This is a genomic window from Solimonas soli DSM 21787 (assembly GCF_000474945.1).
Taxonomy (GTDB): Bacteria; Pseudomonadota; Gammaproteobacteria; order Nevskiales; family Nevskiaceae; genus Solimonas; species Solimonas soli.
Window position 1 is genome coordinate 113941 of sequence record NZ_AXDW01000007.1, and the last position, 54616, is coordinate 168556.

60 protein-coding genes, 1 tRNA gene and 1 pseudogene (2 of these 62 running past the window's edge) are annotated in these 54616 nt (G+C 69.0%); 32 read left to right on the forward strand and 30 right to left on the reverse strand.

What is annotated here, in order from left to right; translation table 11 throughout:
- The 4 genes in view from ureC to K344_RS0104905 are tightly spaced (at most 8 nt apart) and all read right to left on the reverse strand, a layout consistent with a single transcriptional unit that may run on beyond the window.
- Positions 1-19, reverse strand: partial view of an urease subunit alpha gene (gene ureC, locus K344_RS0104890; RefSeq protein WP_028079718.1) — the 5' end (the start) only. Its footprint begins 1694 nt before the window's first position; 19 of the gene's 1713 nt are visible here — the first part of the coding sequence; it begins with the start codon at positions 17-19; its stop codon lies off the left edge, out of view.
- 2 nt (positions 20-21) lie between these two features.
- Positions 22-327: an urease subunit beta gene (locus K344_RS0104895; protein ID WP_028079719.1), complete on the reverse strand. Its 306-nt coding sequence runs from the start codon at positions 325-327 to the stop codon at positions 22-24.
- A gap of 4 nt (positions 328-331) precedes the next feature.
- Positions 332-634: an urease subunit gamma gene (locus K344_RS0104900; protein WP_028079720.1), complete on the reverse strand. Its 303-nt coding sequence runs from the start codon at positions 632-634 to the stop codon at positions 332-334.
- Positions 635-642: 8 nt separating this feature from the next.
- Positions 643-1503, reverse strand: coding sequence for an urease accessory protein UreD (locus tag K344_RS0104905; protein WP_245586113.1), 861 nt, complete (start codon positions 1501-1503; stop codon positions 643-645).
- A gap of 322 nt (positions 1504-1825) precedes the next feature.
- On the opposite strand from K344_RS0104905, the gene K344_RS0104910 reads away from it, so the two are divergent.
- From K344_RS0104910 to urtE, 6 genes are all read left to right on the forward strand, one after another.
- Positions 1826-2935 (forward strand): porin, encoded by a 1110-nt coding sequence (locus tag K344_RS0104910; RefSeq protein WP_157622773.1) that lies wholly within the window; start codon positions 1826-1828, stop codon positions 2933-2935.
- Between the two features lie 28 nt (positions 2936-2963).
- A complete protein-coding gene (gene urtA, locus K344_RS0104915) occupies positions 2964-4256 on the forward strand; it encodes an urea ABC transporter substrate-binding protein (protein ID WP_028079723.1) in 1293 nt (430 codons plus the stop codon).
- Between the two features lie 147 nt (positions 4257-4403).
- Entirely contained in the window at positions 4404-6089 is a 1686-nt protein-coding gene (gene urtB, locus K344_RS0104920; RefSeq protein ID WP_245586114.1) for an urea ABC transporter permease subunit UrtB, read from the forward strand.
- Positions 6090-6091: 2 nt separating this feature from the next.
- The gene (urtC, locus tag K344_RS0104925) at positions 6092-7225 is read left to right on the forward strand and encodes an urea ABC transporter permease subunit UrtC (RefSeq protein ID WP_051361909.1); all 1134 of its coding nucleotides are present in this window, start codon (positions 6092-6094) and stop codon (positions 7223-7225) included.
- Entirely contained in the window at positions 7222-8022 is an 801-nt protein-coding gene (urtD, locus tag K344_RS0104930) for an urea ABC transporter ATP-binding protein UrtD (protein ID WP_028079726.1), read from the forward strand. The genes urtC and urtD overlap by 4 nt, the downstream gene beginning before the upstream one ends.
- A gap of 5 nt (positions 8023-8027) precedes the next feature.
- Positions 8028-8744 (forward strand): urea ABC transporter ATP-binding subunit UrtE, encoded by a 717-nt coding sequence (gene urtE / locus K344_RS0104935; RefSeq protein ID WP_028079727.1) that lies wholly within the window; start codon positions 8028-8030, stop codon positions 8742-8744.
- Positions 8745-8750: 6 nt separating this feature from the next.
- Here the strand turns inward: urtE and K344_RS23835 are convergent, their stop codons facing one another.
- Positions 8751-9194: a hypothetical protein gene (locus tag K344_RS23835; protein ID WP_157622774.1), complete on the reverse strand. Its 444-nt coding sequence runs from the start codon at positions 9192-9194 to the stop codon at positions 8751-8753.
- 198 nt (positions 9195-9392) lie between these two features.
- On the opposite strand from K344_RS23835, the gene mgtE reads away from it, so the two are divergent.
- Positions 9393-10742 (forward strand): magnesium transporter, encoded by a 1350-nt coding sequence (gene mgtE, locus K344_RS0104945; RefSeq protein ID WP_028079728.1) that lies wholly within the window; start codon positions 9393-9395, stop codon positions 10740-10742.
- 128 nt (positions 10743-10870) lie between these two features.
- Here the strand turns inward: mgtE and K344_RS0104950 are convergent, their stop codons facing one another.
- On the reverse strand, positions 10871-11509 hold the full coding sequence (locus tag K344_RS0104950) for a DNA-3-methyladenine glycosylase family protein (RefSeq protein WP_043113825.1): 639 nt from the start codon (positions 11507-11509) through the stop codon (positions 10871-10873).
- 133 nt (positions 11510-11642) lie between these two features.
- On the opposite strand from K344_RS0104950, the gene K344_RS0104955 reads away from it, so the two are divergent.
- The gene (locus tag K344_RS0104955; protein WP_028079730.1) at positions 11643-12821 is read left to right on the forward strand and encodes a vWA domain-containing protein; all 1179 of its coding nucleotides are present in this window, start codon (positions 11643-11645) and stop codon (positions 12819-12821) included.
- Between the two features lie 57 nt (positions 12822-12878).
- Positions 12879-13613, forward strand: coding sequence for a SanA/YdcF family protein (locus tag K344_RS20310; protein ID WP_051361911.1), 735 nt, complete (start codon positions 12879-12881; stop codon positions 13611-13613).
- 365 nt (positions 13614-13978) lie between these two features.
- Here the strand turns inward: K344_RS20310 and K344_RS0104965 are convergent, their stop codons facing one another.
- Together K344_RS0104965 and K344_RS0104970 are read right to left on the reverse strand one after the other, a co-directional pair.
- Positions 13979-15541, reverse strand: a complete 1563-nt coding sequence (locus K344_RS0104965) for a glycerol-3-phosphate dehydrogenase/oxidase (protein ID WP_028079731.1) — start codon at positions 15539-15541, stop codon at positions 13979-13981.
- 112 nt (positions 15542-15653) lie between these two features.
- Positions 15654-16358 (reverse strand): SDR family NAD(P)-dependent oxidoreductase, encoded by a 705-nt coding sequence (locus K344_RS0104970; RefSeq protein ID WP_169729247.1) that lies wholly within the window; start codon positions 16356-16358, stop codon positions 15654-15656.
- A gap of 127 nt (positions 16359-16485) precedes the next feature.
- Between K344_RS0104970 and K344_RS0104975 the strand changes: the two genes are divergently transcribed.
- From K344_RS0104975 to K344_RS0104995, 5 genes are all read left to right on the forward strand, one after another.
- Complete coding sequence (locus K344_RS0104975) at positions 16486-17682, forward strand: efflux RND transporter periplasmic adaptor subunit (protein ID WP_028079733.1); 1197 nt, start codon at positions 16486-16488, stop codon at positions 17680-17682.
- A gap of 159 nt (positions 17683-17841) precedes the next feature.
- On the forward strand, positions 17842-18528 hold the full coding sequence (locus K344_RS0104980; RefSeq protein WP_028079734.1) for an ABC transporter ATP-binding protein: 687 nt from the start codon (positions 17842-17844) through the stop codon (positions 18526-18528).
- A gap of 154 nt (positions 18529-18682) precedes the next feature.
- Positions 18683-19831, forward strand: a complete 1149-nt coding sequence (locus tag K344_RS0104985; RefSeq protein WP_028079735.1) for an ABC transporter permease — start codon at positions 18683-18685, stop codon at positions 19829-19831.
- Between the two features lie 10 nt (positions 19832-19841).
- The gene (locus tag K344_RS0104990; protein ID WP_028079736.1) at positions 19842-21020 is read left to right on the forward strand and encodes an ABC transporter permease; all 1179 of its coding nucleotides are present in this window, start codon (positions 19842-19844) and stop codon (positions 21018-21020) included.
- A gap of 7 nt (positions 21021-21027) precedes the next feature.
- A complete protein-coding gene (locus K344_RS0104995) occupies positions 21028-21981 on the forward strand; it encodes a 2-oxoadipate dioxygenase/decarboxylase family protein (protein ID WP_028079737.1) in 954 nt (317 codons plus the stop codon).
- Between the two features lie 114 nt (positions 21982-22095).
- Here the strand turns inward: K344_RS0104995 and hmuQ are convergent, their stop codons facing one another.
- Both hmuQ and K344_RS0105005 read right to left on the reverse strand, forming a co-directional pair.
- Positions 22096-22398 carry a heme-degrading protein HmuQ gene (hmuQ, locus tag K344_RS0105000; RefSeq protein WP_028079738.1) on the reverse strand — a complete coding sequence of 101 codons (303 nt, stop codon included), beginning with the start codon at positions 22396-22398 and terminating at the stop codon, positions 22096-22098.
- Between the two features lie 341 nt (positions 22399-22739).
- A complete protein-coding gene (locus tag K344_RS0105005; protein ID WP_028079739.1) occupies positions 22740-22985 on the reverse strand; it encodes a hypothetical protein in 246 nt (81 codons plus the stop codon).
- A 172-nt stretch (positions 22986-23157) separates the two neighbouring features.
- On the opposite strand from K344_RS0105005, the gene K344_RS0105010 reads away from it, so the two are divergent.
- The gene (locus K344_RS0105010; protein ID WP_028079740.1) at positions 23158-23583 is read left to right on the forward strand and encodes a CoA-binding protein; all 426 of its coding nucleotides are present in this window, start codon (positions 23158-23160) and stop codon (positions 23581-23583) included.
- Positions 23580-24095 (forward strand): AtaL-like protein, encoded by a 516-nt coding sequence (locus K344_RS0105015; protein WP_051361912.1) that lies wholly within the window; start codon positions 23580-23582, stop codon positions 24093-24095. The genes K344_RS0105010 and K344_RS0105015 overlap by 4 nt, the downstream gene beginning before the upstream one ends.
- Before the next feature lie 75 nt (positions 24096-24170).
- Here K344_RS0105015 and K344_RS23840 read toward each other — a convergent pair whose 3' ends face one another.
- A complete protein-coding gene (locus tag K344_RS23840; protein WP_157622775.1) occupies positions 24171-24629 on the reverse strand; it encodes a hypothetical protein in 459 nt (152 codons plus the stop codon).
- Here K344_RS23840 and K344_RS23845 point away from each other — a divergent pair.
- Entirely contained in the window at positions 24628-24957 is a 330-nt protein-coding gene (locus K344_RS23845; RefSeq protein ID WP_157622776.1) for a hypothetical protein, read from the forward strand. The two genes, K344_RS23840 and K344_RS23845, sit on opposite strands and share 2 nt — an antisense overlap.
- Before the next feature lie 179 nt (positions 24958-25136).
- On the opposite strand, the gene K344_RS0105025 is transcribed toward K344_RS23845, so the two are convergent.
- The 4 genes from K344_RS0105025 to K344_RS0105040 form a co-directional block, all read right to left on the reverse strand.
- Positions 25137-25319, reverse strand: a complete 183-nt coding sequence (locus K344_RS0105025) for a hypothetical protein (RefSeq protein WP_028079743.1) — start codon at positions 25317-25319, stop codon at positions 25137-25139.
- Between the two features lie 381 nt (positions 25320-25700).
- A complete protein-coding gene (locus K344_RS0105030; protein ID WP_028079744.1) occupies positions 25701-25967 on the reverse strand; it encodes a hypothetical protein in 267 nt (88 codons plus the stop codon).
- A 77-nt stretch (positions 25968-26044) separates the two neighbouring features.
- Positions 26045-26335, reverse strand: coding sequence for a hypothetical protein (locus tag K344_RS0105035; RefSeq protein ID WP_157622777.1), 291 nt, complete (start codon positions 26333-26335; stop codon positions 26045-26047).
- A 122-nt stretch (positions 26336-26457) separates the two neighbouring features.
- Positions 26458-27015, reverse strand: a complete 558-nt coding sequence (locus K344_RS0105040) for a DUF3228 family protein (protein ID WP_028079746.1) — start codon at positions 27013-27015, stop codon at positions 26458-26460.
- A gap of 169 nt (positions 27016-27184) precedes the next feature.
- Between K344_RS0105040 and K344_RS24915 the strand changes: the two genes are divergently transcribed.
- Positions 27185-27310, forward strand: a complete 126-nt coding sequence (locus tag K344_RS24915) for a hotdog family protein (RefSeq protein WP_366508736.1) — start codon at positions 27185-27187, stop codon at positions 27308-27310.
- Positions 27311-27350: 40 nt separating this feature from the next.
- Here the strand turns inward: K344_RS24915 and K344_RS24920 are convergent.
- The 8 genes and pseudogenes from K344_RS24920 to K344_RS0105065 all read right to left on the reverse strand — a co-directional run.
- Positions 27351-27461, reverse strand: a pseudogene (locus K344_RS24920) (helix-turn-helix transcriptional regulator); the annotation flags it as partial.
- Between the two features lie 417 nt (positions 27462-27878).
- Positions 27879-28187 carry a hypothetical protein gene (locus K344_RS23860; protein ID WP_157622778.1) on the reverse strand — a complete coding sequence of 103 codons (309 nt, stop codon included), beginning with the start codon at positions 28185-28187 and terminating at the stop codon, positions 27879-27881.
- A gap of 227 nt (positions 28188-28414) precedes the next feature.
- The gene (locus K344_RS0105045; RefSeq protein ID WP_028079747.1) at positions 28415-28714 is read right to left on the reverse strand and encodes a HigA family addiction module antitoxin; all 300 of its coding nucleotides are present in this window, start codon (positions 28712-28714) and stop codon (positions 28415-28417) included.
- Positions 28715-28804: 90 nt separating this feature from the next.
- Entirely contained in the window at positions 28805-29059 is a 255-nt protein-coding gene (locus tag K344_RS0105050) for a BrnA antitoxin family protein (RefSeq protein ID WP_028079748.1), read from the reverse strand.
- Entirely contained in the window at positions 29052-29165 is a 114-nt protein-coding gene (locus K344_RS25065) for a BrnT family toxin (protein WP_436278826.1), read from the reverse strand. Before K344_RS25065 ends, K344_RS0105050 begins: the two co-directional genes overlap by 8 nt.
- 8 nt (positions 29166-29173) lie before the next feature.
- Complete coding sequence (locus tag K344_RS25070) at positions 29174-29317, reverse strand: BrnT family toxin (protein WP_211234469.1); 144 nt, start codon at positions 29315-29317, stop codon at positions 29174-29176.
- 123 nt (positions 29318-29440) lie between these two features.
- Complete coding sequence (locus tag K344_RS20320; protein ID WP_051361913.1) at positions 29441-30796, reverse strand: tyrosine-type recombinase/integrase; 1356 nt, start codon at positions 30794-30796, stop codon at positions 29441-29443.
- Positions 30797-30968: 172 nt separating this feature from the next.
- Positions 30969-31043, reverse strand: a tRNA-Val gene (locus K344_RS0105065).
- A gap of 180 nt (positions 31044-31223) precedes the next feature.
- Here K344_RS0105065 and K344_RS20325 point away from each other — a divergent pair.
- The 6 genes from K344_RS20325 to K344_RS0105095 all read left to right on the forward strand — a co-directional run bounded on the left by K344_RS20325 (position 31224) and on the right by K344_RS0105095 (position 37706).
- Positions 31224-31886 carry an ankyrin repeat domain-containing protein gene (locus K344_RS20325; protein ID WP_051361914.1) on the forward strand — a complete coding sequence of 221 codons (663 nt, stop codon included), beginning with the start codon at positions 31224-31226 and terminating at the stop codon, positions 31884-31886.
- A gap of 8 nt (positions 31887-31894) precedes the next feature.
- Positions 31895-32425 carry a tRNA adenosine(34) deaminase TadA gene (gene tadA / locus K344_RS0105075; RefSeq protein ID WP_051361915.1) on the forward strand — a complete coding sequence of 177 codons (531 nt, stop codon included), beginning with the start codon at positions 31895-31897 and terminating at the stop codon, positions 32423-32425.
- 62 nt (positions 32426-32487) lie between these two features.
- A complete protein-coding gene (locus K344_RS0105080; RefSeq protein ID WP_028079750.1) occupies positions 32488-33078 on the forward strand; it encodes an NADPH-dependent FMN reductase in 591 nt (196 codons plus the stop codon).
- A 108-nt stretch (positions 33079-33186) separates the two neighbouring features.
- The gene (locus K344_RS0105085; protein ID WP_028079751.1) at positions 33187-34323 is read left to right on the forward strand and encodes a metallophosphoesterase; all 1137 of its coding nucleotides are present in this window, start codon (positions 33187-33189) and stop codon (positions 34321-34323) included.
- A 138-nt stretch (positions 34324-34461) separates the two neighbouring features.
- Positions 34462-37194, forward strand: coding sequence for a CehA/McbA family metallohydrolase (locus K344_RS0105090; protein ID WP_157622779.1), 2733 nt, complete (start codon positions 34462-34464; stop codon positions 37192-37194).
- Positions 37191-37706, forward strand: coding sequence for a MaoC/PaaZ C-terminal domain-containing protein (locus K344_RS0105095; protein ID WP_084197015.1), 516 nt, complete (start codon positions 37191-37193; stop codon positions 37704-37706). The genes K344_RS0105090 and K344_RS0105095 overlap by 4 nt, the downstream gene beginning before the upstream one ends.
- A gap of 9 nt (positions 37707-37715) precedes the next feature.
- Here the strand turns inward: K344_RS0105095 and K344_RS0105100 are convergent, their stop codons facing one another.
- From K344_RS0105100 to K344_RS0105110, 3 genes are all read right to left on the reverse strand, one after another.
- Complete coding sequence (locus tag K344_RS0105100; protein ID WP_028079754.1) at positions 37716-38372, reverse strand: thiol:disulfide interchange protein DsbA/DsbL; 657 nt, start codon at positions 38370-38372, stop codon at positions 37716-37718.
- A gap of 67 nt (positions 38373-38439) precedes the next feature.
- A complete protein-coding gene (locus K344_RS0105105) occupies positions 38440-39798 on the reverse strand; it encodes a sigma-54-dependent transcriptional regulator (protein WP_028079755.1) in 1359 nt (452 codons plus the stop codon).
- Positions 39795-41555 (reverse strand): sensor histidine kinase, encoded by a 1761-nt coding sequence (locus K344_RS0105110; protein ID WP_043113826.1) that lies wholly within the window; start codon positions 41553-41555, stop codon positions 39795-39797. Before K344_RS0105110 ends, K344_RS0105105 begins: the two co-directional genes overlap by 4 nt.
- 67 nt (positions 41556-41622) lie before the next feature.
- On the opposite strand from K344_RS0105110, the gene K344_RS20330 reads away from it, so the two are divergent.
- The 7 genes from K344_RS20330 to K344_RS0105145 all read left to right on the forward strand — a co-directional run bounded on the left by K344_RS20330 (position 41623) and on the right by K344_RS0105145 (position 47708).
- The gene (locus tag K344_RS20330) at positions 41623-42681 is read left to right on the forward strand and encodes a putative porin (RefSeq protein WP_028079757.1); all 1059 of its coding nucleotides are present in this window, start codon (positions 41623-41625) and stop codon (positions 42679-42681) included.
- A 41-nt stretch (positions 42682-42722) separates the two neighbouring features.
- The gene (locus K344_RS0105120) at positions 42723-43166 is read left to right on the forward strand and encodes a substrate-binding domain-containing protein (RefSeq protein ID WP_028079758.1); all 444 of its coding nucleotides are present in this window, start codon (positions 42723-42725) and stop codon (positions 43164-43166) included.
- Positions 43167-43416: 250 nt separating this feature from the next.
- Entirely contained in the window at positions 43417-44076 is a 660-nt protein-coding gene (locus K344_RS0105125) for a thermostable hemolysin (protein ID WP_028079759.1), read from the forward strand.
- Positions 44073-45569, forward strand: a complete 1497-nt coding sequence (locus K344_RS0105130) for an AMP-binding protein (RefSeq protein WP_028079760.1) — start codon at positions 44073-44075, stop codon at positions 45567-45569. Before K344_RS0105125 ends, K344_RS0105130 begins: the two co-directional genes overlap by 4 nt.
- Positions 45566-46228, forward strand: a complete 663-nt coding sequence (locus K344_RS0105135) for an iron-containing redox enzyme family protein (RefSeq protein WP_028079761.1) — start codon at positions 45566-45568, stop codon at positions 46226-46228. Before K344_RS0105130 ends, K344_RS0105135 begins: the two co-directional genes overlap by 4 nt.
- Positions 46225-47037: an SDR family oxidoreductase gene (locus tag K344_RS0105140; protein ID WP_028079762.1), complete on the forward strand. Its 813-nt coding sequence runs from the start codon at positions 46225-46227 to the stop codon at positions 47035-47037. Before K344_RS0105135 ends, K344_RS0105140 begins: the two co-directional genes overlap by 4 nt.
- Positions 47038-47057: 20 nt before the next feature.
- Positions 47058-47708, forward strand: coding sequence for a tetratricopeptide repeat protein (locus tag K344_RS0105145; RefSeq protein WP_028079763.1), 651 nt, complete (start codon positions 47058-47060; stop codon positions 47706-47708).
- Between the two features lie 54 nt (positions 47709-47762).
- Here K344_RS0105145 and K344_RS0105150 read toward each other — a convergent pair whose 3' ends face one another.
- Together K344_RS0105150 and K344_RS0105155 are read right to left on the reverse strand one after the other, a co-directional pair.
- Positions 47763-48284: a Dps family protein gene (locus K344_RS0105150; protein ID WP_028079764.1), complete on the reverse strand. Its 522-nt coding sequence runs from the start codon at positions 48282-48284 to the stop codon at positions 47763-47765.
- A 167-nt stretch (positions 48285-48451) separates the two neighbouring features.
- Entirely contained in the window at positions 48452-50689 is a 2238-nt protein-coding gene (locus tag K344_RS0105155) for an NADP-dependent isocitrate dehydrogenase (RefSeq protein ID WP_028079765.1), read from the reverse strand.
- Between the two features lie 322 nt (positions 50690-51011).
- On the opposite strand from K344_RS0105155, the gene K344_RS0105160 reads away from it, so the two are divergent.
- Positions 51012-51932 (forward strand): M14 family metallopeptidase, encoded by a 921-nt coding sequence (locus K344_RS0105160; protein WP_028079766.1) that lies wholly within the window; start codon positions 51012-51014, stop codon positions 51930-51932.
- Between the two features lie 37 nt (positions 51933-51969).
- Here the strand turns inward: K344_RS0105160 and guaA are convergent, their stop codons facing one another.
- Together guaA and guaB are read right to left on the reverse strand one after the other, a co-directional pair.
- Entirely contained in the window at positions 51970-53595 is a 1626-nt protein-coding gene (gene guaA, locus K344_RS0105165) for a glutamine-hydrolyzing GMP synthase (protein WP_028079767.1), read from the reverse strand.
- A 46-nt stretch (positions 53596-53641) separates the two neighbouring features.
- On the reverse strand, positions 53642-54616 hold the 3' portion of the coding sequence (gene guaB / locus K344_RS0105170) for an IMP dehydrogenase (protein WP_028079768.1). The gene runs 495 nt beyond the window's last position; the window shows 975 of its 1470 coding nt (coding positions 496-1470); the start codon falls outside the window, past its right edge; it ends in the stop codon at positions 53642-53644.

Below are 54616 nucleotides of genomic sequence, written 5' to 3' on the forward strand. Positions count from 1 at the left end.
GGCTGAGGGTCGTGGCCATGGCTAGAGCGCTCCCATCACGTCGCCGCGAAAACCGACGACGGTGCGCGCACCGGCGTAGGCGACGAGCCGCACCTCGCGCGTCTGGCCCGGCTCGAAGCGCATCGCCGTGCCGGCCGGGATGTCGAGGCGCATGCCGCGCGCGGCGGCGCGATCGAAGGCCAGCGCCGGATTGGTCTCGGCGAAGTGGTAATGACTGCCGACCTGCACCGGCCGGTCGCCGGTGTTGGCGACGGCGAGCGTCAGCGAGGCGCGGTCCGCGTTGAGGGTGATCTCGCCTTCGGCACAAAGGATTTCGCCGGGGATCATGGCTTCACCGGATCGGCTGGTGGACGGTGACGAGCTTGGTGCCGTCGGGAAAGGTCGCCTCGACCTGGATCTCGTGAATCATCTCGGCGATGCCCTCCATCACCTGCGCGCGCGTCAGCACCTGCGCGCCGGCCTGCATCAGCGCGGCGACGCTGTGGCCATCGCGCGCGCCCTCGACGACGGTGTCGGTGATCAGGGCGATCGCCTCCGGATGATTGAGCTTGACGCCGCGTTCGAGGCGACGGCGCGCGACCAGCGCGGCCATCGCCACCAGCAGCTTGTCCTTTTCGCGTGGCGTGAGATTCATGTGAGCCTTCAGCAGTACCAGACGCGCGGCAGGCGCGCCGGCAGGCCGGCGATGCCCTGCCGCAGACCGCCGGCGAGATGGATCAGGGAACGGCGCAGGGCCGCCGCGTCGGCGGCGAGCAGGCGCGCGATCAGCAGGCCGCCGAACGCCGTCGCGGCGCCCGGGTGATCGGCGAGCAGGGCGCGCGCCAGCGGCAGCTGCGCCTCGGCGTCGTCGCCGGCGTAGAGCAGCGTGGCGCAGGCGCCGGCGTCGCCGAAGCCGAACGGCGCGGCGCGCGCGGCGGCCACGTCGCCGGCGAGGTGCAGGGCGTCGGCCCAGATCAGGCGGCCATCGCGGCGGATGCGCCAGGCGTCATGCAGCAGGCCGCGCCTCCAGTCCTCGCCCATGGCGCGGCGGCCGAACACCACGCTTTCGGTGGCCAGCAGCCGCGCGGCGGGCGCAAGCTCGGCGTCGAGCCGGCGACGCAGGCGCGCGCCGTCGAACAGGATGGTCTCCTGCGCCAGCCATTCGACCCAGGCACCGGCACCGACACGCAGGTGCACGTCGACGCGCGTGTCGGCCTCCTCGTCGAGCGCGCGATACAGCTTCTCGGCGGCCTGCGTGCTGACGACGACCCGCGCGCCGTCATCGACGCGCAGCGTGAAATCGAGCCGGTCGCCGCCCGTGAGCCCGCCGCTGGTCGTCAGCAGCACGGCCTGCGTCGGCTCGTCGTGCTCGGCGTCCGGGAACAGCAGGCGGCAGGGCGCGCGCTGATAGAGATCGGCGAGGCGTGTGCGGCCGTGTTCGTCGCGACGGTAGCCGAGCACGGCGGCGCCATGCACGCGCTGATGCGCGAAGGTCCGCATGGCGCTGCTGCCGAGGTCGTACACGGGTTCGCGAGGCTGGATGCCGGGCCGGACGGAGGAAGGAAGACGGGCGGCCGGCCGATCCGGCCGCCGCGCCATCATCGCACCGGCGGCACGCGGCTCCCCTACGTCAAATGCCCCATGGGCGGCGCGCGGCCGCGGCGCTAACGTGGCCCCAAATGCCCGCGTGAAATCCCGTGCCGCGGGCCGCGCTGCCCTACGTCAAACACCCCATACCGCGGCGGTCCGCCGCTGCGGAAGACTGCGTGGGCCCGGCCGCCTCGACGTCGATGCGGCCGGTTCACGAACTCTCGTCCGGGTGGGACGCATGCACAGGGGATACACGATGCACAAGGTCGATGTTGGTGAAGTGGCGGCGTCCATGCGACGTCGCGTGATCAAGGCCGCGCGCTGGCTGCCGCTGATCGCCGCCGTCGGCGGCACGGCACCGGCCTTCGCCGCCGACATATCGCTGCCGCCGCTGTCGATCGGCGCCGGCCTGCGCAGCAGTTTCACCAACACGGACGTCGAGGGCAGCGACGAGAAGCCGAACGATTTCACCCTGAACAGCGCGCGCCTCTACGTCAGCGGCGCCGTCACCGGCCAGATCAAGTTCACGCTCAACACCGAGTACAGCGGCGCCGACACGGCCGACAGCAAGGTGCAGGTGATCGACGCGATCGGCCGCTTCGAGTTCTCGCCGCAGCTCAACATCTGGGCCGGCCGCTTCCTGCCGCCGAGCGACCGCGCCAACCTGCACGGCCCGTACTACGCCAACAACTGGGGTTTCGCCGTCGACGGCATCGAGGACGGCTATCCCTTCTACGCCGCCGGCCGCGACAACGGCGTCGCCTACTGGGGCGACTTCGACAAGCTGAAGCTGTCCTTCGGCGTGTTCGACGTGCCGTCGACCAACGCCGCCTCGGGCGATGGCAGCAAGGTCGTCGTCGCCGGCCGCGTGCAGTACGACTTCTGGGATGCCGAGCCGGGCTACTACCTCAACAGCACCTACTACGGCGACAAGGACATCCTCGCGCTCGGCGTCGCCGCGCAGGGTGTCGACGGCGACACCGGCGTCACCGTCGATGGCCTGATGGAGAAGAAGATCGCCGGCGGCGGCGTGCTCAGCCTCGAAGGCGAATACGCGCATTACGACGCACCGTTCTCCGGCTACGGCTATGCCGGCCAGGATTCCAGCGACGGCTTCTTCGGCCTCGCCGCCTTCCTGTTCCCGCAGAAGATCGGCATCGGCCAGATCCAGCTGCTCGGCAAGTACGGCTCGAACAGCTACGACCTGCCCGGCCAGGACGTCGACCTGACGACCACGGAGCTCGACGTCAACTACGTCATCAAGGCCTTCAACGCGCGCGTGAGCCTGTTCTACATCGACAGCGACTACAAGCACGCGCCCGGCGACACGCAACAGGTCGGCATCGGTCTGCAGCTGCAGATCTGATCCGCACAACGAACCCAGGAGTCTTTACATGCAACGCAGGAATCTGATCCGTACCGCGGTCGCGATGGCCGCCGCCCCGCTGCTGCTCGGCCTGTCGCTGGGCGCGCAGGCCGCCGACACCATCAAGGTCGGCGTGCTGCACTCGCTGTCCGGCACCATGGCGATCTCGGAGACCACGCTGAAGGACACCGTCCTGATGATGATCGACGAGCAGAACAAGAAGGGCGGCATCCTCGGCAAGAAGCTGGAGCCGGTGGTCGTCGATCCGGCCTCGAACTGGCCGCTGTTCGCCGAGAAGGCGCGCGAGCTGCTGGCCAAGGACAAGGTCGACGTGATCTTCGGCTGCTGGACCTCGGTGTCGCGCAAGAGCGTGCTGCCGGTCGTCGAGGAACTGAACGGCCTGCTGTTCTATCCGGTGCAGTACGAAGGCGAGGAGTCGAGCAAGAACGTCTTCTACACCGGCGCCGCGCCGAACCAGCAGGCGATCCCGGCCGTCGACTACCTGATGAAGGACGTCGGCGTGAAGCGCTGGGTGCTCGAAGGCACCGACTACGTCTACCCGCGCACGACCAACAAGATCCTCGAGGCCTACCTGAAGTCCAAGGGCGTGGCGGCGGCCGACATCATGATCAACTACACGCCGTTCGGTTTCTCCGACTGGCAGAGCGAGGTGTCGAAGATCAAGACCTTCGGTTCGGCCGGCAAGAAGACCGCGGTCGTCTCGACGATCAACGGCGACGCCAACGTGCCGTTCTACAAGGAGCTCGGCAACCAGAAGATTTCGGCCGAGGACATCCCGGTCGTGGCCTTCTCGGTCGGCGAAGAAGAACTCGCCGGTCTCGACACCAAGCCGCTGGTCGGCCATCTCGCCGCCTGGAACTACTTCGAATCGATCGACACGCCGGCCAACAAGGCGGCCATCGCGCAGTGGCACAAGTTCATCAAGAACGACAAGCGCACGTTCAACGATCCGATGGAGGCGACGGTGATCGGCTTCAAGCTCTGGGTGAAGGCGGTCGAGAAGGCCAAGACCACCGACGTCAGCAAGGTCATCGACACGCTGCCGGGCCTGGAAACGCCGAACCTCACCGGCGGCGTCGCCAAGGTCCTGCCGAACCACCACATCACCAAGCCGGTGTACATCGGCGAAGTGCGCGACGACGGCCAGTTCGACGTGGTCTGGAAGACCAAGAGCGAAGTGCCGGGCGATGCGTGGTCGGACTTCCTGCCGGGCAGCAAGGATATCGAGGCCGACTGGGTCACCTTGAAGTGCGGCAACTACAACACGACCACGAAGAAGTGCTCCGGGCAGAACTTCTGAGCCGAGCCTTCGTGACTTGAAGCCGCGAAGCGGACTCCGGACGACAAATCCGGAGTCCGCCTCCGGAGTCATTGCCGGCATGGCTCATGCAGTGAGCGACGCTGCATGAGCCATGCCGGGAATCGCTCCCGCAACGGAACGAACACCGTGAACGTATCGACCGTCCGCCCTCTGCTCCGCGTGCTGCTCGCCGCCGGCGCCTTCGCCCTGGCGCTCGGCGCGCGCCCGGTCATCGCCCAGGACGAGCGCGCCGCCGCGGCAGCCGCCGTCGGCGACCTCCAGCAGCCCGCCGCCCTGGTCGCCGCCCTGCCCGACGCGAGCTATGCCGACAAGCAGGCGATCTGCGAACGGCTCGTGCAGACCGCCGGCGCCCAGGCCGGCCCGGTGCTGCGCGCGCTGCTCGATGGCCGCCTGTACAGCGATGCCCATCACCGCGTCGTGGTCGTCGAAGGCGAAAGCGAAAGCGAAACGGTGCCGATCCATGATCCGTTCAGCGGCGCCGCGCTCGGCAGCGCCGCGAGCGCGGATCTGAGCAGGATCGGCAGCAACAACATGCTGCGCAAGACTCTGAAGGGCCTGCTCGCGCAGCTCGATCTCGCCGATGTCGATCCGGCGCGGCGCCTCGCCGCCGTGCAGGAATCGCTGCGCTCGCTCGACGGCGCGACGATCGACGCGCTGCGCGCGCGCCGCGATCAGGAACCGGACGACAAGGTGCGCCGGGCGATCGACGTCGGCCTCGCCACCGCCGATCTGGCCAGCGACAGCGCCGACGCGCGGCTCGCCGCCGTGCAAAAGCTCGACGGCGAGCTGAGCCCGGAGGTCTACAACGCGCTGCAGGCCCTGGTCGCGACCGACGAGGCCGGCGCCAGCCGCGAGGCGGACGAGCGCGTGCGCATCGCCGCGCGCCAGGCGCTGAGCCACATCGACGCCATGCGCTCGGTCTACGGCGCTGTCGAGACGCTGTTCTTCGGCCTGTCGCTCGGCTCGGTGCTGGTGCTGTCGGCGATCGGCCTCGCCATCACCTTCGGCGTCATGGGCGTCATCAACATGGCGCACGGCGAGCTGATGATGCTCGGCGCCTACACGGCCTACGTGATGCAGCAGATCCTGCCGCAGCACATCACCGCGGCGACGCTGCTGTCGGTGCCGATGGCGTTCGTGGTCGCCGGCGTCGCCGGCGTCGCGATCGAGCGCGGCATCGTGCGCTTCCTCTACGGCCGGCCCCTCGAAACGCTGCTCGCCACCTTCGGCCTGTCGCTGATCCTGCAGCAGCTGGTGCGCAGCGTGTTCTCGCCGCTGAACCGCTCGGTGTCGACGCCCGAGTTCATGAGCGGCTCGTGGGTCGTCAACGACGCGCTGTCGCTGACCTGGAACCGCCTGTACATCGTCGCCTTCATGCTGCTGGTGTTCGTGGCGCTGCTGCTGGTGCTCAAGCGCACCTCGCTGGGCCTGAAGGTGCGCGCGGTCTCGCAGAACCGCGCCATGGCGCGCGCCATGGGCGTGCGCACCGAATGGATCGACGCGCTGACCTTCGGCCTCGGCTCCGGCGTCGCCGGCGTCGCCGGCGTGGCGCTGTCGCAGCTCACCAACGTCGGCCCGAACCTCGGCCAGAGCTACATCATCGATTCGTTCATGGTGGTCGTGTTCGGCGGCGTCGGCAGCCTGTGGGGCACGCTGATCAGCGGCATGTCGCTCGGGGTCGTCAGCAAGCTGCTCGAACCCTACGCCGGCGCGGTGATGGCGAAGATTCTCGTGCTGCTGTTCCTGATCCTCTTCATCCAGCGCCGGCCGCGGGGCCTGTTCCCGCAGAAGGGCCGCGCCGCGGAAGGTTGACGATGACGCAATCCAAGAGCCTGCTCGGCACGCTGTGGACGGAACGCGGCAGCCGCGCGTTCTACGCGGTGCTGCTGCTCGCCGCCGTACTGGTGCCGGTCCTCAATCTCGGCGTCGCCGAAAGCTCGGCGCTGCACGTGCCGACCTACACCGTCGCCCTGCTCGGCAAGTACCTGTGCTACGCGCTGCTGGCGATCGCCGTCGATCTGGTCTGGGGTTACTGCGGCATCCTCAGCCTCGGCCATACGGCGTTCTTCGCGCTCGGCGGCTACGCCATGGGCATGTACCTGATGCGGCAGATCGGCACGCGCGGCGTCTACGGCGATCCGCTGCTGCCGGACTTCATGGTGTTCCTCAACTGGAAGGAACTGCCGTGGTTCTGGCACGGCATGGACACGTTCTGGTTCGCGATGCTGATGGTGCTGCTGGTGCCGGGCCTGCTGGCCTATGCCTTCGGCTGGTTCGCCTTCCGCTCGCGCGTCACCGGCGTGTACCTGTCGATCATCACCCAGGCGCTGACCTACGCGCTGCTGCTCGCCTTCTTCCGCAACGAGATGGGCTTCGGCGGCAACAACGGCCTCACCGACTTCAAGGACCTGCTCGGCTTCGATCTGCAGAAACCCGGCGTGCGCGTCGCGCTGTTCCTCGCCTCGGCGCTCGCGCTGGGCCTCGCCTACGCCGCCTGCCGCGCGGTGATCGCCTCGCGCCTCGGCCGCGTCATCGAAGCGGTGCGCGATGCCGAGAGCCGCACGCGCTTCATCGGCTACCGCGTCGAGAACGTGAAGCTCTGGGTGTGGGTGTTCTCGGCGCTGCTCGCGGCCGTCGCCGGCGCGCTGTACGTGCCGCAGGTCGGCATCATCAACCCGAGCGAATTCGCGCCGATCGGCGCCATCGAGATCGTCGTGTGGGTCGCCGTCGGCGGCCGCGGCACGCTGTACGGCGCCGCGCTCGGCGCGCTGCTCGTCAACTACGCGAAGACCTGGTTCACCGGCGCGCTGCCCGAGGTCTGGCTGTTCGCGCTCGGCGGACTGTTCGTCGGCGTGACGCTGTTCCTGCCGCAGGGCATCGTCGGCCTGATCGCGCAGCTGCAGGCGCGTCTCAGGAGACCGGCGCCGCCGAAGGAGGCTTCGGCATGAGAGGCACCCAGCGGCAATACCTGGGCCGTCGTTCGTCGCAGCCGAAGGTCGACATCGCCAACAACATCATCCTGTACGTCGAGGACGTCAGCGTCAGCTTCGATGGCTTCAGGGCGCTCAACCATCTGAACCTCTACATCGAGGTCGGCGAGCTGCGCTGCATCATCGGTCCGAACGGCGCCGGCAAGACGACGATGATGGACGTGATCACCGGCAAGACGCGCCCCGACAGCGGCTCGGCCTGGTTCGGCCAGACCATCGACCTGCTGACGCTCAGCGAGCCGGAGATCGCGCAGGCCGGCATCGGCCGCAAGTTCCAGAAGCCGACGGTGTTTCCGAACCACACGGTGTTCGAGAACCTCGAACTGGCGATGGCCGGCACGCGCTCGCCGTGGCGGCTGCTGGTCGCGCGGCTCGACGGCGAACAGCTCGACCGCATCGCCGAGGTGTTGAGAACGATCGGCCTCGCCGATCGCCGCGACGCCATCGCCGGCAGCCTGTCGCACGGCCAGAAGCAGTGGCTGGAGATCGGCATGCTGCTGATGCAGGACCCGCAGCTGCTGCTGGTCGACGAGCCGGTCGCCGGCATGACGCCGCAGGAAACGGAGCGCACCGCCGAGCTGCTGGTGTCGCTGGCCGGAACACGCTCGGTCGTCGTCGTCGAACACGACATGGATTTCGTGCGTTCGATCGCGCGCACGGTGACGGTCCTGCACGAGGGCAGCGTGCTCGCCGAGGGCAGCATCGACGACGTGCAGGCGAATCCGCGTGTCGTCGAAGTCTATCTGGGCGAGTGATGACGATGAGCGAAGCCAGCAACCTTCTGCAGATCCGCTCGCTCAACCAGTTCTATGGCGGCAGCCACACGCTCTGGGATGTCAGCCTCGACGTCGCGCGCGGCTCCATCACCTGCCTCATGGGTCGCAACGGCATGGGCAAGACCACCCTGCTGCGTTGCGTGATGGGCCTGGTGCCGGCGACGTCCGGCGAGATCGTCTACGACGGCGGCACCGATCTACGCAAACTCGGCGCCGAGCAGCGCGCCGCGCTCGGCATCGGCTTCGTGCCGCAGGGCCGCGAGATCTTCAGCCAGCTCAGCGTGGAGGAGAACCTGCGCATGGGCCTGATCGCCAAACGCGAACGCCCGGCCGACGCGCTCGACCGCGTCTACGCGACGTTCCCGGTGCTCAAGCAGATGCTGCGCCGCCGCGGCGGCGATCTCTCCGGCGGCCAGCAGCAGCAGCTGGCGATCGGCCGCGCGCTGCTGCTGCAGCCGCAATTGCTGATCCTCGACGAGCCCTGCGAAGGCATCCAGCCGAACATCGTGCACGAGATCGGCGATTTGCTGCTCCGCCTCAACCTCGAGACCGGCCTGACCGTGCTGATCGTCGAGCAGAAGCTGCCGTTCGCACGCCGCGTCGCCAGCGAATTCCGCGTGCTCGACAAAGGCCGCCTCGTCGCCGGCGGGCCGATCGCCGGACTCAGCGACGAGATCGTCAGGCAGCACCTCACGGTGTGAGGCCACTCAGTCGCGGCAGCAGCCTTCGCCGCTCTCGATCGTCAGGCAGTCCTTCTTGTCCGCCAGCCACTTCATGCCGGTCGCGGCGCCGTCGCTGGCGCCGATCGATGCGCTGCTGCCATTGCGCTCGAAGTCGATGTGGTCGCCGGCCGCGCGGCCTTCGTAGCGCGTCTCGCCGTCGAGCGTGCGGATCTTCACGCGGTCGTGGTCGCCGCTCGCCGCCGGATCGAGCCAGGTGCTTCCGGCCCGCTCCAGCGGCCGAACCAGAACTGCAGCGCCGGGCGCATCGAATCGACGGGCACGGCCGGCGGCGCGGCCGGCGCCTGCGCGGCTTCGGGCAGCGGCTTCGGGCAGCGGCGCCGGCCCGGCATCGTCGTGCTGCTGGCGACATCCCGCCGCCGCCAGCGCCGCGAAGCCGCACATCACGATCCCGTTCGCCGTCCTCGTCATCGTCTCCGCGAACGGAGGCCGCCGCTTGAACGGCCGGTGAAGCGCGCGGGCGGCGGGAAACTTCGACATCCGCGCCGCGTTCCGGCATGCTCGCGCCCGCCGCCGGGCGCGGCATTCAGATAGTGGTCAGAGCGCGCCTTTAAGCTGGCCGCAGCCGCGACGGCGGCGAGAAAGTGATGGCCTTCCCCCGGAGGAACGATGGCGGAGCGTGAGCACGCGGCTGCGGCGGTGAATCTGCTGCGCGAGCGGCTGGCCAGCGGCCGGCTGCTGCCGGCGCGCCGTGCCCTGCACGCGCTGAACCCCTCCGAGATCGCCGACCTGCTCGAGTCGCTGCCGCCGCGGCAGCGCGCCATCGTCTGGAACATGGTCAGCCCCGAGGACGACGGCGAGGTGCTGCTGCATCTCGGCGAGGACGTGCGCGACGAGCTGATCAAGCAGATGGACGTCAACGAGCTGGTCGCCGCCGCCGAAGAGCTCGACATCGACGACCTCGCCGACTTCATCGAGCATCTGCCCGAAACCGTCACCCAGCAGGTCCTGAAGGCGCTCGACGCCGACGACCGCGCGCGCCTCGAATCGGTGCTGGCCTACGAGCCGGACACCGCCGGCGGCCTGATGAACACCGACACGGTGACGGTGCGGCCGGACGTGACGCTCGACGTCGTGCAGCGCTATCTGCGCCTGCGCGGCGAGCTGCCGTCGCACACCGACGCGCTGTTCGTGGTCGACCGCTACGCGCACTATCTCGGCGCGCTGCCGCTGGCGGCGATCCTCACGCGCGCGCCGGACGAGCTCGTCTCCGGCGTGATGGAGCGCGATCGCGAAACGATGCCGGCGACGATGAAGGAAGAACAGGTCGCGCAGCGTTTCGAGCACGCCGACCTCGTGTCGGCGCCGGTGCTCGACGAGCGCAACCGCCTGATCGGCCGCATCACGATCGACGACGTGGTCGACGTCATCCGCCGCGAATCCGAGCACAAGCTGATGTCGATGGCCGGCCTCGACGAGGACGAGGACATCTTCGCGCCGGTGCGCGGCGCGGCGAAGCGGCGCGCGATCTGGCTCGGCATCAACCTGCTGACGGCCTTTCTCGCATCCTCGGTCGTCGATCTGTTCGAGGGCTCGATCAGCAAGGTCGTCGCCCTCGCCGTGCTGATGCCCGTCGTGGCCAGCATGGGCGGCATCGGCGGCAGCCAGACGCTGACCCTGATGATCCGCGGCCTCGCGCTCGGCCAGATCGGCTGGCACAACTGGCAGCCGCTGCTGCGCAAGGAACTGGCGGTCGCCGCCGTCAACGGCGTGCTGTGGGCGCTCGTCGTCGGCACGACGGCCTGGATCTGGTTCCACAGTCCGCTGCTGGCGCTGGTCGTCGGCATGGCCATCGTCATCAACCAGACCATCGCCGCGCTGGCCGGCATCTTCGTGCCGCTGACCCTGAAGAAATTCGGCGTCGACCCGGCGCTCGCCGGCAGCGTGATCCTGACCACCTTCACCGACGTCTGCGGCTTCTTCAGCCTGCTGTCGCTGGGCACGCTGATCCTGCTGTGAGCCTTGTCTCCCCCTCCCCACGGACGTGGGGAGGGGTTGGGGTGAGGGGCGACCGGCAAAGCGCATCGCTCGTTCGAGCCACCCCTCCCCTTTCCCTCTCCCCTTGTCCAGGGGCAGAGGCAATGGCATCACACCCAGATTTCGTTGACCGGATCGGCGACGCGCCACAAGTACCAGCTGGCGACGGTCCGATACGGCGCCCATTTCCTGACGATCCTCAGCGTGCGCGTGTCCGACACCGGCCGGCCCCTGTTGTAGAGCATGGCGACGCCGCGGCGCAGGCCGACGTCGTCCATCGCGAACAGGTCCAGGCGGCCGAGCGCGAACATCAGGAACATCTCGGCGGTCCAGCGGCCGACGCCGGGCAGCGCGTCGAGCAACTCGATCGCCGCTTCATCGTCGAGCCGGGCCAGCGCCTCGAAGTCTAGCGTGCCGGCGTCGGCGGCTTCGCCGAGCGCCTTCAGCCACCTGGCCTTGGCGTTCGACAGGCCATAGGTGCGCAGCTGCTCGTGCGTCGCCGCCGCGAGCAGCAGCGGCGTGATGGCGGTCGCCGCGCCGATGCCGGCCATCAGGCGCGCCTGGATGGTGTCGGCCGCCTTGCTCGACAGCTGCTGGCTGATGATCGAGGAGCACAGCGTATGGAAGGGATCGCGCGCCTTCGCGCCGAGCGTGCACGGCCCGTGCCTGACGATGACCTCGGCCATCACCGGGTCGACCTCGGCGAGATGCTGCTCGGCAGCGCGGATCTGATCGCGGATACGCGGCATGTAAGCCCTCCCTCTGAAGATCGTCGCCAGGGACGGCGACGGCTGGCGCAGGCCGGCCGCCTCGCGCCGCGGGCGCGCACGAACGGCGCAGGATGCGCATAATCCCACAAACCTTTTCTGCAGCGGAAAGCCCGTGCTCTTCACGTTCTTCTTCACCCTGCGCGCGGCCGGCGTCAAGGCCAGTCTCAGCGAATTCCTGATGCTGCTGGAGGCGCTGTCCAGGCATGTGGCGATCTTCTCGCTCGACGACTTCTATCATCTGTCGCGCGCCGCGCTGGTCAAGGACGAGTCGCAGTACGACCGCTTCGACCGCGCCTTCGCCGCGTACTTCAAGGGCATCGAGGCGATCACCGGCGAGCTGTTCGGTTCGATTCCGGAAGAATGGCTGCGCCTGCAGGCGCAGAAGCACCTGACGCCGGAGGAGATGGAAAAGATCCAGGCGCTCGGCGGCCTCGACAAGCTCATGGAGACGCTCAAGCAGCGCCTCGAAGAACAGAAGGGGCGCCACGAAGGCGGCAACAAGTGGATCGGCACCGGCGGCACCAGCCCCTTCGGCCACGGCGGCTACAACCCGGAGGGCATCCGCATCGGCGGGCCCGGCGGCCAGAAGAAGGCTGTCAAGGTATGGGAGAAGCGCGACTTCCGCAATCTCGACGACAGCGTCGAGCTCGGCACGCGCAACATCAAGATCGCCCTGCGCCGCCTGCGCCGCTTCGCCCGCGAGGGCGCGCCCGACATGCTCGACATCGACGACACCATCAGCTCGACGGCGCGCAACGCCGGCTGGCTCGACATCAAGATGGTGCCGGAGCGCCGCAACGCCGCCAAGGTGCTGCTGTTCCTCGACGTCGGCGGCTCGATGGACCCGCACATCAAGGTCTGCGAGGAGCTGTTCAGCGCCGCCAAGACCGAGTTCAAGCACCTCGAATACTTCTACTTCCACAACTTCATCTACGAGTCGGTGTGGAAGGACAATGCGCGCCGCCACAGCGAGCGCATCCCCGTCTTCGACGTGCTGCACAAGTACACGCCGGACTACAAGGTCGTGTTCGTCGGCGACGCGACCATGAGCCCCTACGAGATCATCCATCCGGGCGGCAGCGTCGAGCACTGGAACGAGGAGGCCGGCGCGGTCTGGTTCAAGCGCGTGGCCGCGCAGTTCCCGCACCTCGTCTGGATCAATCCGGAGAGCGAGGATCGCTGGGATTACACCTCGTCGATCAAGGTCACCAACGAACTGCTCGGCGAGGGCCGCATGTTCCCCATGACCCTGTCCGGCCTCGAGGCGGCGATGCGGCGCCTGACGCACTGACGCGGCGCGCCGCCGCCTGCCGCTACAATCCCCGGACCGCCGCACGAGACGATCGACTTGAAACCCTGGACTCGCCGCTTCCTGCAACGCTGGCTGATCACCGGCTTCTTCGCGTTTGCGCTGATCGTGCTGCTCGGCAACCGCTGGGTTATCAACAGCACCGATTCATACATCTACCGCGACTGGGCGCTGATGCCGGCGAACGACGTCGGCGTCGTGCTCGGCACCAGCAAGTACATGGAGAACGGCAAGCCGAGTCCGGAATTCCGCGGCCGCATCCAGGCCGCCGCCGAGCTGTACCGCAACGGCAAGATCAAGCATCTGATCGTCAGCGGCGCCAATCCGGACGAAAGCTACAACGAGCCGCGCGCCATGCGCCGCGAGCTGGTCAAGGAAGGCGTGCCGGATGCGGCGATCACCATGGACTTCGCCGGTTTCCGCACCCTGGATTCGATCGTGCGCGCCGAAGCCGTGTTCGGTCTCAGGCACTTCACCGTCATCACGCAGCGCTATCACAGCTACCGCACCGTGTTCATCGGCCGCAAGCTGGGCCTCAAGGTGGTGGCCTACATCGCGCCGGCGACCAGCGACGGCGGCTACGGCAGCCGCAATCCGCCGCGTGAGGTGTTCGCGCGCGTCAAGGCGATTCTCGACATCTTCCTGCTCAGCACCGAGCCGAAGTTCCTCGGCGAGCCCGAGCACATCGAGCTCAATCCCCAGGACAGCGACACGCCGACCGCGCCGCTGCCGGCACCTTCGGAAAGCAGCAGCCGCAACGCGCCGAGCAGCTGAGCGGCGGGCAAAAAGAGGGCCAGCTTGCGCTGGCCCATCGCCCCCACGATCGGACGGCCCCCGCCGTCCGCACGCAGCCCCCCGGATCTATCGAAAAAGTGCGTGCGCGCGACCCGTCGCGACGATGGGCTCGAGTGTCGTTTTGCAGGGTTCGTCGGCCCGGTGCGGCACGGTGCTGATGGCGCGCTCCTCTGAATTGTCTTGACGGCGGCATTGAACACCGCCGGCGTCCGCGTCGAAGCGGACGATGCGTCGCAGTATGGACAGCTTACGCGCCGGCCCCGTCACCTTGGGAAGGGCTTTCGCTACCGCTCATCGGAATGTGCGGCGCAACATCGCCGCCGCGCTGCGACGCAGCACGTGGGTCAGCGAAGGTCGCCGTGTCCGTACTCGGCGAGCAGCGCCTGCAGCGGCGCGCGCCAGGCATCGCCGCGCACGAGCAGGGTCAGCGGCATGCGGCGGCGCGTGAGATCGTCGAGCGATAGCGCCATCTCGGCGCGCACGGCGTGCACCGCCTCGGCATGGACGAAGGGTGCGTCGGCGGCGATGCGCTGCGCGAGGCGGCGGTCCCGCTGGATCAGCGCAGCGATCGCCGAGATGCCGCAGCCGTGGCGCAGCGTCAGCCAGCGCGCCGCTTCGAGATCGACGCCGATCGCCGCCAGTTCGGCGATCGCGCTGGCCTGCCAGCTCTCGAAATCCGCGCTCGCCGAGGCCTGCGGCGCGCCGGGCAGCGGCCGCGCCTGCGTCACCGGCTGCGGCGGCCGGCGACCGAGCGCGCGGAACACCGCATCGACGATGCTGATGCTGTCGTGCCGCGAGGTCGTGTACTTGCCGCCGACGTGCATGACCAGATTCGGCTGCGGCTGCAGCACGGTGAACTCGCGCGTCACCGCGGAAAGCGATGCGGCGTCCTCGGCCTGCAGCATGCGCACGCCGGCGAAGCGGGCGATGACGTCGGCTTCCGTCCACCCGATGCCCGGCAGGCCCGCGCGCACGCCCGCCAGCAGGTAGCGCGTCTCCTCGTCGGTCGGCTGTGCCTCGGCCGGCGCCGTCACCGTCGACTCCGTCGTGCCGACCAGGGTGCGGCCGTACCAGGGGATCACGAAGAACACGCGGCCGTCGCTCGCGGTCAGCAGGAAGGCCTCGTTGCAGCCGGCGATCGCCGGCAGCACCAGGTGCGTGCCCTTGACCAGCTTGACCTTCGGCGCCGCGGCACCGAGCAGGCCCGGCGCCCAGGGCCCGGCGGCGTTGACCACGACTTTGGCGCGCACCGTCAGCGGCGCGCCGGTGACGCGGTCCTCGAGCTCGGCGCCGCAGACCTTGCCCTCCGCCTCGATCAGCGCGCGCGCCGCGACGCGATTGGCGCAGACCGCGCCGCAGGCCTGCGCGGCCGCGGTCACCATCAGCGTCATGCGCGCGTCGTCCTCCTGGCAGTCGCCGTAGCGAAAGCCGCCGAGCAGCTTCTGCGGATCGACGAAGGGATACTCGGCGAGCATCTGCCGTGCGCTGTAGTGCCGGTGCGGCCGCACCGGCCGGCTGCCGAGCGCCAGCAGGTCATAGAGGAACAGGCCCGCCGACACCAGGAACGGACTGGCGCGCGGGCCTTTCCACATCGGCAGGATGAAGTTCAGCGGCCGCACCAGATGCGGCGCGATGCGGTACAGCGTGCGGCGCTCCTTGAGCGCATGCCGCACGAGCGCGAATTCGTAGTTCTCGAGGTAGCGCAGGCCGCCGTGGATCAGCTTGCTCGACGCCGACGACGTGCCGCTGCCCCAGTCGTTCTTCTCGATGAGCGCCACCGACAGGCCGCGGCTGGCCGCATCGTAGGCGGTCCAGGCGCCGTAGATGCCGCCGCCGATGACGAGCACGTCGAACTCGCGCGCGGCGAGTTCGGCGGGATTGCGGATCAGAGGAAACCCAGTGGACATCGCAACTCCATGCAAGCTCGGCGGGAACCGTCCCGGCGGATCGAGCGACGGCGCGGCCGTGCCCTCGCATCCGCGCATGTGTCAGGGCACGCGCACCCGTCCCGGCAAGCGCCTATTTGTGAATCTTCTCGATGTCGAAGTGACCCTTCGGCTGCTTGTGCAGCCAGAGATAGGTCTGTGCGATGCGCGCCGGATCGAAGCGCGTGCCGGCCTGCAGGATGCCGTACACGGTGACGGTGGCGACGTGCAGGCCGTGCGCGCCGAGCTCCTGCGCCAGCGTGTAGGTCAGCGAACGCAGCGCCGCCTTGCCGAGCGACAGCGAGGCGTACTTCATGGCCGGTTCGTAGGCGAAGCCGCCGCCGCTGAACAGGATCGTGCCCTTCTTGGCCTTGATCATGGCCGGCGCCACCTCCTTGGCGGCGACCAGCGCGCCGGCCACGTTGACGCGGAATTCCTCGATCAGCCGGTCGGTCGAGATCTGCGTCGGCGTCTCGAGGTGGGCGGCGGCGGCGTTGTAGATCAGCACCGCGGGGTCGCCGAAATCATCGCGCGCGGCGTCGAGACCCTGCTTCAGCGAAATCTCGTCGCCGGCGTCCGCCGCATAGGCGGCGACGGCACGGCCGGTCTTGCGCGACAGCTCGGAGCACAGCTCGCGCAGCTTCGACGGGCCGCGCGCCAGCAGCACGATGTCATGGCCTTCGCCGGCAAAGGCCTCGGCGAGCGCCGCGCCGATGCCCGGCCCCGCGCCGACGATGAAGCAGACGGGACGACGCTCGATCTTGGCCTTCTTGCGCGGAGCGGGACTGCGTGCGGTCATTGCGGCGTGCCTCGGCTTCTTGTCGTGCGCATATGATAAGCATGCAGCGTACCGGCGGACGGCCGGACGCCCTGGCTGCATGAGGCATGCCTGCTACATTGGATCATTCTCCGCTTCTCCTCGCACCATGAACGACTCCCATTCGCTGCTCGGCCAGTTGAAGATCGACCGCGGCCCGGACCAGGCGCCTTCCGGCTCGCGCTGGCCGTGGGCGGTCGGCGCCCTCGTCATCGTCGTCGCGGTGCTGGCCTTGCTGTATGTCATGCGCGACCGCGGCGTGCCGGTGACGGTCGCCACGGCGGCGCCGGTCGCCGGCGGCGGTGCCGCCGGTGGCGTGTCCATGCTCGACGCGTCGGGCTACGTCGTCGCGCGCCGCCAGGCGACGGTGTCGGCGAAGATCACCGGCAAGCTGCAGGAGCTGTACATCGAGGAAGGCCAGCGCGTGCGCGAGGGCGAGGTCATGGCGCGCCTCGACGATTCGAACGCGCGCGCCGAGCTGCTGCGCGCGCAGGCCAATCTCGCCGCCGCCCGCGCCGCGTTCGCCAACATCAAGCCGATCTACGAGCGCGACCGGAAGCAGGCCACCGCCGGCTTCATCAGCGCCGCCGCGCTGGACAACAGCAAGGCCAACTACGAGGCGCAGCAGTACGCGCTGCAGGTGGCCGAGGCCAATCTGGCGATCGCGCAGCGCAATCTCGACGACACCGTGGTGCGCGCGCCGTTCGCCGGCGTGGTGACGACCAAGGCGGCGCAGCCGGGTGAGATCGTCTCGCCGCTGTCGGCCGGCGGCAGCTTCACGCGCACCGGCGTCGGCACGCTGGTCGACATGGACTCGCTGGAGGTCGAAGTCGATGTCAACGAGAACTTCATCAACCGCGTGCGCGCCGGCGGCCCGGCCACCGTGCGCCTCAACGCATACCCGGACTGGGACATCCCGGCCGAGGTCATCGCCGTGATTCCGACCGCCGATCGCAGCAAGGCGACGGTCAAGGTGCGCGTCGGCTTCAAGGAAAAGGACCCGCGCATCCTGCCGGAGATGGGCGCGCGCGTGTCCTTCCTCACCGACGCCAAGGGCGAGGCGCCGGCGGCGCGCGGCGGCGTCAGCCTGCCGAAGGCCGCGGTGCAGAGCGGCAGCGGCGTCGACCAGGGCGTCGTCTACGTGCTGCGCGAGGATCACGTCGAGCGCCGCGCGGTGCGCCTCGGCGCCGCCGGCGCCGCGGATCAGGTGCTCGTGCTGTCCGGCCTCGCGCCGGGCGAGCGCGTCGCGATCGGCGACGCGGCCCTGCTCAAGGACGGTGTGAAGGTGCGCGTGGCGCGGCCCTGAACACAGGGCGCCGTATCGCACAAGACGCGGCTGCCGCGGCTTGGTGGATTCACCGGCAGCGCGGGCGGCGTGAAACGGCTAGATTGCCGGGACGGCGCGCGAGGCAGCGGCCGCCTCATCGATGTCATCGGCTGGCAAGCAGCGCGGGGGCTGCGGATCATGGGCATGATCGTTTCGCTGAAGAAAGTCGCCAAGCGCTACACGCGCGGCAAGGAAACCGTCGAGGTTCTGCACAGCCTGGACCTCGGCATCGAGCAGGGCGATTTCGTCGCGCTGATGGGCCCGTCCGGCTCCGGCAAGACCACGCTGCTGAACCTGATCGGCGGTCTCGACCGGCCGAGCGAGGGCGAAGTCGTGGTCGCCGGCGAGCACATCGACCGGCTTTCCGGCGCCGCGCTGGCGCGCTGGCGCGCGCGCAACGTCGGCTTCGTCTTCCAGTTCTACAACCTGATGCCGATGCTTTCGGCGCAGGGCAACGTCGAGCTGCCGCTGCTGCTGACCAAGCTGTCGGCCGCGCAGCGCCGCAAGAATGCGCAGACCGCGCTGACCGTCGTCGGCCTCGCCGACCGCGCCCGGCACAAGCCGAGCGAACTGTCGGGCGGCCAGCAGCAGCGCGTCGCCATCGCCCGCGCCCTGGTCGCCGATCCGACGCTGCTGGTCTGCGACGAGCCGACCGGCGACCTCGACCGCAAGACCGCCGACGAAATCCTCGGTCTGCTGCAGACGCTCAATCGCGACTACGGCAAGACCATCGTCATGGTCACGCACGATCCCAAGGCGGCGGAGTTCGCCAAGCGCCAGCTGCACATGGACAAGGGCACGCTGGTACCGGGAAACATGCCGTGAATGGCATGTTTCCCCAGCCTGCGCCCGGCCGGGGAGCGCTCGCGGCGGTGAGGCATGGCGCCACGTCATGCCGAATGTCGCGAACGCCGGGCCGGGACTCGTCCGAGAACTGCAGTGGCGCCCTGGACGGCGCCACCGCACTGTGGAGAACGCGATGAAGTATTTCCCCTTCCTCTGGGCGACGCTGTGGCGCAAGAAGGCGCGCACGATCTTCACGCTGCTGTCGATCGTCATCGCCTTCCTGCTGTTCGGCATGCTGCAGGGCGTCAATGCCGCGTTCCAGCTCGGCGTCGACAACGCCAACGTCAATCGCCTGATCGTCACCAGCCGCATCTCGCTCACCGAGGCGCTGCCGATCTCGCAGCGGCAGCAGATCGAGGCGGTGCCGGGCGTGGCCGGCGTGGCACATGCGAGCTGGTTCGGCGCGTATTACCAGGAGCAGAAGAACTTCATCTTCGCGGCGCCGGTCGAGATCGACGACTACCTGCACGTCGTGCCCGAGGTGAAGATCGCTCCCGAGCAGGTCGCCGCACTGAAGCAGAACCGCAGCGGCCTCATCGTCGGCGCCGAGACCATGAAGAAGTACGGCTGGAAGATCGGCGACCGCATTCCCCTGCACTCGACGATCTGGGTCAACAAGTACGACGGCACCTCGGACTGGAAGTTCGACATCGTCGGCGTCTACGAATTCCCGAGCGACCGCTCGCAGGAGAACGGCGCCTTCTTCAACTACGCGCTGTTCGACGAGGCGCGCACCTTCGGCGCCGGCACCGTCGGCTGGTGGATCGTCTCGATCAAGGACCCGAACCAGTCGGCGCAGATCGCGGCGCAGATCGACAAGCTGTTCGAGAACTCGCAGGACGAAACCAAGTCGCAGAGCGAGAAGGAATTCACGCAGTCCTTCCTCAAGCAGTTCGGCGACATCAACTTCATCGTCAAGGCCATTCTCGGCGCGGTGTTCTTCACCCTGCTGTTCCTGACCGGCAACACCATGATGCAGTCGGTGCGCGAGCGCATCCCGGAGCTGGCCGTGCTCAAGACCCTGGGCTTCTCGGACGGCAAGGTGACGCTGCTGGTGCTCGCCGAGTCGCTGCTGCTGTGCCTCATCGCCGCGGCGCTGGGCCTGCTGCTCGCCGACCTGATCTTTCCCTTGCTCAAGGACACCATCGGCGTGGTCAAGCTGCCGACCCGCGTGCTGGTCAGCGGCGGTCTGATCGCCGTGCTGCTGGCGCTGGCAACCGGCGGCCTGCCGGCGCTGCGCGCGCAGCGCCTGGTCATCGTCGACGCGCTGGCCGGCCGCTGAGGAGAACCGCATGTTCAAGCAGACCTACGCGATCACGGTGATGAACCTGCGGGCGATCCCGCAGCGCCTCGGCACTTCGTCGGTCATCGTCATCGGCATCGCCGGCGTGGTCGCCGTGCTGGTGTCGGTGCTGGCGATGGCCGCCGGTTTCCACAAGACCGTCGCCAACAGCGGCCGCGCCGACCGCGCCATCGTCCTGCGCGGCGGCTCGCAGGCCGAGATCAACAGCTCGATCGCGCGCGACAACCTGCTGACCATCCTCGACGCGCCGGGCGTGCAGAAGGACGCCAGCGGCAAGCCGGTCGGCTGCGGCGAGCTGGTGACGGTGGTCAACCTGCCGAAGATCGACGACGGCAACCTGTCGAACGTCACCCTGCGCGGCAGCTGCCCGCAGCTGCCGGCGCTGCGGCCGGAGCTGAAGATTGTCGAGGGCCGCATGTTCCAGCCGGCGGTGCGCGAGCTGATCGTCGGCGCCGGCGCCGCCAAGCAGTTCGCCGGCATCACGCTCGGCAGCCACATCGGCTTCAAGGAATCGGACTGGACCGTGGTCGGCATCTTCACGACCGGCGGCGACGCGCACGATTCGGAGCTGATCGCCGACGCCGACACCGTGCAGTCGGCGTTCCGTCGCTCGCTGTTCCAGTCGGTCACGGCGCTGCTGACCTCGCCGGATGCCTTCGACGGCTTCAAGGACGCGCTGACCACCAACCCGACGCTGACCGTCGACGTGAAGCGCGAGCCCGAGTACTACGCCGAGCAGTCGAAGCAGCTCACCAAGCTGCTCAACTTCATCGCCTACTTCGTCGGCGGCATCATGGCGGTCGGCGCCATGTTCGGCGCGCTCAACACCATGTACTCGGCGGTTTCGGCCCGGGCCCGCGAGATCGCCACGCTGCGCGCCATCGGCTTCGGCGCCGGCCCCGTGGTGTTCTCGGTGTTCGCCGAGTCCCTGCTGCTGGCCCTGCTCGGCGGCGCGATCGGCGCGGCGCTGTCCTGGGCCTTCTTCAACGGCAACGTGGTCAGCACGCTCGGCGACAATTTCAGCCAGGTGGTGTTCCGCCTGACGGTGACGCCGGCGCTGATCCTGTCGGGCATCTGGCTGGCGCTGTTCATCGGCCTGCTCGGCGGCCTGTTCCCGGCGATCCGCTCGGCGCGGCTGCCGATCATCGACGCCCTGCGCGCGCAATGAGCCGGCGATGAGCGCGGAACTGTCGCCGGCGGCGATGCGCGAACGCTTCGTGGCGCGGGCGACGGCCAAGTTCGCGCGCAACGTGCCGGACTTCGTCGCCCTGCAGCGGCTGGTCGCCGCCAACGGCGGCCGCTTCCACAACGACCACGGCGCGATCCGCACCGCCGATCCGCAGCTGCGCGCGCTGTTCGTGCGCGCGGCACGCGCCTTCGGCCTGCATCGCGACCGCAGTTACATGTTCCCCGCCAAGAAGCTGAAGTCGTTCGATCTGCAGGCGATCGGCGAGGACGCCGGCGCGTTCAAGATCTTCGTCTCCGAAGTCGACCTCGAGGCGTTCCCGGACGAAGTGGCAGCGCTGATCCGCGAGGACGGTCGCGCCCAGGCCGCGGCCGTCGACCACGCGCCGCTGCTCGCCCTGCTCGAGAAATTCGAAACGCACGGCCGGCTCGCCGAAGCCGACGCCGAGGCGCTGATCGCGCACGTCGTCGATCGGCTGATGCAGCGCAACGGCCCGCCGCTGGCGCGCGCCACGCTCGAAGCCGTGGCGCGCGTGTCCGGCGAGGCGGCGAGCGCGCTGGCGCTCGGGCCGGACTTCAATCACGTGACGATCGACGTGCGCGCCGCCAATTTCCCGGGCATCGACGCGATGGCCGAAGCGATGCGCGCCGCCGGCTTCCGCATGCTGCCGGCGATCCAGGGCGCGCCCGGCTCGCCGCTGCGCCAGACGGCGACCCTGGCCGCGACCATGGAAACCGCCGTGCGTGAGGCCGACGGCCGCCTCGGCGTGGCACAGACCGAGAAACAGTTCGTCGAGATCATCGAGCGCAGCCAGGCGCGCGACGGCGACGGCGCGCCGCTGTGGACGCAGGACGGCGCGCCGCTGATCTTTCGCCACTTCCTCGCCGCCAACGCCGAGAAGATCTTCGACGCGGCGTCGACCAGGCTGCCGTCCGCGACCTGAGGGCGGCCGGCCGCCGCGTCGACAGTCGCGGCTCAGCACTGTCGTCTGGTGCGCAATCGGTCGGCAAGCTGCACGCGCCGGGGCACGCGGCGCGGTCCGCGGCTGCGCCTGCGGTCAAATCACCGCTTCGAAAATCTCCAGCTGCGGATGACCGAGGTAGATGCCCTTGGTGTCGCCGGCATTGCGGTGCGCCATGCGGAACGCCTCCGAGCGCGTCCACGCCTCGAAGGCTTCGCGCGAATCCCAGGCGGAATGCGAGGCGAACAGCGTGTGATCGTCGGCGCCCGGTCCGCGCAGCAGATGGAAGTGGCGGAAGCCCGGCACGCCATCGAGATGGCTGTCGCGGTTCTTCCACACGGCGACGAAATCGTCCTCGCGGCCCTTGGCGATCCTGAAACGGTTCATGGCGATGAACATGCGCGGCTCCTCGTGGCGGGTCGTCGACTTTAGCAAACGGCGGCCTATTCACTGTCCCGCCGTCGGCCGCCCGGAACGCGCCGCGACGGCGTCGCCGCACTGCCCAAAAAAGGGGCCGGGAGCACGCTCCCGAACCCTGCCAAAACAGCCGTCCGGAGAGAGAGTGGAGGCTGTCACGCGATAACCGATTCCGAAGGGGGCGCGCCGCGCGCGCCAGATGCCTGCCCGCAGTTTGATGTCACTACTATGACGTCGGATGGCGGACACGACAAGCGGCCGCGCGCGCCGTGGCACATGCCGAGCGGGACGGGAAGTGCGGCGGCGCGCGGCGCCGCCTCGCTTCAGCTCAGCGCATCCTCGTTGCGCACGACAGGACGGCTCTCGCGCGTGGCGCGCAGCACCTTGTCCGGCTCCGAGGCGTCGACGATCTCGATGTAATCCGTGTGTACGGCCTTGATCGTGGCGACGAACGGGAAGCCGGCCAGCGAGGGCACGCGGTAGCTGACGGTGTCACCGGCCTTGAACGTGGCCGGATCGAAATTGAACTCGAAGGGGCACTTCTCACCTTCTTTGGCGTTGGGATCCATGGCGCGTTCTCCTCTTTTTCCTGCGTCGGCATCATACGCTTATCGTCGCGCGGCGTCGCCGCGAAGACCGGCGTTCAGCGCCGCGCCACGGAGCTGCGGCATGATGCGGATCATCACGCGACGACGGCGCCGACAGTTGCGGCCGCGACGGCAAAAAGAGGAAGGTTCACCCATGGCTTCGACGCAGGACGACGACATCCGCACGGTGCTCGCGCAGACGCGGCGCATCGCGGTGCTCGGCATCAAGACCGAGCAGCAGGCCGATCAACCGGCGTTCTATGTGCCGCAGTATCTGGTCGAGGCCGGTCTCGACGTCGTTCCGGTGCCGGTCTACTACCCCGAGGTGACCATGATCCTCGGCCGCCCGGTGTACCGCCGGCTCGTCGACGTTCCCGGACGCATCGATCTGGTCGACGTGTTTCGCCGCGCGGCGGACATTGCGCAGCATCTCGACGATATGCTGGCCGCCAGGCCGAAGGCGGCGTGGTTCCAGCTCGGCATCCGCAACGACGCGGTCGCCGCACGGCTGCGCGCGGCGGGCATCGCCGTCGTGCAGGATCGCTGCCTGATGGTCGAGCACCGGCGTTACGCCGCATGAGCGCGACGCGCATCGAGACATGCGTCGAAGCCGGCGACGCCCTGCGCTTCGAGCACCTGGTGCAGGTCAACGACCTTCGCGACCGGCGCATCGAGACACTGACGCGCGAGCAGCTGTGGCGCGGCCTGCTGCTGCGCGCGCAGACGCCGAAGTTGTTCATTCCCTGGCTCGACGCCGCCGAGGTCGACGCCGCGGCGGACGGTTCATTGACGCGCATCCTGCATTTCGGCGATTTCGCCGTGCGCGACCGCGTGTCGTTCGAAGACCGCCACAGCGTGCACTACGAAGTCGACGACGCGCGCGCCGACACGCGTTTCACGCTGCTGATGCGCATCGAGGAGCCCGCGCCGGACGCATTGTTCGTGCGCTTCACCTACGAAGCGCGTTCGGTCGATCACCATGCGCACAGTCCGCTCGGCGACATGGTGAAAAGCGCGTACCGGCACGCCGACGAGGACACCGTGTTCCGCATCCGCCAGCTCGCCGCCAGCGGCGTGCTCGAAGAGCAGTAGGCGCAAGGCGCCCCATGAAATGAAAAGCCGCCGCGCCTGAGCGGCGTGGCGGCTTCGCTCCGGCGCGGGACGGCGCTATCGCACGTAGATCGCGCCCTGCAAGGTCGAGCCGAGCGGCGTACCGGCGACGCTCGCCAGCGTCGGCTCGATGCGCACCGTGTAGCGGCCAGGATTCACGCCGCGATAGACGAGCACATACGGGTTCTGACCTTGCGTCCACTGACCCTGCGTCGCCGCGCCGCGCTCGTCGATCACGCGAATGCTGCGCGCGGCCGCCTCGGCGCTGGCGTTCTGCGAGAAGCGGAACACGAGGGCCTGTTCGCTCGCCGCCTGTCCGACATACTCGACGCCGAAGTCGCGGCCGGCAGCTTCGCGCCACCACGGCAGCAGCGCGCCGAGCGCGGGTGGCGGTGGCGGACGCACGGCGCGACGCGGCCGTTCGGCCGGATGCGCAGCGGCGACCGGCGCGGCGGCCGCCTCGACGTTCGACGTCGGCGCGGCGGCGACGGGCGCGTCGCCCGCCGCTGGCGGCATGGCTGCCGAGGCCAGTTCGGTGGCTGCCGGCGCAGAGACCGGCGCCTCTGCCGCCGAGGGCGGCGGCGCGGCGGCGACGGGCGACGGCGACCCGCTCCCGGGCGCAGTCTGTTCGGCGCCGGCGGCTGCCGTGGGCGTCGGCGTCGCGGCATCCGCCGCGCCGGCCGGAGCGGCGGACGACGATGGCGATGCACCGGGTGCGGCGGCCGGCGCTGCCGACGCATCGGCGCGCGAGGTGGCAGAGGCCGGCGTCACCGTCCTGGTGCCGTGCGTGGCGGCGAGAATGCCCACCGCGAAGATCGCGGCAATGCCGCCCATCACCATATAGCGCAGCTTGCCGGGACCTCTGTCCAATTCCAGACTGCTCATCGTCTCCTCCTGCGGGCATCGCCAGCGCGGCCCCGCTTGTCATGCCAGTCACCACGCTTTCATCATCAGGACGCCAACCGAACGCCGCCTGACTGCCTAGGGCGTCGGCGCCGACGATCTTCAGTTCGACGCGGTGGTTCAGCTCGCAGCCATCATCCGTCGTGTTGGCGGCGACCGGCTGGATCTCGCCGCAACCCCTTCGCGCTCATGCGCCGACTTGCCGGTCTGCACGTCGCGATCGAGCATTTCCGGGCGCAGGCCGAAATCGCAGTGCTCGCCGCCGAAGTGCCAGAGAGGGCCGAGGCCGGCCGCGAACATCATCGAGCCGGAACCGGACCTGTTCTTGCGCCCGGATAGCTGGACAGACGAGCATGCCGGCGCCGGCGATGCCGTAGAGGGTTCGGCAGCGAGCCGAACGGGAAGTACAGGCCGTAGATCGCGCCGCGGCTTCGTCGACGTCGCGGCCCTGCTCACCCGAGACTTTCGCGTAGCCGAGCTGGAACTCGACCGCGTCGTCATTTAGCGACCGACGAGCGCGCCGGCACGCCGCGGCTGCGGGCCCTGGGCAACGAGGGATGAAGTGTGGCCGGCGCGGCCGCTGGCGGTTTACCCGGCGCGCATACGGAATTTGCTGCGCGGAATTTGCTGCGCGGAGTTTGCTGCGCGCGTCATGCCTCGCGCAGGCGCATGATCGACCGCGCGTCAGTCGCCTTCCGGCGTGAAGCGGCGCGCGGCGAGATCGGCGCCGAACTGCTCGACCCAGGCGTGACCGTCGCCGCCGGTGTAGTGCGCCAGCTTCACGCCGCGCCGCTTGGTGGTCACTTCGACGTCGTACAGGCTGAGGCAACGGCCGTCGGCGCATTGCATGACCGGCCGCTCCTTCTTGCGGAACGTAAAATCGCCGGCGCGTTCCTGGCGCTGCGCGAGCAGGTGCTGCGCCGCTTCGACTTCGTTGTCGAACTCGCTCATTGATCCGTCTCCTCCGACCGATGTCCGCATGCTGCAGCGGATGGCGGCCGCCGATCAAGACGGGGAAAGCACTCGCTTCAGACGAAGGCGGAACTGCGCGCGCGGCGCTGCGTGATCAGTCGCGCCGAGCGCAGCGCATCGTCGCCGGTATGGCGGCGGCCGGCCTCGTCGGGCGGCCGGCGCGCGGCGACGAAGTAATCCTCGACTTCGCGGGTGACCGCCAGCCGGCCGTCATCGTCGCGTCGCAGCCAGCCGGCCCGCATGAGGGCCAGCTCGTCTTCGCGGAACAGGGTCTGCACCGGCTCGCCGCGGTACAGCTTCTTCAGATAAAGGAAATGATGATCGCCACATCCGTGTGGGAAAGCCACGTGCATCTCCTTGGCAACGTCTTCTGCGCGGGGGCGCGCCCGGCGATTGTCGGGCGCCTAGCTGCACGGCACCTGAACGCGCTGTCATCGCAATGCCATCTGCGTCCGCGCGGCGCGGCGACTCACACGCGCCAGTTCGCGTTGCGTTCCCAGAACGCGACGCTGCGCCGGTACGCTTCGCGGTCGAGCGGCACGCCGGAACCGCCTTCCTCGACGCCGAGCGCGTTGCGCATCATGGTGATCGGCGCCATGGGAATTTCCTCCGGCTCGGCGGTCGCCAGACAGCCGACCACACCCCAGTCGGCGTCGAGCGGCGTGCCTTCCTTCGCCATCTGGGCGCGGTCATAGAGAATGACGACCAGATAGCGGGCGACCGGCGCTTCGACGCCCTCGAACCAGCGCACCAGCACCGGCAGCTCGTCCTTGCTGCGCGCCTCGTAGGCGCTGCGCAGCCGGTGCGCGTTGTCGGCGGTGATCGGCACGGTGAGGCAGCGTGTCTGCGTCCAGTTGGCGTGCACGTGCAGCTTGCAGAACGGCGCGTAGCCGTCGAGCACCTTCAGCGGCGCGTGCTCGTTGAGATGGCGCTCGAAGGCTTCCGGCGTGGTGCCGACGATGGCGTTGCGGCGGCCGGAAGCGGGAAACAGGCGCGTGCGCGCGAATGGCGTGAGGACGATCGACATGGTGATGGAAGGCGGCCAGCGTGGCGGCGCATCGTACAAGCGCACGCCGGCGATGTGAACGAAGCCGCGGGCGCCGACAATCGAGGCCCGCCCCTCCGCTCCATGGCCACGAACGCCTCCGAAGTGCCGGACGCGCGCGCTGCTGTCATTCGACGACGAGTGGCAATGGCTGCTCTACCGCGGCGCACGCCCCTGGGCCGACGCCGACCGCGGCCTCGCGCGCGGCACGATCTGCGGTCACCAGGGCCGGCTGGTCGCCACGGTGCTGCAGGAAGCCTGTCTGCCGCTGCCTTGAACGACGGCACCGAAGTCGTGCCCCGCACGAGTTCGATCTGCTTGGGGAATTTTCCGGCCGCGATGAGTTCGTACATCGTCGATCGCGACAGGCCGGTCATCGCCAGAACATCGCGCTTGCGGAGAAGCGCGTCATTGAGCTGTGCAACCATTGGGCATCCGGTTATTAGCGTCCGGCGGACGCCTTCGGATGCCAAAGCTACGACTCGATTTGAAAGTGCCTAAAGCGTATTTATCAGGCGCCGCGCTTCTTTAGTTTGGCGATCATCGCCCAAGATTTCTCAGCGGCCTCAAGCTCGCTCTCCAAGCGCTCGTGTGCCCTGACTCGCTGGCCGACATTCTGCGGTGTCATCTTCTTGCGGCGCGCTACTCGCGACAGTGCCCCGCGCTTTCCTTGGCACGGATCGTCCGTCGCCCCGGGCGACATTTCGCACTGCACAGCTTGGTAGATGCTTTCATCCTTCTCCGGCTGACTCTCTGCGGCAGAAAGTCTCCGATACTCGCGCTTCTCGGAGAGAGCCGCTTTCCGTGAGACCTTCCAGTTCGGGCCCCGCAACCTGCGCGCGACTTCAAAGGCCCGTGTACCGCAAGCCCTTCTCGTGGCGGCGGTGGAATTTCGCTCGATGTCTCCGTGCCGAGCGCAAGCCAGAGTTCGGCAACAAAGTCCGCGTCATCATCTGACTTAGGGTCAAGGTCCAGCGCGAGCGCCAGCGTTCGCTGGACACCTCGTCGCGGCTGCCGCCGGCTTTCGCTGCCTGTTTCCACAACTCGGCAAGCGAAGTGTCTTCGGGCTTGATGCCGCCGCGACCGTCCGCCTTCTTGGGACGTCCCCGACGCTTGCGCGGCTTGTCGTCAGCCCGCGATCGGTCGCCGTTCACCGTGCTCTCGGTTCCCGATCTGCTGGCGCTGCACTAGCTTGGCGTCAGGCTGGCGGCTCATGGTCAGAACCAATCCCGGCGATGATGCTTGCGCTCGCGTTCCGGCGCGCGGCCAGAACGAACGTCGGCTGTATCTTGGGCGCGCCGGCGCTGGCGCAACGTCCGTTTGAAGTGCGAAGGGACGCGCGAGCTTTTCGGCTGGCAATCGGACGATGACCGGCTCATGGTCAGGCCATCGCCCGCCACGGCTGAATGCGCGCCAGTGATCCCGCAAGCGCGTCCTTCGCGGTCTCAAGGTCAAAGCGGGCCTGCCCGCGCAGCCAGTATCCTTCACTCAGACCAAAGAACTTGCACAAGCGCAGGTCGGTGTCGGCCGTGATCGCGCGGCGACCGGCGATGATGTCGCCGATCCGGGTCGGCGGCACGCCGATCTCCTTGGCAAGACGGTACTTCGTGATCCCCATTGGGCCTAGAAATTCCTCGGCCAGAATCTCGCCGGGGTGAATCGGGTTCAGCTTCTTCGCCATGTTCGCGCTCCGTCAGTGGTAGTCCACGATTTCAACGTCTTTCGGCCCTTGCGGCGTCCAGACAAAGCACACAAGGCGCGGGTTCCATCCCTACGCTGCCGCTTGTTTCAATTCCTGCCGCAGCACCTCGCGCAGCTTGCGCACGGTCAGCGGGGCATCGTCCTTGCCCATCGCCGCACGCAAGGCGTCGTTGATCATCGTCTGATAGCCTGTGCCTGCGGCTTCCGCGCGCTCACGGAACGTATCGAGCACGTCGTTGTCCAGCATGATGGTGATGCGCGTCTTGCCAGGCGACGGGATGACCGCACCGCGCTTGCCTTTGCTGAAGTCGTATTCCTTACGCATGGTATTGCTCTGCCTCGCCAGGGCTGGCCTTGCGAGCGGAAATGACGCGCGTCCGCTCTCCGCGCTGGGTGTATACGACGACGAGGACGCGACCCAGCGTGTCCATGTCCAAGGTCACAAGCCTCTGCTCGCCGCGTGCGTCGGGGTCTTCCACCGGATCGCCATTGGATCGCGCAGCGCTTGTTCCGCATCGGCGAAGCTCACGCCGTGCTTCTTCAGGTTCGCAGCAGCCTTGACGGGGTCGAACTCGATACCCATGCAACAATTATACATATATTATATGCACACGTAAGCGCCGCCCGGCCGCGACGGTGCCTTGTCAGGGCCGGGCGGCGATGGTGCGGTCAATGCCGTTCAGCACGGCCAAATCGACGATGAGCGTTACATCGCCCTCGTTGCGCCGTCGAAGTCGTCGAAGATCACGCCGCCGCTGCCGTGCATCGCACTGTAGATTTTGTCGTAACCCTCCCACGCAGCAGCGTCCAAGAGGGCCGCCAGCGTGCCGTAGGTCTTGCACTGCAATTTCTTGTCCAGAGCGCCGGCGATGGTGCGGGCGTAGCTCGTGGCGCGGCGCAGTTCGTTGACGAGCGACATAGCATCGGAGCCGGGGCTGACCATGCCGGCGTGCGGCGGCGTCCCTTCCTTGCGCTCGGCCATCGCCCAGCCGAGTTCCTGCATGTCCATCGCGAACACTTCCAGGCGCTCGTGCAGCCCGCGCCGCTCGCCGAAATTCTGAGCTTGCCCACCGACCGCTTGCCACAGTGCATTGAAGGACGCGCGGGCGCGCGTCAACTCGCCGGGGAACACGTACTGGCGGCGGCCGGTCAGCGGATACAGCTCACGCAGGATCGCCACCGCTTGCGCCGACAACGGGACGATGTGCGGCTCGGCGGTGCCCGACTCTTTCAGCGCGCGGCGAATCTTGCGATTGGCCGGTGGCACTCGGTACTCGGGCGAATCGCCGTCCAAGTCGTGAAGATGGGCCCACTCCATTCTGCGCAGTTCGTTCGGCCTGCAGAAGAGGTACGGCGCCAAGCGCATGGCACTGCCAACGACGAACGTGCCCTTGAAACCGTCCATCGCACGTAGCAGCGCCCCGATCTCATCCGGCTTCACGACGGACGGAAAGCCCTTCTCATGCGGAGCCGGAAGGACGGCGGACAACGCATGTGCGGGATCGAGCTTCGCGCGATTGGTGGCAATCGCATACCGCGACACTCGGCTCAACTGCTCGCGGAGGCGGTGCGCCTGCTCCAGATGGCCCGCGTTGAACACGCGCCGGATGCATGGCAGGTAGTCGTCGACACCGATTTCCATCATCGGACGGTCGCCGATCCACGGGAACGCATGCTTTTCGAGGCGCAGCGCCTCTTTGTCGTAGTGCGAGGTCGCCCACTCGTGCTGCTTGACCGACAGCCATTCTCGGGCGACGGCCTCGAAGGTGTTGGTGGTGCGCTCCACCGCGGCGGTTTTGGTGGCTTTCCGTTCGGCGGCAGGATCAATACCGACGGCGACCAGCTTGCGGGCCTCATCGCAGCGCTCGCGTGCCAGGGCCAGCGATGTATCGGGATAGGGGCGCCCGAGCGACAATGTGTTACGTCGGCCACCGACGGTGTAATCGAGGCGCCAGTACTTCGAGCCGTTCGGGTTAACGAGGAGATAGAGGCCGCGCCCGTCTGTCAGCCGATAAGGCTTGCCCTTGGGCTGGGCGCGCTTGATCGCGGTGTCGGTCAGCAATGCAGTAACTCCATGGCGGAATGCAGGCCGACACTCAAGTTACTGCGCAAGTTACTGCGGTCAAGCAATGGCTGCCGATGGACGCAGGTGGACAGCTAAAAACGCAAATCCAACAAAAACCGCGCATTAGCGCGGTTATCTGTACGGCTTTGGCCCTGTATGGACCTAGAAATGGTGGACGGTGAGGGTTTCGAACCCCCGACCCCCGCCGTGTGAAGGCGATGCTCTACCGCTGAGCTAACCGTCCGAGGGGGCGGCATGATAGTGGGCGGCCCCGGCAGCGTCAAACCCGAACGGCGGCCGGCGCACGCGCCGTTGTTGAGTCCGCGGGCCTGCGCGGCTAGGCTGCGCGTCCTCGCGGCCCGCGTCGGGCCGACGCTTCTCCGAGCGGCCGTTTCGACCGGCGGCTGCCGACACAGGACTGTCCATGAGCACCGTGCGCCCGCTGATGCTGGCCATCCAGAACCGCGATCTCGAAGCCGCCAAGGCCGCGCTCGAGCGCGACGCCACGCAGGCAACCGATCCGCTGCCCGGCGGCCTCTCGCCGCTGATGTTCGCGCTGTACAACGGCGCGCGCGACATCGCCGCCCTGCTCGCTGAATTCCGTGCGCTCGATCTGCACGAGGCCGCCGCCTACGACGACGCGCGCCGCGTCGCCGAACGGGCGCTCGCCGCGCCGGAGCAGCTCGTCGCGCACAGCGTCGACGGCTGGACGCCGCTGCACCTCGCCGCCTTCATGGGCGCCAAGAACGCCACGCTGACGCTGATCGGCCTCGGCGCGCCGCTCGACGCGCCCTCGACCAACCCGATGCAGAACACGCCGATGCACGCGGCGATCGCCGGCGCCGCCGGCGAGAGCCTCGCGCCGCTCTTGATCGCGCTCGGCGCCGACGTGCATCACGTCGGCGGCAGCAACGTCAATGCCCTGCACCTCGCCGCTTCGCGCGGCTTCGACGGTCTCGTCAAGCTGCTCCTCGCGCGCGGCATCGATCGCGCCGCGCGCACGGAAGACGGCAAGACCGCCGCCGAGATCGCCCGCGAGCGCGGCCATCTCGGCACGGCGGCGCTGATCGAGCTGGCGGCGAACTGAGCGCGACGATGCACGACGTGGCGCCCGCACCGGCATACCCGCACGCCGCGCACGACGAAATTTTCATGCGCCACGCGCTGCTGCTGGCGCGACGCGCGCAGCTCGCCGGCGAGGTGCCGGTCGGCGCGCTCGTCGTCCGCGAAGGACGCATCGTCGGCGAGGGCTGGAACCGGCCGATCGCCGGTCACGATCCCAGTGCGCACGCGGAGATGCTGGCGCTGCGCGCCGCCGCGCAAAAGCTCGGCAACTATCGCCTGACCGGCAGCACGCTGTACGTGACGCTGGAGCCCTGCGTGATGTGCGCCGGCGCGATCGTGCACGCGCGCGTGCAGCGCCTGGTGTTCGGCGCCTGGGACCCGAAGGCCGGCGCGGTGTCGTCGGTCTACGACGTGATCGCCACGCCGAAGCTCAATCATCGCGTCGACTGGCACGGCGGCGTGCTCGAAGCCTCGTGCGCGGAGCTGCTGCGCGGTTTCTTCCGCGAGCGCCGCGCCGCGCAGAGCCGGCGGTCCGCCAAGGCCGACGTCCGCCAGGACTGAGGCGGGCGGCGCCCGCGCGGCGCCTGCGGCACAATCCGCGCGTCACGTTCCGGAGAAATGCCATGGGCGATCGCATCCTCGTTTTCTACGGCTCCTATCGCCGCGACCGCATGGGCATCCGCCTCGCCGATTTCCTGGTGAAGAACCTGCGGACGCGCGGCGCCGACGTGGAATTCATCGACGCCAAGGCCGTCGACCTGCCGATGCTCGACCGCATGTACAAGGAGTACGCGCCGGGCACCGCGCCGGCGGCGATGGAGCAGCTCGCCGGCAAGATCAAGGCCGCCGACGCCTTCGTGTTCGTCACCGGCGAATACAACTGGGGCATCCAGCCCGGGCTCAAGAACCTCACCGATCACTATCTCGAGGAGTGGTACTGGCGGCCAGCGGCGATCGCGAGCTACTCGGCCGGCCGCTTCTCCGGCGTGCGCTCGGGCACGGCCTGGCATCACACGCTGTCGGAAATGGGCATGGTGGTGATTTCCAGCACGCTCGCGGTCGGGCCGATCGCCAAGACGCTCGACGCCGACGGCGAACCCACGGGCGAGGCCGGCGCCGCGCTCGCCAAGGCCTTCCCGCGCTTCGCTGACGATCTGGCCTGGTGGACGGAAGCGGCGCGCGAGCAGCGCCGGCGCCGCGCGCCGCCGTACTGACCGCGCGCCGCACCGCTCTTGAAAACGCCGCGGCCGTCCACCACAGAGCGGAATCCACCCGGCGACTGATTCCGGCCACATCCGGCCGCGCCTGCAAGGAAGCCTTCGATGCCCTCGCGCGTCGTCGTCACCATCGTCTTCGCCCTGCTCGCCGCGCTGCACGCGTACATCGGCGTACAGCTGCTGCCGGACCTGCCGATCGGCACCGCCGGCCGGCTGCTCGGCGCGCTGCTGCTCGCGGCGTCGTTCGCGCTGATTCCGCTGAGCCTGCTGTCGTCGCGCCTGCAAGGGCGCATCGGCGACGGCCTGATCTGGGCCGGCCTGCTCGCCATGGGCCTGTTCTCCTCGCTGCTGGTGCTGACCGCGCTGCGCGACCTCGCGCGCATCGCGCTGAGCTTCTTCGATCTCATGGGCCCGCGCGTCGACGAGCCTTCGGCGATCGCCGTGGTCGTGCTGGCGCTGCTCGCCTCGCTGGTCGGCTTTCTCAACGCGCGGCGCCGTGCGCGCATCGTCGACGTCGAGGTGCCGATCGCCGGCCTGCCGGCGGCGCTGCACGGCTTCACCATCGCGCAGATCAGCGACATCCACGTCAGCACCACGGTGCGGCGCCCGTATCTCGACGCGATCGTCGACGCCGTCAACGCGCTGCAGGCCGACCTCGTCGCCATCACCGGCGATCTGGTCGACGGCAGCGTCGCGCGTCTCGCCGCGCACACCGAACCGCTGGCGCGGCTCACGGCGCGGCACGGCGCCTACTTCGTCACCGGCAACCACGAGTACTACTCCGGCGCCGAGGCCTGGACGCGCGAGCTCGCGCGTCTCGGCGTGCGCGTGCTGGCCAACGAGCACGTGGTGCTCGAACACGAGGGCGCGCCGCTGGTCGTCGCCGGCGTCAACGACTACAGCGCGCATCATTTCGATCCGGCGCAGCGCAGCGATCCGGCGCGGGCCCTGCACGGCGCGCCCGCCGACGCCGGCGCGAAGATCCTGCTCGCCCATCAGCCGCGCAGCGCGCCGGCCGCGGCGGCGGCCGGTTTCGACCTGCAGCTGTCCGGCCACACGCATGGCGGACAGTTCTGGCCTTGGAATCACTTCGTGCGCCTGCAGCAGCCGTTCACCGCCGGCCTGCATCGCCTGCAGCGGCTGTGGGTCTACACGAGCCGCGGCACCGGCTACTGGGGCCCGCCGAAGCGCCTCGGCGCGCCTTCGGAAATCACGCGCCTGCGCCTGGTGCCCCTGCAGTGAGTCGATAGGGCCAATTTTCCCAGTGCAGCGAGCGCCGCACGTCACGAAACTGACGTGCGGGGAAATTAGTTTCGGCGATCGTGCCGCGTGGCCATCGCTGGCGGCCGCTCCACTCGTGCCGATGGGAATCCCGTGCTCATGCGCAGCTTCGTTCCGCCACCGTCGCGGTGTCGTCTTTTCACGGCAGGGCGCAACCGCTGCGTGCTGGCGGCCGCGTTGTGGCTGGCTGCCTGCGGCGGCTCGGGCAAGGGCCACGACGACATCATGCCACCCGCGGCCGGCGACTACGCGCTGAGCATCGAGGTCCAGGGCGACGGCGACGTCGAGTCGATGCCTTCCGGTATCCGTGATTGCCGCAGCCAGTGCGAGGCGCACTATGCCGCCGGACGCAGCGTCACCCTGCTGGCGACGCCCGCCGGCGATCAGCAGTTCGCCGGCTGGAGCGGCGCCTGCGCCGGCAGCGGTGCCTGCGTGGTGACGATGGACGATGCGCGCCGCGTCGTCGCGCGCTTCGTCGCGCCGCCGGCGGCGGCGCCGCAAGGCAGCTGGCTGCACGGTGATCTGCACGTGCACGACGATCACTCGTCCGACGGTAGCCTGCCGCGCCAGCTGCTTGGCCAGGGCATGCCCGGCAACAACCCGGTCAGCGCGCAGATCGACCAGGCCGAACGTGTGCGTCTCGACTACCTGGCGCTGACCGATCACCGCACCTACGATCAGCACTACGATCCGTTGTGGCGTTCCGATCGCCTGCTGCTGATTCCCGGCGAGGAAGCGAACGGCAGTCCGCACGCGACCGTGCACGGTGCCATCGATACCGTCGTGCAGGGCGCCAGCCCGCCGGACGCGCCGGACTTCGTCAACCTGCAGCAGTCGATCTGGTTCGCGCACAGCCAGGACGCCAACTGGGTCACTGCGCATCCCGACGACGGCGAGACCAACGACGACGGCACGCCGAACGTGCGCGCCAGCGCGCAGGGCGTCGATCTCGTCGAGGCCTGGAACCGCGCGAGCAATCCGGACGCCGAGATCGACTACTGCGAGAACCGCTGGAACGCCGGCTTCCGTTTCGGCGTCGCCGGCGGCAGCGACGATCATTTCATCGAGCTGTGGGCGCTCGCCGGGCCCGGACGGCCGCGCACGCAGGTCTACGCGCAGGCGGCGAGCGAGCGCGGCGTGCTCGATGCGCTGCGCAGCGGCCGCGTGCGCATCGGGCCGGATCAACTCTCGCCGTCCGTGATGCTGGAAGCCGATGCCGATGGCGACGGCGTCTACGAAGCGCTGGCCGGCGACGAACTCAGCGTGCCGGCCGGCACCGCGCTGAAACTGCGCATCACGCTCGTGCGCGGGCTCGGCGATACCGTGCTGCTGTACGGCGCACCGGGCCGCAGCGCCGGCGCGCTGCAACGCTGGACGGCGACGCAGAGCGAACAGAGCTGGACCTTCGACACACAGGCCGGCGCCGCGCCGCAGTGGTATCGCGTCGAAGTGCGCGGCGTCGGTCTCGCCGCCGGCATCGACACCAGCGATCTCACCAGCCTCGAAGGCCTGACCGCGACGCTGACCCTGTTCGATCAGCTGCGCGCGCTCGCCTCGCCGATCTTCGTCGCGCCGGGCCTCGTCGAAGCGCAGCCCGAGATTCCGCTGCCGGCCGAGATCGGCAGCGCCGACGGCGCACGCCGCGTCGCCGGCGCACGCGGTCGCTGGGCCGGCTTCGCCGATGTCGCCGCGAGCGGCAGCCGCACGCACGTCGTCGCCGAAACGCATGAACCGGCGGCGACGCGCATCGTCTATCGCGCGCTCGGCAGCGACGGCGAGTGGCGCAACGCGCCGGTCACCCTCAGCGGTGATTCGACGACGGCACGCTTCCCGCGACTCGCGGCGCGCGGCGATACCGTCGTCGCCGTCTGGCAGGACGAATCGGCCGGGCAGGTGCCGCGCCGTCCGCAGATCCGTCTGCGCCGCTCCGCCGACGGCGGCGTCAGCTGGGGCGGGATCGAAACCGTGCGCGCGCTCGACGGCCGCGCCGAGCGTCCGGCGCTTGCCCTGCTCGCCGACGGCACACCCGTCGTCGTCTGGCAGGAGATCGCACCGGGCGCGCCATTCGACGTGATGCTGCAGGTGCTCGGCCGCGACGCGGCGCCGCAGAATCTGTCGCGCGAGGGCAAAACCGTCGTCGCCGGCAACGTGCTCGACGCGCGCGCCGCGCGCTATCCGGCCTCGGTGTGGCCGGCCGTGGCGGTGCGCGACGACGGCCGCGTCGCGGTCGCCTGGCAGGACGATCGCGACGATGCGGACCCGCTGTGGACCGGCGCGGCCGGCGCGGGCGACGGCAGCGATCCGGACGACTGGCAGATCGCCGTGCGCACGCGCGGCGCGAACGACGGCGCATGGAGCGGCCTGCAGCTGCTCGGCGATGCCGCGCAGGCCGAGCGCCATCCGGCGCTCGCCTACGCTGGCGACGGCACGCTGGTGGCGGCCTGGGATCGCAAGGAGCTGCACGCGTCCGGCGTCAATCTCTCGGTGCAGGCGGCGCGCTCGGCCGATGGCGGCCAGAGCTTCGACACACCGCAGACGCTCGCCGGGAACGCGGCGGCGATGAGCCAGTATCCGCGCCTCGGCATCGACGCCGATGGCCGCGTGCGTGCGGTATGGACCGATTCGCGCGCTGCCGACTGGCGCTGGCGCGTCATGAGCTCGACGCTCGGCGCCGGCGGCTGGGACGCCGGCACGCTGCTGCTCTCGCGCGGCATCAACAGCTGGCCGGCGACCGCCGGCGGCCACATCGTCTTCGCCAGCACGCGCAATGCGCAGCGCCTGCAGCGTGACCGCACCCAGCAGATCTTCATCCTCGGAGCGGTACCGCCATGAACGCCAAGGTCGAGGAGGCCGTGCCGCCCGCGAGCGGCGTGCTGAGCACGCGACGCTGCGCCGAACTGAGCGCGCTGATCGGCCGGGAACTCGGCGTGAGCCGCGCGCAGACGATCACCCAGGAACAGATCGACGCCTTCGCGGGCTGCACCGGCGACCGCCAGTGGATGCACGTCGACGTCGAACGCAGCGCGCGCGAAAGTCCGTACGGCGGCACCGTCGCGCACGGCTTCCTGCTGCTGGCGCTGCTGGCGCAGTTGCTCGACGAGCTGGCCGGCGTGCCGGCCGACGCCGCCGGCCTCATCAACAGCGGCCTCAACAACGTGCGGTTTCGCGCGCCGGTGCGCGCCGGCAGCGCGGTGCGCGTGCGCGGGCGGCTCGATGGCGTCGCGCCGCTCGGCGACGGCCGTCAGCTGGTGACGACCCACGTCGCCCTGGAAATCGTCGGCGCCGCCGGCGCGGCCGAAGCCGTCGCCGTCAGCGCCGATCTGTTCGTGCTGGTGTTCCGCTGAAAAAGGGTCTCAGCGCTTGCGCTCGTAGGCGATCAGGGTGTCGGCGTTCTTCAGGATCTCGTCCCAGTCCTTGCCCTTGACCAGATAGCGGCCGTTGATCACCAGCGACGGCGTCGACATGACGCGACACTGCTGCGCGTACTGCCGCGCCTTGGCGATCTTGGCGTTGACGGTGAAGCTGTCCATGGCGGCCTGGAATTCGGTCGGGTTGGCGCCGTAGCCGGCGTAGAAGGCGGCGATCTTCGCTTCGTCCGGCTTGTAGCCCTCGCCCGGCAGCGTGTGCTTCTCGTGCACGCCGGCGTAGACCGCATCGTGCGTCTTCTCGACCAGGCCGAACTGCTCGGCGGCGTAAAAGGCGCGCGCGTACTGCACGAAGTCCGGACGGAAATCGAGCGGCGCATAGACCACGTGCACGTCAGCCGCCAGCTTCTTCTTCCAGGCCTGGAAAGTCGGATTGAAGGAGTTGCAGGCCGGGCAGGCGTAATTGAAGAATTCGACGACCTCGACCTTGCCGGGCTGCGGATCGAGGGCCTCGCCCTTGTCGATCGGCACGTAGTCCGTGCCCGACTTGAGGCCGGGCGGCGCGGCCAGCGCCGGCGCCAGCGGCGCGGCCAGCAACAGCATCGACAGCAGGGCGGCGGCGGACCGCAGGGCGTGCAGCTTCATGCAACGGACTCCAGGTTGAGGAACGGAAGACGGCGCAAGGATGTCATGAACGGCGGGCAGCGGCGCGTCAGTCGTCGATGCCGTAGCGTTTGACCTTGTTCCAGATCGTTCGTTCGCTGACGTTGAGCAGGGTCGCGGCGCGCGTCTTGTTGCCGCCGCTGCGGCGCAGGGCCTCGCGGATGTAGCGCGCCTCGACGGCGGCGACCGCGTGGTCGAGATCCAGATCGGTCAGCTCGGCGTCTGCGGCGGCCGGCGCGGCGACGGCCGGCGGCGTGTCGAGCGGGAAATGCGCGACATCGAGCGCGCCGCCGCCGGACAGCACCAGCGCGCGCTCGAGGAGATTGCGCAGCTCGCGCACATTGCCGGGCCAGGCATAGGCGCGCAGGTGCGCGAGCGCGGCCGGCGTGATCGGCACGGCGCGCGCGCCGGCGAGTTCGGCGACGAAATGCCGTGCCAGCGCTTCGATGTCCTCGGGCCGCTGGCGCAGCGGCGGCAGATCGAGGGCGAACACGTTGAGGCGGTAGTAGAGGTCCTCGCGCAGGCGCTGCTCGCGGATCGCATCGGCCGGCTTGCGGTTGGTGGCGGCGATCACGCGCAGATCGAGCGTCAGCGTGCGGTTCGAGCCGACGCGCTCGACCGTGCCTTCCTGCAGCACGCGCAGCAGCTTGGCCTGCAGCGGCGCCGGCATCTCGGTGATCTCGTCGAGGAAGATGGTGCCGCCGTCGGCGAGCTCGAACTTGCCGACGCGCTCGCGCAGCGCGCCGGTGAACGCGCCCTTCTCGTGGCCGAACAGTTCGCTCTCCAGGATATCGGCCGGAAGGGCGGCGCAGTTGATCGGCACGAACAGCGCGTCGCGCCGCGGCGAGGCGCGGTGGATGGCGCGCGCCGCGACTTCCTTGCCGGTGCCGGTCTCGCCGGTGATGAGCACCGTCGCCTGCGTCGGCGCGACCTGGGCGATGCGCTGGCGCACGGCGCGGCTCGCGGCGCTGTCGCCGAGATAGCCGCCGCCCTCGGCCTGCTCGCTGAGGAAGGCATTGCGGCGCAGCAGATCGCTCTGCGCGAACACGCGGCGCATCGCCAGCTCCAGCGTCTCGACGTCGAACGGCCGTAGCAGATAGTCGCAGGCGCCGAGGCGCATCGCCTCGATCGCCGATTCGATGCTGCCGTGCGCCGTCATCATGATCACCGGCAGCGTCAGGCCGAGCTCGCGCAGCCTGCGCAGCAGCTCGATGCCGTCCATGCCCGGCATGCGCAGATCGCTGACGACCAGATCGAAGGCCTGTTCCTGCAGCAGGCGGAAGGCTTCGACGCCGTCGGCCGCCGCCCAGGTCCTGAAGTTCATGCGCGCGAGCATGATCTCCAGCACGCGGCGCATGCTGGCCTCGTCGTCGACGATGAGCACGTTGCGCGCCGCCTTGACGCTCATGCGGCGGCCCTGCGCGGCAGGCGGATGCGGAAGCGCGCGCCGCCGAGCGCCGCGGCGTCGACGGCGATGTCGCCGCCGTGCGCGCTGACGATCTGCTTGACCACGGCCAGTCCCAAACCCAGTCCTCCCTCGCGGCGATACACGAACGGCTCGAACACGCGCTGCCGCTCGGCCGGCGCGATGCCGGGCCCATTATCGGCGACCTCGATCAGCAGCACATCGTCGCCTTCGCTGCGCAGCGCGACGCGGACGCGGCCGCCGCCCTGCGGCACGACGTGCAGGGCGTTGAGCAGCAGATTGAGCAGCACCTGCGTCATCTGCTCGGCGTCGACGTCGGCGACCGGATCGGCGCAGGGCTCGTGCTCCAGTGTCGCGCCCTGGCGTGCCGCCTGTGCCGAGAGCATGGCGAGGCAGCGATCGACCAGCGCGTCAAGATTCTCCGGCAGACGCTGCGGCGCGCGCACGCGCGCGCGATCGAGAAGATCGCCGACCAGGCGGTTGAGACGCTGCGTCTCGCCGTCGATGAAGCCGATCAGCTCGCGCGATTCGCCGCTGATGCCGGCATCGCGTTCGAGCATCTGCGCCGACGAGCGCAGGATGCCGAGCGGCGTGCGGATCTCGTGCGCCATCATCGCCGCGAACTCGCCGATCGCCGCCAGCTGCGAGGCGCGCACCAGGGTCTGCCGCGAGGCGTCGAGATCGTCGACCATCTGCGTGAAGGCGCGTGTCAGCTCGCCGACTTCGCCGGAGGCCGGCGGCGGCGCGGCGGCGTGCTGTTTGCGCATGAAGCCGCGCACGTAGTCGGTCAGCGCCACGACCGGCCGCGCGATGCGCCCGGACACCGCGAAGGCCAGCACCACGGTCGCCGCGGCGGTGAGCAGCAGCAGGCCGAGAAAGCTCAGCGCCATCTGCCGAACCGGCGCCAGCGCGGCGCGGCTCGATTCGAGCACCAGCGTGGTCCAGCCGAAGCCGGCGAACGGACCGCGGCCGGGCGCGCTGACGGCGCTGACGATGACGCGACCCTCGGCGAGCGGCGCGCCGTCACGCTCGGCGGCCGGCGCGCCGCGCGGCGCCAGCCAGTCGGTGCCGATCTGTCGTACGCCGGCGTCGAGGCGCGCGCGCAGGTTCTGCGAAACGGCGACGATGCGGCCGTCGCGATCGACCACGGCCACCGCGCGCTGCTCGCGCGCGCCGGCATCGAGCTCGTGCGCGGCCTGCGTCCAGTCGACCACCAGCACCAGCTCGCCGAGGCGGCCCTCGGTGAACTGCGAGGCGATCGGCACGCGCAGCACCAGCACCTCGCGATCGCCGCGCCGCTGCGGCGCCTCGGCGGTGACCGTGCCGCCGGGCAGCTCGGCGGTCTGCCAGGCCGGAGCCGGCACATACACGCCGCCGATCGCCTGCGGGCGGCTGCTGGCGACGATGCGCTGCCGCGCGTCGATCGCATCGAGTTCGACGTAGACCGCGCCGTAGCGCTGCTGCATGTCGGCGAGAAAATTGGACAGGCGCTTGTCGACGTCGCCGACGTGCAGGTCCTGCATCACCTCCAGATGCGCCCAGGTGACGGCGTTCTGCAGGCGCTCGAAGACCTGCTTGTCGAGATCGGAGGCCGCGACCGCGGCCTGCGCCGAAAGGCTCTGCTCGATCTCCGCGCGCATCGCCGCCTGCGTGCGCGTGAACGACAGCGCCGTCAGCACCACGGCCGGCAGCAGGCCGACGGCGAGGAACGCGGAAAGCAGGATGCTGCGGATCGTCACGCGGCGGATTCGATGCAAGAATGCGCGCCATTATTCGCCGTCGGGGCGTTCAGGGAAAACAGCCCGCATGAAATCCCAGGCCTGGGTCCATCGCCTGCTGCGCTGCGGCGCGCTGCTGGCACTCGTCGCCGGCGCGGCGCATGCGCAGGAATCGACCGCGCCGGAGCCCGGCGCGCCGCCGCCCGAGCGGCACGGCTACGCGCTCGGCGACAGCGGCTTCAATCTCGGCGGCTACGCGGCCGTCGACGCCGCCGACGAGCTCGGCCACGACGCCGCCGCGACCTTGCGCAGCCTGAGCCTGCTGCTGTCCTGGCAGGGCGAAGGACGCTGGAGCTTCTTCAGCGAGCTCGAAGGCGAGAACCTGGCGACGATCAACGCCGACGACATCGGCGCCGGCCACGACACCGAGCTGGCGCTCGAACGCCTCTATGTCGACTACGCCTGGTCCGACGCGCTGCAGTTCCGCGTCGGCAAGTTCCTCACGCCGATCGGCCGCTGGAACGTCATTCACGCCGCACCGCTGACCTGGACCACCTCGCGGCCGCTGATCACCGAGAGCACCTTCCCCACCAACGCCACCGGCGCGATGGTGCACGGCGTCGTGCCGCTCGCCGGGCGCGCCCTGGAATGGTCGGCCTATGCTTCGCCGGGCGAGGAACTGGCGCCGGAGGACGACAGCGACCCGTTCAAGGAAGCCTATGGCGTGCGCCTCGACTACGACCTCGGCCACGGTCTGCAGATCGGCACCTCGTTCGTCGAGTTCGAGCAGGAACACGACCGCGGTGAGCACAAGACGCTGTACGGCGTCGACTTCCTCTGGCAGTACCGCGGCTACGAGCTGAGCGGCGAATGGGCCTATCGCGCGCGCGCGCGCGACGGCGACAGCGCCGACGAGCGCGGCGCCTACGTGCAGCTGGTCGCGCCGCTGGCCGGCACGCTGTACGGCGTCGCGCGCTACGAGACCTTCAATCCGGCCGGCAGCGGCGAAGGCCTCAACCTTTACATCGGCGGCCTGGCCTGGCGCTTCGCGCCCGGCTGGGTCGGCAAGCTCGAATACCGCAAGGCGACCGACAACGGCGTCGGCGAGCCCGAGGGCTGGCTCGGCTCGCTCGCGGTGCTGTTCTGATGCGGTTCGGGCGCGTTCTCCGCCACGCCTGCCGCAGCGCAATGCTGCTGCTCGCGCTGCGCGCCGCGCCGTCGTTCGCGGAAGGGCCGATCGCCATCATCGTGCCGCCGGCGCGCGCCGAGGCGCGGCTCGAGCGCGACGAGCTCGCGCTCATCTATCAACGCAAGCGCCAGTACTGGCCGGACGGCGCGCGCGTGCAGCCGGTGAACCTCGCCGCCGACAGTCCCGTGCGCCTGGCGTTCTCGCGCGCCGTGCTCGGCGCCGATCCGGCGGCGCTGGAGAGCTACTGGAACGAGCAGTACTTCCGCGGCGTGCGGCCGCCCTACGTGGTCGCGTCGAACGAAGCGATGCAGCGCTTCGTCGCCGAGACGCCGGGCGCGATCGGCTACGTCGACGCCTGCCTGGTCGGCAGCGGCGTCGCCGTCATCGGCTGGCTCGACGGCGCCGGCCACTGGCATCACGGCCGCGCCGTGCCGGCCTGCTGAGCCGCCGATGAGGCGCGCCCGTCTGCAAGAACTTGCAGACGGGATTTGCAGGCCTGCACGCCGCTGCGGGCGGCCGATGCGCCAGGAATCGTTCTCACCTCCAGCAATGGCTTGTCCGTCAGGCAGTTAGCGCGCGGCCTCGGGGCCGGCACGGCTGGCACCGGCCCTGCACCGTGAATCGCAAGGCGCACCTGAGCCGGTGCGCACGGAGCTTTCACGCATGAGCGCAGGCCTTGCCATCCAAGTCCCCATGACCGCATCCCCCGAGCGGCACGCGGCGCCGTCCGCCGCCGCGTCGCGCTATCGCCTCGTCGAAGCCGACACCGCCACCGACCGCGCCGAACTCGAGCGCTTCATCGCCGAACGCTACCGACATGCCTACGGCGCCCGCATCCGCAGCTTCCTGCCGCGGCTGTTCGCGCTGGCCGACGCCGGCGGCCGCCCGCTCGCCGCCTTCGGTCTGCGCGATGCGGCGAGCGGCCCGCTGTTCCTCGAACACTACCTCGGCCAGCCGATCGAACAGGCGATCGGCGAGCGCCGCGAACACGCGCTGTCGCGCCACGAGATCGTCGAGGTCGGCAATCTCGCCGGCCGCCATCCCGGCGTGCTGCGCGTGCTGATCCTGCAGCTCGGCATCCTGCTGCAGAACATGGGCTACCGCTTTCTGGTGTTCACCGGCAACGCGTCGCTGATCAACGGCTTCGCGCGGCTCGGCGTCGATCTGCTCGAACTCGCGCCGGCGCGCGTCGATTGCCTGCCGCCGGAGCAGCGCGCCGACTGGGGCCGCTATTACGAATCGGCGCCGATCGTGGTCTGCGCCGACATCAGCGCCGGCCGCGCGCATCTGCTCGCGCATCCCGAGCTGTTGCGCCGCGCGTTGCCGCCGACCGCCAGCGGGGAGCCGGCATGAACGCCCTCTGCGCGGCGCTGCGCCGCCACGCGCGCACGACCCCCGAGCAGATCGCCGTGAGCGACGGCCGGCGTTCACTGAGTTATGCGGCGCTGTTCGACGAGGTGGAGAAGGTCGCCGCGCAGATCGGCTTCCTCGGCATCGACACGCTGGCGCTGTACGGCGACAACGGCCTCGCCTGGATCGTCGCCGATCTCGCGGCGCTCGCCGCCGGCGTGCGCTGTGTGCCGCTGCCACGCTTCTTCAGCGACGCGCAATTGCGTCATGCGCTCGACGATTCGGGTGCTGACGCGCTGCTCGCCGACGACGACCGTCTCGCCGCACTACCGGGCTGGGAACGGGAACCGCAGGCGATCTGCGGCTGCGGCTGGCGCCTTTCGAGGCGCCAGCCGCCGCTGTCAGTCGGCCTGCCGTCGGCTACGCAGAAGATCACCTACACCTCCGGCACGACCGGCACGCCGAAAGGCGTCTGCCTCGACGCCGCCAGCCAGATCGCCGTCGCGCAATCGCTGGCACAGGCCAGCGGCGCGCGCGCCGACGATCGCCATCTGTGCGTGCTGCCGCTGTCGACCCTGCTCGAGAACATCGGCGGTGTCTACGCGCCGCTGCTCGCCGGCGCGACGATCTGCGTGCCGACGCAGGGCGAAGTCGGCATGGACGGCGCCGCGCGGCTCGACGTGCAGCGCCTGCTCGGCGCCCTGCACGGCACACGTGCGACGACGACGATACTCGTGCCGCAGCTGCTGCTGGCGCTGGTCACCGCCGGCGAAATGGGCGCGCCGCGGCCGGCGGCGCTGCGCTTCGTCGCCGTCGGCGGCGCGCCGATCGCAGGGCGCCTGCTCGAACGCGCGCAGCGCCTCGGCCTGCCGGTCCACGAAGGCTACGGGCTCTCCGAATCGGCCTCGGTGGTCGCGCTCAACACGGCCGAGGCGCATCGTTCCGGCAGCGTCGGCAAGCCGCTGCCGCATCTCGAGCTGCGCGTCGCCGACGACGGCGAGCTGCTCGTGCGCGGCAGCGGCTTCCTCGGCTACTGCGGCCAGCCGGCGTCGGCGCCGGCCGACGGCTGGGTCGCGACCGGCGACCTCGGCCATCTCGACGCCGACGGCTTTCTGCATCTCGACGGCCGCAAGAAGAGCCTCTTCATCACCGCCTTCGGCCGCAACGTCGCGCCCGAATGGGTCGAGCGCGAGTTGACCCAGCACGCGGCGATCGCCGCCGCCGCCGTGTTCGGCGAAGGGCGGCCCTGGAATGTCGCCGTCGTGGTGCCGCGCGCCCTGCCCGGTGTCGACGCGCAAACCGCGATCACCGCCGCCGTCGCCGCCGCCAACCGCGAGCTGCCGGACTACGCGCGCATCGCGCGCTGCGTCGTCGCCGACGAACCGTTCACGCCCGACAACGGCCTCTTGACCGGCAACGGGCGCGTGCGCCGCGAGGCGGTGCTCGCACGCTACGGCGAGCGCCTCGATCATCTTTATCTGGAGACCACCACGTGAGTTTCTTCGAGCGCCTGCAGCGCGACACGGCGGCCGACCGCCAGCGCCTCTACGCCGCGCCACTGATCCGCGCCGCGTTCGCCGGCCAGGTCGGCCGCGCCGACTACATCGCCTTCCTCACCCAGGCCTATCACCACGTGCGCCACACCGTGCCGCTGCTCATGGCCTGCGGCGCCCGGCTCGGCGCCGAGGACGAGTGGCTGCGCACGAAGATCGCGCATTACATCGAAGAGGAGATCGGCCATCAGGAATGGATCCTCGACGACATCCGCGAGGCCGGCGGCGACGCCGAGGCGGTGCGCCACGGACGCCCGCACGCGGAAACCGAGCTGATGGTCGCCTATGCCTACGACACCATCGCGCGCGGCAATCCGCTCGGCTTCTTCGGCATGGTCTACGTGCTGGAGAGCACCAGCATCGAACTGGCGACCGGCGCCGCCTCGACGTTGCAGGGCGCGCTCGGCCTGCCGAAGAAGGCCTTCACCTATCTGAGCTCGCACGGCGCGGTCGATGTCGAGCACATCGACTTCTTCCGCGAACTGGTCGAGCAATTGCGCCGCGACGAGGACCGCGAGGCGGTCCTGCACGCCGCGCACATGTTCTTCCGCCTGTACGGCGACGTGTTCCGTTCGATCGAACCGATGAGGAAAGCGGCATGAACCTGAGTACGAGCACCGTATTGCTGACCGGCGCGAGCGGCGGCATCGGCCAGGCGCTGGCGCGCGAGTTCGCGGCGCGCGGCGCGCGCCTGCTGCTGAGCGGCCGCGACACCGCGAAGCTCGCCACGCTCAGCGCCGAGCTGCGCGGCCTCGGCACCGAAGTCAGCGTGCTCGCCGCCGACCTGTCGAGCGCCGAAGGCGTCGCGCGGCTGGCGCACGCCGCACTGTCCGGCGGCGTGCCCGATATCGTCGTGCACTGCGCCGGCGCCCTCAGCTTCGGCCGCCTCGACGCCGTGCCGGCCGAGGAGATCGCGCGGCTGTGGCAGACCAACGTCATCGCCCCGAGCCTGCTGACGCGCGCGCTGCTGCCGGCGCTGCGCAAGACCGGTCGCGGCCGCTTCGTGTTCGTCGGCTCGATCTTCGGTTCGCTCGCCTTCCCGATGTACGCCACCTACTCGGCGACCAAGTTCGCCCTGCGCGGCTTCGCCGAAGCGCTGCGCCGCGAACTCGACGGCAGCGGCATCGGCGTCACCTACGTCGCGCCACGCTACACGCGCACCGCGCTCAACGACGGCGCGCCGGCGCGCATCGCCAGCGCGCTGGCCATGCAGCAGGACGAGCCGGCGCTGGTCGCGGCGCGCATCGTCGACGCCGTCGCGCGCGAACGCCGCGAGCTGTACTTCGGCTTCGGCGAGCGTCTCTTCGTCAAGCTCAACGCCTGGTTCCCGTGGCTGGTCGATCGCGGCCTGCGCGCGCAGACGCGGCGCATGCAGGAGCTCGAACCGGCGGCCGCCGGCCTGCCGCACTGAAAACATCGATGGAGCCCAAGATGATTCACAAACACATCGGCACCTTGCTGCGCGCCGTCGCCGGCGCATCGCTGCTGCTCGCCGGCACCGCGCAGGCGGCGAGCCTGGAAGCGCAGCTCGACAGCGTCCAGCACGGCTGGGCGCAGGCCTATTACGCGGCGCCGAAGGAACAGAAGGACGCCGCGTTCGCGAAGCTGATCGCCGACGCCGACGCGATGCTGCAGGCTTATCCGGCCCGTGCCGAAGCGCTGACCTGGCATGCGATCGTGCTGTCGAGCGCCGCCAAGTTCGGCGGCGGCCTGTCGGCGCTCGGGCAGGTGAAGCAGGCGCGCAAGGATCTGCAGCAGGCCGAGCAGATCGATCCGCGCACGCTCGACGGCTCGGTCTACAGCTCGCTCGGCAGCCTGTACGCGAACGTGCCGGGCTGGCCGATCGCCTTCGGCGACAAGAAGCAGGCCGATGCCTATCTGCAGAAGGCGCTGGCGATCAATCCGGACGGCATCGATCCGAATTTCTTCTACGCCGAACTGCTCGCCGCGCGCGGCGACAAGGCCGCCGCGAAGCGCTATTACGAAAAAGCGCTGGCGGCGCCGCCGCGGCCAGGCCGCGAGGATGCCGACAACGGCCGTCGCGCCGAAATCAGGGCCGCACTCGCCCGGCTCGACGGCTGATCCGGCGCGGCGACGGCGCCCGCCGGCAGCGCAGGCCGGCGGGCGCTTCGCGTTTCAACCCTCGCTGTCGCGCGTCGACTCGAACAGGAACCACACGCGCTGCTCGGCTTCGTCGATCCAGTTCTCGAGCAGGCTGGCGGTCGCCACGTCGTGGTACTCGTCGCACACGTCGTGCGCGGCACGCATGCTCGTGATCAGCGCCGTGTTGTCCTCGCGCAGCTCGGAAAGCATGTCGCGCGGCGTGACGTAATCGGCGTCGTTGTCCTTGATGCGCTGCAGGCGCGCGATGTGACCGATCGAGCGCAGCGTCGTGCCGCCCAGCTTGCGCACGCGCTCGGCGATGGCGTCGGTCGTCGCCAAGATCTGGCCGGCCTGATCGTCGAGCAGCAGGTGATAGTCCCGGAAATGCCGCCCCGAGACGTGCCAGTGGAAATTCTTGGTCTTCAGGTACAGCGCGAACGTGTCGGCGAGCAGCGCGTTGAGCGCACCGCCGATATCGCGCATGGCCTTTTCGCCGAGGTCGTTCGGCGTCGCCAGCGGCGCCTTGCGCAAGGCCTTCGCATCCATCTTGCCCATGCTATGTCTCCGTGCTGCGGGGGGGGTCGGTCATCGGATCGGCATGCGCGGCATGCCGCGCGACTTTGTAATCGCCGGGCGAAGGCCGGCGCAAGTGCGCGCCCGGGGCATCGGCCCCAAAAAGCCACCCCGGCTCGCGCCGGGACGGCTTGCGGGCACGCCTGCGCTCAGCCTTGCAGGGCGGACAGCGCAGCGTTGAAGGTCTTGCTCGGCCGCATCACCGCGGCGAGCTTCTCGGCGTCCGGCAGGTAATAGCCGCCGATGTCGGCCGGCTTGCCCTGCACGTCGGCGAGCTCGCCGATGATGGTCTTCTCGTTGTCGGCCAGCGTCTTCGCCAGCGGTGCGAAATGCTTCTGCAGCTCGAGGTCTTCCTTCTGCGCGGCGAGTTCCTGGGCCCAGTACAGCGCGAGGTAGAACTGGCTGCCGCGGTTGTCGAGCTGGCCGGTCTTCGGCGAGGGGCTCTTGTTGTTGTCGAGCAGCTTGCCGGTCGCCGCGTCGAGCGTCCTGGCGAGGATCTTGGCCTTGGTGTTGCCGTTCTTGATGCCGAGGTCCTCGAGGCTGACGGCCAGCGCCAGGAATTCGCCGAGTGAGTCCCAGCGCAGGTGATTCTCCTCGACCAGCTGCTGCACGTGCTTCGGCGCCGAGCCGCCGGCGCCGGTCTCGTACAGGCCGCCGCCGTTCATCAGCGGCACGATCGACAGCATCTTGGCGCTGGTGCCGAGTTCCATGATCGGGAACAGGTCGGTGAGGTAGTCGCGCAGGATGTTGCCGGTGACGGAGATCGTGTCCTGGCCGCGCACCACGCGCTCCAGCGTGTAACGCATGGCGCGCACCTGCGACATGATTTCGATCTTCAGGCCGCTGATGTCGTGCTCCTGCACGTACTTCACGACCTTCTGGATCAGCTCGTGCTCGTGAGGACGGTAGGGGTCGAGCCAGAACACCGCCGGCATGCCGGACTGGCGCGCGCGCGTGACGGCGAGCTTGACCCAGTCGCGGATCGCGGCGTCCTTGACCTGGCACATGCGCCAGATGTCGCCCTGCTCGACGTTCTGCGTCATCAGCACTTCGCCGGTCTCGAGATCGGTGATGTTGGCGATGCCGTCTTCCGGAATCTCGAAGGTCTTGTCGTGCGAGCCGTATTCCTCGGCCTGCTGCGCCATCAGGCCGACGTTCGGCACCGTGCCCATGGTCTTCGGATCGAAGGCGCCGTGCCATTTGCAGAAGTTGATCATCTCCTGGTAGATGCGCGCGAAGGTCGATTCCGGCATCACCGCCTTGACGTCCTTGAGGCGGCCGTCGGCGCCGTACATCTTGCCGCCGTTGCGGATCATCGCCGGCATCGAGGCGTCGACGATGACGTCGTTCGGCGAGTGGAAGTTGGTGATGCCCTTGGCCGAGTCGACCATCGCCAGTTCCGGGCGGTGCTCATGGCAGGCGTGCAGATCGCGCATGATCTCTTCGCGCTTCGACTCCGGCAGCTGCTGGATCTTCTCGTAGAGCTGCGCCATGCCGTTGTTGACGTTGACGCCGATCTCGTCGAACAGCTTGCCGTGCTTGGCGAAGGCGTCCTTGTAGAAGATCTTCACGCAATGGCCGAAGACGATCGGGTGCGAGACCTTCATCATCGTCGCCTTGACGTGCAGCGAGAACATCACGCCGGTCTTGTAGGCGTCGTCGATCTGCTGCTCGTAGAACTCGAGCAGCGCCTTCTTGCTCATGAACATGCTGTCGATGATCTCCTTGTCCTGCAGGGAAACCTTCGGCTTGAGCACGATGGTCTTGCCGCTCTTGGTGATCAGCTCCATCTTCACGTCGCGCGCGCGATCGAGCGTCATCGACTTCTCGCCGTGGTAGAAGTCGCCGGCGTGCATGTGCGAGACGTGGCTGCGCGAGGCCTGGCTCCACTCCGCCATGTAGTGCGGATGCTTGCGCGCGTATTCCTTGACCGCCTTCGGCGCACGACGGTCGGAATTGCCTTCGCGGATCACCGGATTCACCGCGCTGCCGAGCACCCTGGCATAGCGCTGGCGGATTTCCTTTTCCTTGTCGTTCTTCGGATTCTCCGGATAGTCCGGCAGCTTGTAGCCCTTGGCCTGCAGCTCCTTGATCGCGTTGTTCAGCTGGTTGACCGAGGCGCTGATGTTCGGCAGCTTGATGATGTTGGCCTCGGGCCGCAGCGTCAGCTTGCCGAGCTCGGTGAGCGTGTCCGGCACGCGCTGCTCCTCGCCGAGGTACTCCGGAAACTGCGCGAGGATGCGCGCGGCGAGCGAGATGTCGCTGGTCTCGACCTTCACGCCGGCCGGCTCGACGAAGGTGCGGATGATCGGCAGGAAGGACGACGTGGCCAGCAGAGGCGCCTCATCGGTCAGGGTGTAGACGATGGTCGGCTGCGAACTGCTCATGCGGTAGCTCCTGAGAGTAAAGCCAGCCCCGGCGGAAACGCGCGCTGCGACCGAATCTGGCCGGCCGAGTGCATCCCACGCGAGGGCTGACGGATGTTCTGTCTTAAGAGGCTCTCGCTCTGTCCGAGGTTCCGCCAGCACGGTCGGCGCTATCGACGAGTCGTCACGGCGGGAGAGCCAATGCATTATGGCACGCGGCGCCGCTGCATACGCGTCGAAGTTCGGCCACGCGCACGCCGTGGCGCCGATGTTGCAGCGCGTCATTCAGCCTTCACGCCGCGCGGTGCTAGAGTCCGCGCCTTTTCCGCTGCGGAGCGACGCAATGTCGACAAGCGCCTTCTATCCGATCGGCACGCCGGGACAAGCCTGGGGCGCAGCCGAGAAAGCGGCGTGGCGCGCGCGGCAGCGCCGCCAGCGCCACTACGATGCCGATGTGCTGGCGCCGATCGCGCGCCTGCGAGAGCGTTTCGACGTCGTCGAATACGGTCATCTCGACTACGCGCCGGACCGCTATCCGCTGCTCGCCCTGCGCAGCCGCGGCTGGCGCGAGACGCTGCCGCATGTGCTGGTCACTGGCGGCGTGCACGGCTACGAAACCAGCGGCGTGCACGGCGCGCTGCAGTTTCTTGCGCATCACGCGGAGGACTACGCCGGCCACGCCAACCTGCTGGTCGCGCCCTGCGTCAGCCCCTGGGCCTACGAACGCATCCACCGCTGGAATCCGCAGGCCATCGATCCGAACCGCTCGTTCCGTGCCGACAGCCCCGCCGCCGAATCGGCCGCGCTGATGGCGCTCGTCGCGCCGCTGCGCGGCCGCTTTCTCGTGCACATCGACCTGCACGAGACGACCGACAGCGACGAATCCGAATTCCGCCCGGCGCTCGCCGCGCGCGACGGCAAGCCGTTCGAACCCGATGCCATTCCCGATGGCTTCTATCTGGTCGACGACAGCGAGAATCCGCAACCGGCCTTCCAGCAGGCCATCATCGCCGCCGTCGCACGCGTCACGCACATCGCGCCGGCCGACGCGCAGGGCAAGATCATCGGCTCGCCGGTCGTGGCGCCCGGCGTCATCGAATATCCGATGAAGAAGCTCGGCCTGTGTGCCGGCATCAGCAACGCGCGCTACACGACAACCACCGAGGTCTATCCCGACAGCCCGCGCGCGACGCCGCAGCAATGCAATGACGCGCAGGTCGCGGCGGTGTGCGCGGCGCTCGATTTCGCGCTGGCGCAGGGTTGAAGTCCGCGCCTTCGCTTTTGCGGCGCCGTTCGGAGCGCTACTCCCACTCGATCGTCGCCGGTGGCTTGCCGGAAATGTCGTAGACCACGCGCGACACGCCGCTGATCTCGTTGACGATGCGCCGCGAGCAGACGTCGAGCAGCTCGTACGGCAGATGCGCCCAGTGCGCGGTCATGAAATCGATGGTCTCGACGGCGCGCAGGGCGATGACGGGTTCGTAGCGACGGCCGTCGCCGGTGACGCCGACGCTCTTCACCGGCAGAAACACGGCGAAGGCCTGGCTGGTCTTGTCGTACCAGCCGGCGCGGCGCAGCTCCTCGATGAAGATGTGGTCGGCGAGGCGCAGCGTGTCGGCGGCCTGCTTGGTGACTTCGCCGAGGATGCGCACGCCGAGGCCGGGACCGGGGAAGGGATGGCGATAAACCATCTCGTGCGGCAGGCCGAGCTCGACGCCGATCTTGCGCACCTCGTCCTTGAACAGTTCGCGCAGCGGCTCGACGAGCTTGAGCTTCATGTGCTCGGGAAGACCGCCGACGTTGTGGTGGCTCTTGATGACGTGCGCCTTGCCGGTCTTGCTGCCGGCCGACTCGATGACGTCCGGATAGATCGTGCCCTGCGCCAGGAACTGCACGTTCGGAATCTTCGCCGACTCTTCGTCGAACACCTCGACGAACAGCTTGCCGATGATCTTGCGCTTGGCTTCCGGATCGCTGACGCCCTTGAGCGCGGCGAGGAAACGCGCTTCGGCGTTGACGCGGATGACCTTGACACCGAGATGGTCGGCGAAGATGCGCATCACCTGATCGCCTTCCTGGTGGCGCAGCAGGCCGTGATCGACGAACACGCAGGTCAGCTGCGCGCCGATCGCCTTGTGCAGCAGCGCGGCGACCACCGACGAATCGACGCCGCCGGAAAGTCCCAGCAGCACGTGGCCGTCGCCGACCTGCGCGCGCACGCGGGCGATGGCGTCGTCGATGATGCTGCCCGGCTTCCAGGCTTCGCCGCAGCCGCAGATCTCGTGGACGAAACGCGAGTAGATGCGCGCGCCCTGCCTGGTGTGGGTGACTTCGGCGTGGAATTGCAGACCGTAATAGCGGCGCGTCTCGTCGGCCATGCCGGCCAGCGGCAGGTCCGGCGTCGAGGCGATGCACTTGAAGCCGTCCGGCAGTTTCACGACGCGATCGCCGTGGCTCATCCACACATCGAGCAGGCCGTGGCCTTCTTCGTTGACGCGGTCTTCGATGCCGCGCAGCAGCTGCGAGTGACCGCGCGCGCGCAAGGTATCGGTTCCGCCGATACCGTCCGAACCATGGAAATCACCGTGAACGGTGATCTCCGCGTAACCGAATTCCTTCTGATCGTGCGGCTCGACGACACCGCCGAAGTGATGCGCCATCACCTGCATGCCGTAGCAGATGCCGAGCACCGGCACGCCGAGTTCCCAGACCGCCTGCGGCACGCGCGGCGAACCGGCGGCGCAGACCGACTCCGGACTGCCGGACAGGATCACGCCCTTCGGCGCGAAGGCACGCACGGTGGCGTCGTCGATGTCCCAGGGATGCAGCTCGCAATAGACGCCGAGCTCGCGCACGCGGCGCGCGATCAGCTGCGTCAGCTGCGAACCGAAATCGAGGATGAGGATCTTGTCGGAATGGATGTTCATTGCAGCCCTACGAAAAAGCCCCGGCGGACCGGGGCGTTTGATTGAATCACTCGACGCGGTAATTCGGCGCTTCCTTGGTGATCGTCACGTCGTGCACATGCGATTCCTTGATGCCGGCGCCGGTGATCTTCACGAACTGCGTCTGCGTGCGCATCTCCTCGATGCTCTTGCAGCCGGTGTAGCCCATGCTGGCGCGCAGGCCGCCGATCATCTGGTGCACGATCGCCGCCATCGGCCCCTTGTACGGCACGCGGCCTTCGATGCCTTCCGGCACCAGCTTCTCGACTTCGGTCGTGGTGTCCTGGAAGTAGCGGTCCTTGGAGCCGTTGCTGCCGCCCATGGCACCGAGCGAGCCCATGCCGCGATACGACTTGTACGAGCGGCCCTGGTAGAGCTCGACCTCGCCCGGCGCCTCCTCGGTGCCGGCCAGCATCGAGCCGACCATGACGGCCGACGCGCCGGCGGCGATCGCCTTGGCGAAGTCGCCGGAGTAGCGCACGCCGCCGTCGGAGATCAGCGGCAGGCCGGACTTCCTCAGCGCTTCGGCCACGCCCATCACCGCGCTGATCTGCGGCACGCCGACGCCGGCGACGATGCGCGTCGTGCAGATCGAACCCGGACCGATGCCGACCTTGACCGCGTCGGCGCCGGCCTCGACCAGCGCCAGCGCGGCATCGCCGGTGGCGATGTTGCCGCCGACGACCTGCAGCTTGTCGCCGTACTTTTTCTTGATCTGCGCGACGCGGTCGATGACGCCCTTGCTGTGGCCGTGCGCGGTATCGACGACCACCAGGTCGACGCCGGCCTCGACCAGGGCGATGACGCGCTCGTCGGTATCGGCACCGGTGCCGACCGCGGCGCCGACGCGCAGCCGGCCCGCCTCGTCCTTGCAGGCGCGCGGGAAGTCGGCGGTCTTCTGGATGTCCTTGACGGTGATCATGCCGCGCAGCTGGAACTTGCCGTCGACGACCAGCACCTTCTCGATGCGGTGTTCCTGCAGCTTGGCGATCACTTCCTCGCG

Excerpts from the sequence above, each read along its gene's own strand:
- K344_RS0104895 (WP_028079719.1), bottom strand. The coding sequence starts at position 327 with ATGATCCCCGGCGAAATCCTTTGTGCCGAAGGCGAGATCACCCTCAAC.
- K344_RS0104900 (WP_028079720.1), bottom strand. The coding sequence starts at position 634 with ATGAATCTCACGCCACGCGAAAAGGACAAGCTGCTGGTGGCGATGGCC.
- K344_RS0104910 (WP_157622773.1), top strand. The coding sequence starts at position 1,826 with ATGCACAAGGTCGATGTTGGTGAAGTGGCGGCGTCCATGCGACGTCGC.
- urtA (WP_028079723.1), top strand. The coding sequence starts at position 2,964 with ATGCAACGCAGGAATCTGATCCGTACCGCGGTCGCGATGGCCGCCGCC.
- urtC (WP_051361909.1), top strand. The coding sequence starts at position 6,092 with ATGACGCAATCCAAGAGCCTGCTCGGCACGCTGTGGACGGAACGCGGC.
- urtD (WP_028079726.1), top strand. The coding sequence starts at position 7,222 with ATGAGAGGCACCCAGCGGCAATACCTGGGCCGTCGTTCGTCGCAGCCG.
- urtE (WP_028079727.1), top strand. The coding sequence starts at position 8,028 with ATGAGCGAAGCCAGCAACCTTCTGCAGATCCGCTCGCTCAACCAGTTC.
- K344_RS23835 (WP_157622774.1), bottom strand. The coding sequence starts at position 9,194 with ATGACGAGGACGGCGAACGGGATCGTGATGTGCGGCTTCGCGGCGCTG.
- mgtE (WP_028079728.1), top strand. The coding sequence starts at position 9,393 with ATGGCGGAGCGTGAGCACGCGGCTGCGGCGGTGAATCTGCTGCGCGAG.
- K344_RS0104950 (WP_043113825.1), bottom strand. The coding sequence starts at position 11,509 with ATGCCGCGTATCCGCGATCAGATCCGCGCTGCCGAGCAGCATCTCGCC.
- K344_RS0104965 (WP_028079731.1), bottom strand. The coding sequence starts at position 15,541 with ATGTCCACTGGGTTTCCTCTGATCCGCAATCCCGCCGAACTCGCCGCG.
- K344_RS0104970 (WP_169729247.1), bottom strand. The coding sequence starts at position 16,358 with ATGACCGCACGCAGTCCCGCTCCGCGCAAGAAGGCCAAGATCGAGCGT.
- K344_RS0104975 (WP_028079733.1), top strand. The coding sequence starts at position 16,486 with ATGAACGACTCCCATTCGCTGCTCGGCCAGTTGAAGATCGACCGCGGC.
- K344_RS0104980 (WP_028079734.1), top strand. The coding sequence starts at position 17,842 with ATGGGCATGATCGTTTCGCTGAAGAAAGTCGCCAAGCGCTACACGCGC.
- K344_RS0104985 (WP_028079735.1), top strand. The coding sequence starts at position 18,683 with ATGAAGTATTTCCCCTTCCTCTGGGCGACGCTGTGGCGCAAGAAGGCG.
- K344_RS0104990 (WP_028079736.1), top strand. The coding sequence starts at position 19,842 with ATGTTCAAGCAGACCTACGCGATCACGGTGATGAACCTGCGGGCGATC.
- K344_RS0104995 (WP_028079737.1), top strand. The coding sequence starts at position 21,028 with ATGAGCGCGGAACTGTCGCCGGCGGCGATGCGCGAACGCTTCGTGGCG.
- hmuQ (WP_028079738.1), bottom strand. The coding sequence starts at position 22,398 with ATGTTCATCGCCATGAACCGTTTCAGGATCGCCAAGGGCCGCGAGGAC.
- K344_RS0105005 (WP_028079739.1), bottom strand. The coding sequence starts at position 22,985 with ATGGATCCCAACGCCAAAGAAGGTGAGAAGTGCCCCTTCGAGTTCAAT.
- K344_RS0105010 (WP_028079740.1), top strand. The coding sequence starts at position 23,158 with ATGGCTTCGACGCAGGACGACGACATCCGCACGGTGCTCGCGCAGACG.
- K344_RS0105015 (WP_051361912.1), top strand. The coding sequence starts at position 23,580 with ATGAGCGCGACGCGCATCGAGACATGCGTCGAAGCCGGCGACGCCCTG.
- K344_RS23845 (WP_157622776.1), top strand. The coding sequence starts at position 24,628 with ATGGCTGCCGAGGCCAGTTCGGTGGCTGCCGGCGCAGAGACCGGCGCC.
- K344_RS23840 (WP_157622775.1), bottom strand. The coding sequence starts at position 24,629 with ATGCCGCCAGCGGCGGGCGACGCGCCCGTCGCCGCCGCGCCGACGTCG.
- K344_RS0105025 (WP_028079743.1), bottom strand. The coding sequence starts at position 25,319 with ATGATGTTCGCGGCCGGCCTCGGCCCTCTCTGGCACTTCGGCGGCGAG.
- K344_RS0105030 (WP_028079744.1), bottom strand. The coding sequence starts at position 25,967 with ATGAGCGAGTTCGACAACGAAGTCGAAGCGGCGCAGCACCTGCTCGCG.
- K344_RS0105040 (WP_028079746.1), bottom strand. The coding sequence starts at position 27,015 with ATGTCGATCGTCCTCACGCCATTCGCGCGCACGCGCCTGTTTCCCGCT.
- K344_RS0105045 (WP_028079747.1), bottom strand. The coding sequence starts at position 28,714 with ATGGCGAAGAAGCTGAACCCGATTCACCCCGGCGAGATTCTGGCCGAG.
- K344_RS0105050 (WP_028079748.1), bottom strand. The coding sequence starts at position 29,059 with ATGCGTAAGGAATACGACTTCAGCAAAGGCAAGCGCGGTGCGGTCATC.
- K344_RS25065 (WP_436278826.1), bottom strand. The coding sequence starts at position 29,165 with ATGGACACGCTGGGTCGCGTCCTCGTCGTCGTATACACCCAGCGCGGA.
- K344_RS25070 (WP_211234469.1), bottom strand. The coding sequence starts at position 29,317 with ATGGGTATCGAGTTCGACCCCGTCAAGGCTGCTGCGAACCTGAAGAAG.
- K344_RS20325 (WP_051361914.1), top strand. The coding sequence starts at position 31,224 with ATGAGCACCGTGCGCCCGCTGATGCTGGCCATCCAGAACCGCGATCTC.
- tadA (WP_051361915.1), top strand. The coding sequence starts at position 31,895 with ATGCACGACGTGGCGCCCGCACCGGCATACCCGCACGCCGCGCACGAC.
- K344_RS0105080 (WP_028079750.1), top strand. The coding sequence starts at position 32,488 with ATGGGCGATCGCATCCTCGTTTTCTACGGCTCCTATCGCCGCGACCGC.
- K344_RS0105085 (WP_028079751.1), top strand. The coding sequence starts at position 33,187 with ATGCCCTCGCGCGTCGTCGTCACCATCGTCTTCGCCCTGCTCGCCGCG.
- K344_RS0105090 (WP_157622779.1), top strand. The coding sequence starts at position 34,462 with ATGCGCAGCTTCGTTCCGCCACCGTCGCGGTGTCGTCTTTTCACGGCA.
- K344_RS0105095 (WP_084197015.1), top strand. The coding sequence starts at position 37,191 with ATGAACGCCAAGGTCGAGGAGGCCGTGCCGCCCGCGAGCGGCGTGCTG.
- K344_RS0105100 (WP_028079754.1), bottom strand. The coding sequence starts at position 38,372 with ATGAAGCTGCACGCCCTGCGGTCCGCCGCCGCCCTGCTGTCGATGCTG.
- K344_RS0105105 (WP_028079755.1), bottom strand. The coding sequence starts at position 39,798 with ATGAGCGTCAAGGCGGCGCGCAACGTGCTCATCGTCGACGACGAGGCC.
- K344_RS20330 (WP_028079757.1), top strand. The coding sequence starts at position 41,623 with ATGAAATCCCAGGCCTGGGTCCATCGCCTGCTGCGCTGCGGCGCGCTG.
- K344_RS0105120 (WP_028079758.1), top strand. The coding sequence starts at position 42,723 with ATGCTGCTGCTCGCGCTGCGCGCCGCGCCGTCGTTCGCGGAAGGGCCG.
- K344_RS0105125 (WP_028079759.1), top strand. The coding sequence starts at position 43,417 with ATGACCGCATCCCCCGAGCGGCACGCGGCGCCGTCCGCCGCCGCGTCG.
- K344_RS0105130 (WP_028079760.1), top strand. The coding sequence starts at position 44,073 with ATGAACGCCCTCTGCGCGGCGCTGCGCCGCCACGCGCGCACGACCCCC.
- K344_RS0105140 (WP_028079762.1), top strand. The coding sequence starts at position 46,225 with ATGAACCTGAGTACGAGCACCGTATTGCTGACCGGCGCGAGCGGCGGC.
- K344_RS0105145 (WP_028079763.1), top strand. The coding sequence starts at position 47,058 with ATGATTCACAAACACATCGGCACCTTGCTGCGCGCCGTCGCCGGCGCA.
- K344_RS0105150 (WP_028079764.1), bottom strand. The coding sequence starts at position 48,284 with ATGGGCAAGATGGATGCGAAGGCCTTGCGCAAGGCGCCGCTGGCGACG.
- K344_RS0105155 (WP_028079765.1), bottom strand. The coding sequence starts at position 50,689 with ATGAGCAGTTCGCAGCCGACCATCGTCTACACCCTGACCGATGAGGCG.
- K344_RS0105160 (WP_028079766.1), top strand. The coding sequence starts at position 51,012 with ATGTCGACAAGCGCCTTCTATCCGATCGGCACGCCGGGACAAGCCTGG.
- guaA (WP_028079767.1), bottom strand. The coding sequence starts at position 53,595 with ATGAACATCCATTCCGACAAGATCCTCATCCTCGATTTCGGTTCGCAG.